50 protein-coding genes and 1 tRNA gene (1 of these 51 only partly in view) are annotated in these 57,671 nt (G+C 56.5%); 19 read left to right on the top strand and 32 right to left on the bottom strand.

Going from position 1 to position 57,671, the window contains the following annotated elements; genetic code table 11:
- The 6 genes from ahpF to LC059_RS13430 all read left to right on the top strand — a co-directional run.
- Window positions 1-918 carry the 3' portion of an alkyl hydroperoxide reductase subunit F gene (gene ahpF / locus LC059_RS13455; protein WP_226704387.1) on the top strand. It extends 678 nt beyond the left edge of the window, so the window shows 918 of its 1,596 coding nt (coding positions 679-1,596); the start codon falls outside the window, past its left edge; it ends in the stop codon at window positions 916-918.
- Between the two features lie 221 nt (window positions 919-1,139).
- Window positions 1,140-1,967: an alpha/beta fold hydrolase gene (locus tag LC059_RS13450; protein WP_226704386.1), complete on the top strand. Its 828-nt coding sequence runs from the start codon at window positions 1,140-1,142 to the stop codon at window positions 1,965-1,967.
- Window positions 1,968-2,237: 270 nt separating this feature from the next.
- The gene (locus LC059_RS13445; RefSeq protein ID WP_226704385.1) at window positions 2,238-2,816 is read left to right on the top strand and encodes a YceI family protein; all 579 of its coding nucleotides are present in this window, start codon (window positions 2,238-2,240) and stop codon (window positions 2,814-2,816) included.
- A gap of 158 nt (window positions 2,817-2,974) precedes the next feature.
- Window positions 2,975-4,123 (top strand): alkane 1-monooxygenase, encoded by a 1,149-nt coding sequence (locus LC059_RS13440; RefSeq protein WP_226704384.1) that lies wholly within the window; start codon window positions 2,975-2,977, stop codon window positions 4,121-4,123.
- 156 nt (window positions 4,124-4,279) lie between these two features.
- Window positions 4,280-4,825: a DUF2058 domain-containing protein gene (locus LC059_RS13435; protein WP_226704383.1), complete on the top strand. Its 546-nt coding sequence runs from the start codon at window positions 4,280-4,282 to the stop codon at window positions 4,823-4,825.
- A 16-nt stretch (window positions 4,826-4,841) separates the two neighbouring features.
- A complete protein-coding gene (locus LC059_RS13430) occupies window positions 4,842-5,405 on the top strand; it encodes a DUF1415 domain-containing protein (RefSeq protein ID WP_226704382.1) in 564 nt (187 codons plus the stop codon).
- A gap of 48 nt (window positions 5,406-5,453) precedes the next feature.
- Here the strand turns inward: LC059_RS13430 and LC059_RS13425 are convergent, their stop codons facing one another.
- Genes LC059_RS13425 through LC059_RS13415 form a run of 3 tightly spaced genes read right to left on the bottom strand, consistent with a single transcriptional unit; the run spans window position 5,454 to window position 8,560 of the window.
- Window positions 5,454-7,205 carry a SulP family inorganic anion transporter gene (locus tag LC059_RS13425; protein ID WP_226704381.1) on the bottom strand — a complete coding sequence of 584 codons (1,752 nt, stop codon included), beginning with the start codon at window positions 7,203-7,205 and terminating at the stop codon, window positions 5,454-5,456.
- A gap of 33 nt (window positions 7,206-7,238) precedes the next feature.
- Window positions 7,239-7,646, bottom strand: coding sequence for a TIGR01244 family sulfur transferase (locus LC059_RS13420; RefSeq protein ID WP_226704380.1), 408 nt, complete (start codon window positions 7,644-7,646; stop codon window positions 7,239-7,241).
- A gap of 35 nt (window positions 7,647-7,681) precedes the next feature.
- On the bottom strand, window positions 7,682-8,560 hold the full coding sequence (locus LC059_RS13415; protein ID WP_226704379.1) for an MBL fold metallo-hydrolase: 879 nt from the start codon (window positions 8,558-8,560) through the stop codon (window positions 7,682-7,684).
- A 179-nt stretch (window positions 8,561-8,739) separates the two neighbouring features.
- Here LC059_RS13415 and LC059_RS13410 point away from each other — a divergent pair, with 179 nt between their 5' ends.
- The 5 genes from LC059_RS13410 to LC059_RS13390 all read left to right on the top strand — a co-directional run bounded on the left by LC059_RS13410 (window position 8,740) and on the right by LC059_RS13390 (window position 14,136).
- Window positions 8,740-9,054: an ArsR/SmtB family transcription factor gene (locus LC059_RS13410; RefSeq protein ID WP_226704378.1), complete on the top strand. Its 315-nt coding sequence runs from the start codon at window positions 8,740-8,742 to the stop codon at window positions 9,052-9,054.
- Window positions 9,055-9,063: 9 nt separating this feature from the next.
- Window positions 9,064-9,513 carry a YeeE/YedE family protein gene (locus LC059_RS13405; RefSeq protein WP_226704377.1) on the top strand — a complete coding sequence of 150 codons (450 nt, stop codon included), beginning with the start codon at window positions 9,064-9,066 and terminating at the stop codon, window positions 9,511-9,513.
- A 4-nt stretch (window positions 9,514-9,517) separates the two neighbouring features.
- Window positions 9,518-9,940 carry a DUF6691 family protein gene (locus tag LC059_RS13400; protein WP_226704376.1) on the top strand — a complete coding sequence of 141 codons (423 nt, stop codon included), beginning with the start codon at window positions 9,518-9,520 and terminating at the stop codon, window positions 9,938-9,940.
- A gap of 88 nt (window positions 9,941-10,028) precedes the next feature.
- Complete coding sequence (locus LC059_RS13395) at window positions 10,029-11,774, top strand: SulP family inorganic anion transporter (RefSeq protein WP_226704375.1); 1,746 nt, start codon at window positions 10,029-10,031, stop codon at window positions 11,772-11,774.
- A gap of 67 nt (window positions 11,775-11,841) precedes the next feature.
- Window positions 11,842-14,136, top strand: coding sequence for an ATP-dependent helicase (locus tag LC059_RS13390; protein WP_226704374.1), 2,295 nt, complete (start codon window positions 11,842-11,844; stop codon window positions 14,134-14,136).
- A 36-nt stretch (window positions 14,137-14,172) separates the two neighbouring features.
- On the opposite strand, the gene LC059_RS13385 is transcribed toward LC059_RS13390, so the two are convergent.
- The 7 genes from LC059_RS13385 to LC059_RS13355 all read right to left on the bottom strand — a co-directional run bounded on the left by LC059_RS13385 (window position 14,173) and on the right by LC059_RS13355 (window position 21,939).
- Window positions 14,173-14,871, bottom strand: coding sequence for a DUF4919 domain-containing protein (locus LC059_RS13385; RefSeq protein ID WP_226704373.1), 699 nt, complete (start codon window positions 14,869-14,871; stop codon window positions 14,173-14,175).
- On the bottom strand, window positions 14,852-16,114 hold the full coding sequence (locus LC059_RS13380; RefSeq protein WP_226704372.1) for a patatin-like phospholipase family protein: 1,263 nt from the start codon (window positions 16,112-16,114) through the stop codon (window positions 14,852-14,854). Before LC059_RS13380 ends, LC059_RS13385 begins: the two co-directional genes overlap by 20 nt.
- A 217-nt stretch (window positions 16,115-16,331) precedes the next feature.
- On the bottom strand, window positions 16,332-17,336 hold the full coding sequence (locus LC059_RS13375) for a YhdH/YhfP family quinone oxidoreductase (protein WP_226704371.1): 1,005 nt from the start codon (window positions 17,334-17,336) through the stop codon (window positions 16,332-16,334).
- A 74-nt stretch (window positions 17,337-17,410) separates the two neighbouring features.
- Window positions 17,411-18,616 (bottom strand): protease SohB, encoded by a 1,206-nt coding sequence (gene sohB, locus LC059_RS13370; RefSeq protein ID WP_226704370.1) that lies wholly within the window; start codon window positions 18,614-18,616, stop codon window positions 17,411-17,413.
- A gap of 54 nt (window positions 18,617-18,670) precedes the next feature.
- Entirely contained in the window at window positions 18,671-19,321 is a 651-nt protein-coding gene (locus LC059_RS13365) for a cation/multidrug efflux pump (protein ID WP_226704369.1), read from the bottom strand.
- Between the two features lie 44 nt (window positions 19,322-19,365).
- On the bottom strand, window positions 19,366-20,187 hold the full coding sequence (gene nudC, locus LC059_RS13360; protein WP_226704368.1) for an NAD(+) diphosphatase: 822 nt from the start codon (window positions 20,185-20,187) through the stop codon (window positions 19,366-19,368).
- A gap of 54 nt (window positions 20,188-20,241) precedes the next feature.
- Window positions 20,242-21,939, bottom strand: coding sequence for a hypothetical protein (locus LC059_RS13355; protein ID WP_226704367.1), 1,698 nt, complete (start codon window positions 21,937-21,939; stop codon window positions 20,242-20,244).
- A gap of 320 nt (window positions 21,940-22,259) precedes the next feature.
- On the opposite strand from LC059_RS13355, the gene nhaB reads away from it, so the two are divergent.
- Window positions 22,260-23,792, top strand: coding sequence for a sodium/proton antiporter NhaB (nhaB, locus tag LC059_RS13350; RefSeq protein WP_226704366.1), 1,533 nt, complete (start codon window positions 22,260-22,262; stop codon window positions 23,790-23,792).
- A gap of 89 nt (window positions 23,793-23,881) precedes the next feature.
- Here the strand turns inward: nhaB and dnaQ are convergent, their stop codons facing one another.
- From dnaQ to LC059_RS13335, 3 genes are all read right to left on the bottom strand, one after another.
- Window positions 23,882-24,607 carry a DNA polymerase III subunit epsilon gene (gene dnaQ, locus LC059_RS13345; RefSeq protein WP_226704365.1) on the bottom strand — a complete coding sequence of 242 codons (726 nt, stop codon included), beginning with the start codon at window positions 24,605-24,607 and terminating at the stop codon, window positions 23,882-23,884.
- 4 nt (window positions 24,608-24,611) lie between these two features.
- A complete protein-coding gene (gene rnhA / locus LC059_RS13340) occupies window positions 24,612-25,049 on the bottom strand; it encodes a ribonuclease HI (RefSeq protein WP_226704364.1) in 438 nt (145 codons plus the stop codon).
- Window positions 25,050-25,127: 78 nt separating this feature from the next.
- Window positions 25,128-25,943, bottom strand: a complete 816-nt coding sequence (locus LC059_RS13335) for a class I SAM-dependent methyltransferase (protein WP_226704363.1) — start codon at window positions 25,941-25,943, stop codon at window positions 25,128-25,130.
- 99 nt (window positions 25,944-26,042) lie between these two features.
- Between LC059_RS13335 and gloB the strand changes: the two genes are divergently transcribed.
- Together gloB and LC059_RS13325 are read left to right on the top strand one after the other, a co-directional pair.
- Window positions 26,043-26,801, top strand: coding sequence for a hydroxyacylglutathione hydrolase (gene gloB / locus LC059_RS13330; RefSeq protein ID WP_226704362.1), 759 nt, complete (start codon window positions 26,043-26,045; stop codon window positions 26,799-26,801).
- Window positions 26,802-26,981: 180 nt separating this feature from the next.
- Window positions 26,982-28,553, top strand: a complete 1,572-nt coding sequence (locus tag LC059_RS13325) for a LysM peptidoglycan-binding domain-containing protein (RefSeq protein WP_226704361.1) — start codon at window positions 26,982-26,984, stop codon at window positions 28,551-28,553.
- Between the two features lie 87 nt (window positions 28,554-28,640).
- On the opposite strand, the gene LC059_RS13320 is transcribed toward LC059_RS13325, so the two are convergent.
- From LC059_RS13320 to LC059_RS13270, 11 genes are all read right to left on the bottom strand, one after another.
- Window positions 28,641-30,533 (bottom strand): SurA N-terminal domain-containing protein, encoded by a 1,893-nt coding sequence (locus tag LC059_RS13320; RefSeq protein WP_226704360.1) that lies wholly within the window; start codon window positions 30,531-30,533, stop codon window positions 28,641-28,643.
- 200 nt (window positions 30,534-30,733) lie between these two features.
- Entirely contained in the window at window positions 30,734-31,006 is a 273-nt protein-coding gene (locus LC059_RS13315; RefSeq protein ID WP_010132873.1) for an HU family DNA-binding protein, read from the bottom strand.
- A gap of 403 nt (window positions 31,007-31,409) precedes the next feature.
- Entirely contained in the window at window positions 31,410-33,815 is a 2,406-nt protein-coding gene (gene lon / locus LC059_RS13310; protein WP_226704359.1) for an endopeptidase La, read from the bottom strand.
- A 397-nt stretch (window positions 33,816-34,212) separates the two neighbouring features.
- Window positions 34,213-35,499: an ATP-dependent Clp protease ATP-binding subunit ClpX gene (gene clpX / locus LC059_RS13305; RefSeq protein WP_226704358.1), complete on the bottom strand. Its 1,287-nt coding sequence runs from the start codon at window positions 35,497-35,499 to the stop codon at window positions 34,213-34,215.
- Between the two features lie 228 nt (window positions 35,500-35,727).
- Window positions 35,728-36,372, bottom strand: coding sequence for an ATP-dependent Clp endopeptidase proteolytic subunit ClpP (gene clpP, locus LC059_RS13300; RefSeq protein ID WP_226704357.1), 645 nt, complete (start codon window positions 36,370-36,372; stop codon window positions 35,728-35,730).
- 274 nt (window positions 36,373-36,646) lie between these two features.
- The gene (tig, locus tag LC059_RS13295; RefSeq protein ID WP_226704356.1) at window positions 36,647-37,960 is read right to left on the bottom strand and encodes a trigger factor; all 1,314 of its coding nucleotides are present in this window, start codon (window positions 37,958-37,960) and stop codon (window positions 36,647-36,649) included.
- A gap of 175 nt (window positions 37,961-38,135) precedes the next feature.
- A tRNA-Leu gene (locus tag LC059_RS13290) sits at window positions 38,136-38,220 on the bottom strand.
- Window positions 38,221-38,424: 204 nt separating this feature from the next.
- Window positions 38,425-39,600: an acetyl-CoA C-acyltransferase FadA gene (gene fadA / locus LC059_RS13285; RefSeq protein ID WP_226704355.1), complete on the bottom strand. Its 1,176-nt coding sequence runs from the start codon at window positions 39,598-39,600 to the stop codon at window positions 38,425-38,427.
- An 11-nt stretch (window positions 39,601-39,611) separates the two neighbouring features.
- Entirely contained in the window at window positions 39,612-41,768 is a 2,157-nt protein-coding gene (gene fadB / locus LC059_RS13280; protein WP_226704354.1) for a fatty acid oxidation complex subunit alpha FadB, read from the bottom strand.
- A 345-nt stretch (window positions 41,769-42,113) separates the two neighbouring features.
- On the bottom strand, window positions 42,114-42,704 hold the full coding sequence (locus LC059_RS13275) for a cupin domain-containing protein (RefSeq protein WP_226704353.1): 591 nt from the start codon (window positions 42,702-42,704) through the stop codon (window positions 42,114-42,116).
- 103 nt (window positions 42,705-42,807) lie between these two features.
- Window positions 42,808-44,667, bottom strand: a complete 1,860-nt coding sequence (locus LC059_RS13270) for a beta-ketoacyl synthase N-terminal-like domain-containing protein (protein WP_226704352.1) — start codon at window positions 44,665-44,667, stop codon at window positions 42,808-42,810.
- Between the two features lie 232 nt (window positions 44,668-44,899).
- Here LC059_RS13270 and LC059_RS13265 point away from each other — a divergent pair, with 232 nt between their 5' ends.
- A complete protein-coding gene (locus tag LC059_RS13265) occupies window positions 44,900-45,949 on the top strand; it encodes a GlxA family transcriptional regulator (protein ID WP_226704351.1) in 1,050 nt (349 codons plus the stop codon).
- Window positions 45,950-46,016: 67 nt separating this feature from the next.
- On the opposite strand, the gene LC059_RS13260 is transcribed toward LC059_RS13265, so the two are convergent.
- Both LC059_RS13260 and LC059_RS13255 read right to left on the bottom strand, forming a co-directional pair.
- On the bottom strand, window positions 46,017-46,670 hold the full coding sequence (locus LC059_RS13260) for a class I SAM-dependent methyltransferase (protein ID WP_226704350.1): 654 nt from the start codon (window positions 46,668-46,670) through the stop codon (window positions 46,017-46,019).
- 47 nt (window positions 46,671-46,717) lie between these two features.
- Window positions 46,718-47,218, bottom strand: coding sequence for an Hsp20 family protein (locus LC059_RS13255; RefSeq protein WP_226704349.1), 501 nt, complete (start codon window positions 47,216-47,218; stop codon window positions 46,718-46,720).
- Between the two features lie 232 nt (window positions 47,219-47,450).
- Here LC059_RS13255 and thpR point away from each other — a divergent pair, with 232 nt between their 5' ends.
- Window positions 47,451-48,065: an RNA 2',3'-cyclic phosphodiesterase gene (gene thpR / locus LC059_RS13250; RefSeq protein ID WP_226704348.1), complete on the top strand. Its 615-nt coding sequence runs from the start codon at window positions 47,451-47,453 to the stop codon at window positions 48,063-48,065.
- A gap of 71 nt (window positions 48,066-48,136) precedes the next feature.
- On the opposite strand, the gene LC059_RS13245 is transcribed toward thpR, so the two are convergent.
- Window positions 48,137-49,159: a hypothetical protein gene (locus LC059_RS13245; RefSeq protein ID WP_226704347.1), complete on the bottom strand. Its 1,023-nt coding sequence runs from the start codon at window positions 49,157-49,159 to the stop codon at window positions 48,137-48,139.
- Window positions 49,160-49,665: 506 nt separating this feature from the next.
- Here LC059_RS13245 and LC059_RS13240 point away from each other — a divergent pair.
- Window positions 49,666-50,025: an HPF/RaiA family ribosome-associated protein gene (locus LC059_RS13240; protein WP_226704346.1), complete on the top strand. Its 360-nt coding sequence runs from the start codon at window positions 49,666-49,668 to the stop codon at window positions 50,023-50,025.
- Window positions 50,026-50,154: 129 nt separating this feature from the next.
- Here LC059_RS13240 and gorA read toward each other — a convergent pair whose 3' ends face one another.
- Window positions 50,155-51,516, bottom strand: a complete 1,362-nt coding sequence (gene gorA / locus LC059_RS13235) for a glutathione-disulfide reductase (RefSeq protein WP_226704345.1) — start codon at window positions 51,514-51,516, stop codon at window positions 50,155-50,157.
- 355 nt (window positions 51,517-51,871) lie between these two features.
- Between gorA and LC059_RS13230 the strand changes: the two genes are divergently transcribed.
- Complete coding sequence (locus tag LC059_RS13230) at window positions 51,872-52,360, top strand: hypothetical protein (RefSeq protein ID WP_226704344.1); 489 nt, start codon at window positions 51,872-51,874, stop codon at window positions 52,358-52,360.
- 53 nt (window positions 52,361-52,413) lie between these two features.
- On the opposite strand, the gene LC059_RS13225 is transcribed toward LC059_RS13230, so the two are convergent.
- From LC059_RS13225 to LC059_RS13210, 4 genes are all read right to left on the bottom strand, one after another.
- Window positions 52,414-53,604 carry a TIGR01620 family protein gene (locus LC059_RS13225; RefSeq protein ID WP_226704343.1) on the bottom strand — a complete coding sequence of 397 codons (1,191 nt, stop codon included), beginning with the start codon at window positions 53,602-53,604 and terminating at the stop codon, window positions 52,414-52,416.
- Complete coding sequence (locus LC059_RS13220; protein WP_226704342.1) at window positions 53,604-55,070, bottom strand: YcjX family protein; 1,467 nt, start codon at window positions 55,068-55,070, stop codon at window positions 53,604-53,606. Before LC059_RS13220 ends, LC059_RS13225 begins: the two co-directional genes overlap by 1 nt.
- Window positions 55,071-55,213: 143 nt before the next feature.
- Window positions 55,214-56,002 carry a GIN domain-containing protein gene (locus tag LC059_RS13215; protein ID WP_226704341.1) on the bottom strand — a complete coding sequence of 263 codons (789 nt, stop codon included), beginning with the start codon at window positions 56,000-56,002 and terminating at the stop codon, window positions 55,214-55,216.
- 101 nt (window positions 56,003-56,103) lie between these two features.
- Window positions 56,104-56,523 carry an HIT family protein gene (locus tag LC059_RS13210; protein ID WP_226704340.1) on the bottom strand — a complete coding sequence of 140 codons (420 nt, stop codon included), beginning with the start codon at window positions 56,521-56,523 and terminating at the stop codon, window positions 56,104-56,106.
- A gap of 572 nt (window positions 56,524-57,095) precedes the next feature.
- Between LC059_RS13210 and LC059_RS13205 the strand changes: the two genes are divergently transcribed.
- Window positions 57,096-57,539 carry a hypothetical protein gene (locus LC059_RS13205; RefSeq protein WP_226704339.1) on the top strand — a complete coding sequence of 148 codons (444 nt, stop codon included), beginning with the start codon at window positions 57,096-57,098 and terminating at the stop codon, window positions 57,537-57,539.
- Window positions 57,540-57,671 lie beyond the last annotated feature (132 nt).

Below are 57,671 nucleotides of genomic sequence, written 5' to 3'. Positions count from 1 at the left end.
ATTTATGCCGCGCGCAAAGGCATCCGCACCGGCCTGGTGGCCGAGCGTTTCGGTGGTCAGGTGATGGATACCGTGGGTATCGAGAACTTTATCTCGGTCCCCTACACCGAGGGGCCGAAACTGGCTGCAAGCTTGGAGCAGCACGTGAAAGAGTACGGTGTCGATATCATCACCGGGCAGCGTGCTGCTGACCTGAGGCGGAAACAAATGATCGAGCTGGAACTGGAAAGTGGCGCCACCCTCGCAAGTAAATCTGTGGTGCTTGCCACCGGTGCCCGCTGGCGCGAACTGGGCGTGCCCGGTGAAGCTGAATACCGCACCAAAGGTGTGGCCTATTGCCCGCACTGTGACGGGCCCTTCTTCAAGGGCAAGCACGTGGCGGTGATTGGCGGCGGAAACTCCGGTATCGAGGCGGCCATCGATCTGGCCGGTATCGTCAAACACGTTACCGTTCTGGAGTTCGCAGACACATTGCGAGCCGACGAAGTCCTGGTACGCAAGGCCCGCTCCATGCCGAACGTAGACATCATCACCAATGCACAGACGACGGAAGTACTGGGCGACGGCAGCAAGGTGAATGGCCTGCAGTATACCGACCGCGTGAGTGGCGAAAGCAAGAAGCTAGAGCTAGCGGGTGTGTTCGTGCAAATTGGCCTGGTGCCAAACACCGAGTTCCTGAAGGACAGCGGCGTAGAGATGAACCGCATGGGCGAGATCGAAATCGACAGCCGCGGTGCCACCTCCATCCCCGGTGTGTTTGCCGCGGGCGATGCCACAACTGTGCCCTACAAGCAGATTGTGATCTCTATGGGCGCTGGCGCTACTGCCGCACTTGGCGCCTTTGATCACCTGATCCGCTCATCCGTCACCGATGAAGATACGAATGCGCAGGAGGAGGCACTGTCACTGGCCAGTTGATTCCCCGCGGTTCCGTTCTCAAATCCGGGTGCTGGCCTCCCAGCGGTATCCGGCTCCCCCTGCGGGCACCCCGCCCGCACATACTGGGAACCATCCCCAATGTTTACAGCCGGCACCAGCCGGCTTTTTTTGCTTGTGCGAAGAGCAAATCATCGAATTCTTTACGCCGGTAAAGCGTTTCCCTTACAGTGGCTTCTCAGTAAATCAATGATGATCGCAGAATGCCCTTCGCAAAAAATAATAATTACCGCATTTACTATGAAAGCCAGGGATCAGGCCCCGCCATAGTGCTACTGCATAGTTTTCTATGCGACGGTGAAATGTGGTCACCACAGATAAATGCCCTCTCTGGTCATTACCGGGTAATCAATGTCGACCTTCGCGGCCACGGACAGTCGGGTGTCGCCGACGCGCCCCTGGACATTTACGACCTGGTGGCTGACGTGGTTGCGGTAATGGATCAGGAAGGCGTGCAAAATGCCATTTGGGGCGGGCTTTCCATTGGCGGCATGATCGCGCTGCGGGCGGCGATTACCGTACCGGACCGGGTAAGCCACCTCATTTTGCTGGATACCCACGCGGGCACCGAAACCCGGTTCAAAATTGCCAAGTACAAAACCCTGGTGCTGCTGGCAAAACTGTTGGGGATTCGACCAATGCTGAACATTGTGGCCAAGCTGATGTTCGGTCAACACACCCTGCGTGAACAACCGGAGCTGGTAACACACTGGAAAAACAAGTTTGCCTCGATGTCACTTGTTTCTATTCAACATGTGGTGAACGCCCTCTGTGCAAGGGATTCCCTGAAAAAACACCTGGCAGGAATATCGCAACCTGCCGTAGTGATCGTCGGAGAGGAGGATATCTCCTTACCGCCGCCCTGCTCTATTGCGCTGGCCAAGCGGCTCGCCGACGCGCGGCTCACGATTGTCGAGCACGCTGGACACCTCTCGACGCTGGAGCAACCGGAAGCGGTCAATCAGGCCATACTGGATTTTCTCTCGACACAATTACCAGCTGCGACTCGCGCTTCTCGGCCGGAGAATTAATAAACGGTTCAGGTAGCCGGATATAGAATCGGTGACACAGTTACACTAACTGACAACAAAGCCCATGGAGTGCCCGGAAATAGACATTAACCTACCTTCGGTTTCACTCCGGTGAATTCACGCCCGAGTATGAATATCATCGGCTTTTAACAATCCTTTACTGGCCAGGGAGACGCTCGACTGGTAGTTTCCATTATCAGCACCAAGTAGCCTCAACTAGTCACGAAATGTGTTGGCACCCCCCCACAATCCAAACAGGAGATTTATCCCATGCGTTTAATGCCTCTCGCGCTGGCCGCCCTACTGGCACTACCCGTCTCTACACTCGCTGACTGGCAACTGGCTGGAGACGAATCCAGCGTGCACTTCGTTTCCGTAAAGAAAGGGAACATCGCCGAGAAGCACTACTTCAAGAGTATGAGTGGCAGCATCTCCGACGATGGCCAGGCAGAACTGACCATTGATCTTGCGAGTGTCGAGACCAACATTCCGATTCGCAACGAACGCATGCAAGCAATGCTGTTTGAAACGGCGAAATTTGCCCAAGCCACCATCAGCAGTAACGTGGATGTCGCCAAGCTGAAGTCGCTTAAATCAGGCCAGACCATAACGGTAGAGGCGGATATGACGATGCAAGTGCACGGCGAACAAAAAACCGAGACAGTTCCCCTGCGGGTCACCGCGCTCGAAGGTGGCAAACTGATGGTTTCAACCGGTGCGCCGATTATCGTGAGCGCCGGGGACTTTAAGTTACTTGAAGGTATCGACAAACTCCGTGAAGTCGCAGGCCTCAAAAGTATCAGCCCCATAGTTCCAGTGACTGCGACTCTGGTGTTCACCACCAAGTAAATTTTACGATTGAATAAGTAAACGAGTTTCCCGGGGCGCGGGTACCCGTCGGCATTGAATTTCCAGCCCCGCCCCGGTTCCAAATCACCCTTACATTGCAGTGAAGCTGCGTTGAAGCATGGGAGAGAAGTAGCAGCCCACTGATCGAGAACAGTAAAATGCACAATATCCAGAGCCCAGGTGTTTCAGCCCCCTCTCCCGCACCATCTCCCGCACCATTGCCAGCTGCGCGCACGCTGCGCTATACGTTCGCCTACCTGCTGCCCATTATCGTTACCGCCTGCTTACTGATGGGTGGTTTCTGGCTGATACTCCCCGTTGTTTACCTGTACGGGTTACTTCCCCTGGTGGAGTGGCTATTGCCTCAATCCGACCGGAATCTCACGAGCGCGCAGGAAAAGAAGGTCGAGAAGGACTGGCGCTACGACCTGTTGCTTTATCTGGCACTACCTGTCCAATACGGGGTACTTATCCTGTTCTTTTCACTTGCCGGTGATTACTCGCTGCCTGAACTTATCGGCGGCGCTCTCAGTGTGGGCCTGATGTGTGGTGTTTTCGGCATAAACGTGGGCCATGAATTGGGCCATAGACCGGAGCATTTTGCGCAGAGGGTCGCGCAGGGGTTGCTACTGAGCTCGCTGTATACGCACTTTTTTATTGAGCATAATCGCGGCCACCATCGTCGGGTCGCCACACCGGAAGACCCCGCCAGCGCCCAATACAATGAATCTCTTTACCGTTTCTGGTGGCGCTCGATCAAGATGGGATACGCATCAGCCTGGACACTCGAAGCCCAGCGCCTGCAAAAACTGTCTCTCAACTCCCTTGGCATTCATAACCAGATGCTGCAATTTCAACTGCTCCAGCTGGCTCTGCTGGTCTGCATACTGGTGATATTCGACCCCGCAGCCCTGGTGGGGTTCGTCATGGCCGCCACGGTTGGCATCCTGATGCTGGAGACTGTCAATTACATCGAGCACTACGGCCTTAGCAGAAAGCGCCTGGATCAGCATACGGACGGCGACCTGGTAGGCGAAGGGGAAAAGGTGCGGTATGAACGGGTGCAGCCACAGCACTCCTGGAACTCCAATCACTGGCTGGGGCGACTCTCGCTGTTCGAGCTGACTCGTCATTCAGACCACCACTTCAGAGCCAGCCGGCACTACCAGATACTGCGCCACCACGAGGAAAGCCCGCAGTTGCCCGCGGGCTACCCGGCGATGATGCTGCTCGCCTGCATGCCGCCGGCATGGTTTCGAGTCATGAACCCGCGCGTGCAGGCGATTCGCGGAATGCCATCACCTTGACCCCGGCAGCCGAGTGTTAACTGCTTTTCTCTTGGCCGGTCGACTGCGATAGAATTGCCATATCCAATTTGAAGATATAGTGAAGGCGCGCACCCCACACAGTGAGTACCGCTCGCCTACCACCTGACAGGAATAGACAACCGGGTACACCGAACCATGGCATCACTACAGGATCAGCTGCTCAAGGCCGGCCTCGTCGACGGCAAAAAAGCAAAGCAAATCAGCAAAGAAAAGCGCAAACAGAACAAGGTGGCCAAAAAGTCTGGCGAGGCACAGGTCGATGAAGCCAAATTGGCGGCCGAGCAGGCCCGGGCGGAGAAAGTGGCCCGCGACCGCGAGCTGAATGCCCAGCGCGAAGCGGCAGCGCAACAAAAGGCCATTGCAGCGCAAATCAAGCAGCTTATCGAGAAAAACAAGCAATCCAAGGGCCCCAAGGGCCAGGATGATATCGCCTATCATTTCACCTTTGAAAAGAAGGTGAAGAAAATCTTTGTTTCCAGCGCCGTGCAGGAGCATCTGACCGCCGGCCGCCTGCTGATTGTTGGTGAGGGCGAAACTTTTGAGCTGGTACCGCGGGTCATCGCGGACAAGATCGCCGAGCGCAACCCGGCGATGGTAGTGCAGCCTCCGGAGCAGTCGTCGACGGTAGATGAGGACGACCCCTACGCAGGCTACGAGATACCCGACGACCTTATGTGGTAAGCGGGAGGGTTAACCCATGACAGACAGTGATCCAGTCATTGCCCAGGTAGAGCAGTGGCTGAAAGACGTGGTGGTAGGGCTGAATCTTTGCCCCTTCGCCCGCAAGCCACTGCGCGCCGGGCAGATCCGTTTCGTGGTCAGTGAGGCGGCCGGTGACAAGTGCACCGAGGTACTACTGGAAGAGTTGCTGCAGGAGTTCCAGGTACTGGATCGCTGCACCGAGTCAGAAGTGGAAACCACACTGTTGATACTGCCAACCCAGCTGCGGGACTTCCACGACTACAACGCTTTCCTCGACGATGCCGAATGGTTGTTAAAACGGCAGGGCTACGAGGGTACCTACCAGATTGCCAGCTTCCACCCCCACTACCAGTTTGCCGATACGCAACCAGAGGACGCGGAGAACCTGACCAACCGTGCCCCCTACCCTATTCTGCATATCCTGCGTGAGGCGAGCCTGGAGCGCGGGCTGGAAAACTACCCGGATCCGGAGTCCATTCCCCACGACAACATTCTGAGGGTGGAGTCCCTTACGGACGAGGAGAAACAGAAGCTGTTTCCCTACTTATTCTCCCAATAGCGCGGGGGCCGTCGTTTTACCGTACGTCACACTTGCCGCCATACCGCGCTAGCATCCGTCCAGGTTTTCGCGCAGCGCGGTAAACGCCTGGTACTGGGTGAAGAATATCTTGCCCGACAGCTTTTCCAGGAAACCGCTTTTCGACAGGGAATCCATCACCGGCCCCTTGACCTCCGACAGGTGGAAGCAGACACCGGAGGCACGCAGCTGTTCGTTGATGGATTCGAGCGTTTCCAGCGCGCTCCAGTCGATCTCATTGATGGCGCTGCACATCAGAATCACGTGTTTCACCTCGGGTGTCGCGGCGATGTCGCCGTAAACCCGCTCTTCCAGGAAAGCCGCGTTGGAGAACATCAGGCTTTCATCCACGCGAATGCTCAGGATCTGCGGCAGTGTGCGCACCTGGTGGCGCTGGATATTACGGAAGTGTTCGGTGCCTTCCACCAGTCCCACCTCCGCGATGTGTGGCTTAGATGTCCGGTACAGGAACAGCACGATGGATGCCAGCACGCCACAGGACACCCCCATTTCCACTCCAAACAACAGGGTCACCACGATGGTGATCAAGACCGCGAAAAAATCGCTGGGTGAATATCGCCAGGTCTTCCTCAGAATGGAGAAATCCACCAGAGATAACACCGCGACAATAATGGTCGCCGCCAATGTGGCCTTGGGCAGGTAGTAGAGGAACGGGGTCAGGAACATGGCCGCCAGCGCAATACCAACAGCGGTAAATACACTCGCCATTTGCGTCTCTGCACCCGCATCGAAATTGACCACCGAGCGCGAGAAACCGCCGGTGACCGGAAACCCTCCGGAGAAGCCCGAGGCCATGTTCGCGGCACCCAGACCAATCAGTTCCTGGTTCATATCAATTTTCTGCCGACGCTTGGCGCCCAGGGTTTTACCGACGGAAATGGATTCCACATAACCGATAATCGAGATCATCACCGCAGGAAGCCACAGCTGCTGAATCAACTCCAGGGAAAAACTTGGCCAGGCAAAGCTCGGCAGGCCGCTGGGTATTTCCCCCACGAGCTTTACCCCTTTGGCCTCCAGGCCCAGTCCGCCAGCAAGCAGGATAGTGACAATCACCCCCACGACAGGAGCGGCCTTGACCAGTAGCGCCGCGGTGTTTTGTGACAGAGAAAACCGCTGTAGAAATCGCACCGCACCACCGCGGGACCAGATCAGGAAAATGACCACCGACGTACCCAGCATGAGCGAGTACACGTTGATATGTGCCAGGCCGGCAAACATCGACTGTATGAGTTCGGGCAGATTGTCACCGTGGGCCGAAACACCCATCAGGTGCTTTAGCTGGCTGAATGCGATCAGGATCCCCGACGCTGTAATAAAGCCGGAAATCACCGGGTGGGAGAGAAAATTGGCGAGAAAACCGAGGCGCAACACGCCCAACAAAAACAGGAACAGGCCCGACAACAAAGCCAATAGCATGGCTGCCAACAGGTAGTCCGCGGTATTTTGCGCAGCCACCTGCCCCAGGGCCGCCGCGCTCATCAGTGAGGCGACCGCTACCGGCCCCACCGACAGCGTGCGGCTACTGCCAAACAGCGCGTAAGCCACTAGCGGGGTAATACTCGCGTAGAGCCCCACTTCCGCCGGCAACCCCGCCAGCAACGCATAAGCGAGAGACTGGGGAATCAACATGATGGTGACGATGACCGCCGCCAGCAGGTCCCTATGCAAAGTCGCCAGTGAATAACCGGGCAACCATTGCGCAGCGGGAACGAAGCGACCCAGGACTTGGACCAGGCCGCCACTGAAAACATCTTTCACCGGTTCGATTCCTTTGAGGGGTAACCAATCAGATCAGTAGGTCACCAGCACGCCACTGATATCAAACCCTGCTTTTTGTGCAGTCTCGTGTAACTGCTGCTTGTCAGCCCCATTCAGGCAGCCCGCCGCGGCCCACAGGTTGCAGGAGCGATTGCCAGTGCGGCAGAAGGCGTGCACCTTTTTACCACTGCTCAGGAGCTTGGCAAATTCTTCGCTGTGCGCGGGCTGCATCTGCCCCCGGGAAAACGGAATGGCGACGAAGGCCATGCCCGCAGCCGTAACAGCCTTTTCCAGATCCGCAAAGCTGGCGTTGTCTTCCGCTTCATTTTCCGGCCGATTGCACACAACCACTTCCACACCCTGCTCGGCCAGCGCCGCAAATTCCTCCAGCGCGGGCTCTGCGGAAATACTTACCTGGGAATCCAGTGTCTTGCGTTCCATATTCGTTTCCTCAACTGACTCGAATGGTGGCTGGTTCAAAGTTTGTTGACCGGCACTTTCAGATACACGGTGCCGTTGTCTTCCGCCGGCGGCATCTGGCCCGCGCGAATATTCACCTGGATGGACGGCAGAATCAGGCGCGGCATACCCAGGGTTGCGTCGCGCTCACTGCGCATTTTTACAAACTCGTCTTCGCTCACACCTTCGTGCAGATGAATGTTGTCGCGCTTTTGTGCGCCCACAGAGGTTTCGCACTCGTGCTCACGGGTACCGTTGGGTGGGTAGTCGTGGCACATGAACATGCGGGTATCTTCCGGCAGGGATAGCAGCTTCTGCACCGACTGGTAAAGCGTGCGGGCGTCGCCGCCAGGGAAGTCGCAGCGGGCACTGCCCACGTCCGGCAGGAACAGGGTGTCGCCCACAAACAGCGCATCGCCGATCAGCCACGCCATGTCCGCCGGTGTGTGCCCGGGAACGTATATAACCCGGCCTTCGAGCTCCCCAATGTTGAAGGTGTCACCGTCATGGAACAGGTGGTCAAACTGGGAGCCATCCACCAGGAACTCTTTTTCCAGGTTGAAGACTTCTCGGAAGATGCCCTGCACTTGGCGAATATGGTCGCCGATGGCGATCTTGCCACCCAGTTGCTCACGAATAAACGGTGCCGCGGACAGGTGATCTGCGTGGGCATGGGTCTCCAGCACCCACTCCACGGTTAGATCTTTGGCGCGTACGAACTCAACTATCTTCTCGGCGCCGTCGGTACTGGTGCGCCCGGATGCCTGGTCAAAATCCAGCACTGCATCGATGACCGCAGCGCTGCCACCGTCCCGGTCGTAGATCACATAGCTCCAGGTCTCGGTATCATCGTCGAGAAACGGTTGCACAAGTGGGCGGAGATCTGTGGTAGCCATGGAATCGCCTCATATATGATTTAGGAATAACTCAATAACCATAAGAAATATATCTTCCATCAATATACTTTTCAATATATTATTTTTTCCGCAACAATTGAGTGAAGCTATCTAGAATTCATCTGGCAGCTATCGCCTGAAAGCTATCAACCAGCCTGAAGAACCACTGGAAGATCACCATGCCGGAAACCAGCGACCTCCAGCTCGACAAAATGCGCACCGCCGCCGGTGAGGCCTCGCTACTCCTGCGCTCACTGGGCAATCAGGATCGTCTGCTCCTGCTCTGCCAGCTATGCGAGGAAGAGCTTTGCGTCAGTGAATTGGAGGAACGCCTGGACATCCGCCAGCCCAGCCTGTCACAGCAACTGGGCGTTTTACGCCGGGAGGCACTGGTGGCCACCCGGAAGGAAGGCAAGCGGGTGTACTACCGCGTGGCTGACCCGAAGGTTCTGGCCCTTCTTCAGACTTTGTATCAACTGTATTGCGCGGAGTAACTCATCACCATGAGCATCGACTGGAATGCATTCACCCCTGTATCCGCCCTCGCCGGCGGTGTCCTGATCGGACTGGCCAGCGCCTGGCTGATCCTAATGAATGGTCGTATCGCGGGAATCTCCGGGATTCTCGGTGGACTGTTCAACAGTGAGCGCGACGCTCAAAACAAGAGCAATCGCGGTTGGCAGTTGGCGTTTATTCTCGGCTTGCTGGCGGGCCCCGGGATCTGGGGACTGTTTCACGCCCTGCCCACCATCGAAATCAATGCCAGCTATCCGGTACTGATTGCCGCGGGGCTGCTGGTTGGTATCGGCACTCGCTATGCGGCCGGCTGTACCAGTGGGCACGGGGTGTGCGGACTCTCGCGGCTGTCGCCGCGCTCACTCGCCGCCACCATGACCTTTATGTTCGGCGGCTTCGCCACCGTATACATCGTTCGCCACCTGCTGGGAGCCTGATGCCATGAATAAAGCGACTCTATCCGCATTTGTCTCCGGATTAATCTTCAGCTTTGGCTTGCTGCTCTCGGGCATGGCCAACCCGGAAAAAGTACTCGGGTTTCTCGACCTGTTCGGCGCCTGGGACCCCTCCCTGGCTTTGGTCATGGGCGGCGCCATCGCAGTGGGACTGCCGGCGTTCGCTATCGCCAGAAAACGCGAAACGGCGTTCCTGGGTGACCCGATCAACTTGCCTGGCAAACGTACACTGGATAAGCGTCTGCTGCTCGGCAGCCTGACCTTCGGTGTGGGCTGGGGTCTGGCAGGCTTTTGCCCGGGCCCCGGAATTGTGGCATCTGGCGCCCTGGAAACCGGTGCAATGGTATTTGTGCTCGCCATGGTGTCCGGCATGCTGGTCTTCAAGCTGCTGGAAAAACGCCACGCGTAAACCGGCCTGAGCTGCGCCGCCTGGCTCAGGGGCTGTACCAGGGACTATCCTGTTGGAATCCCATGGTCTCTGGTACACACCTGCACAAGTGATACGGGCAAACCGACTCATTCCCAAGTGGCTTAGAAACTACCGCCGCCAGTGGCTCTCTTCTGACATTACCGCGGCACTGGTTTCCGGCATGCTGCTGGTGCCTCAGGGACTCGCTTATGCACTGCTGGCGGGTCTGCCACCCCATGTGGGTCTTTATGCCTCCCTGGTGCCACTTATAGCTTATGCGGTATTCGGCAGCAGCAGCGCAATGTCTGTTGGACCCGCGGCGGTCCTATCACTGATGACCGTATCGGCACTGACACCACTCGCCGCCACCGGCAGCCCTGAATATATCGGCGCAGCCATTGTGCTCACTCTCCTGAGCGGGCTTTTCCTGTTTGTCATGGGCCTGTTCAAGATGGGCACCCTTTCCAACCTGCTCAGTCACCCGGTCATCAGCGGCTTTGTTTCCGGCGCCGCGGCACTGATCATCGTCGGCCAGCTGCCATCCCTACTGGGTATCAAGGCCGAGGGAGATACCGCGTCGCTAAAGCTCTTTCATGTGATCGAACACCTGCCTGAGGCCCACCTACCCACCCTAGTTTTTGGTGTCACTACCGCCGCATTACTGATTTTCAGCCGCGTGTGGCTGCCCATGCTGCTGTTTCGCATGGGCACACCCAAACAGATGGCGCGACTGGCGGCAAAGCTAATGCCGATGCTGCTGGTTCTCTGCGCTATTGCCCTGGTGCACTGGCTCAAGCTCGGCGAAGAACTGGATACCGTAGGCGCCATTCCACCGGGGCTACCCCGAATTGCTTTGCCGGACTGGCACTGGAGCCTCGCCTATCAACTGCTACTGCCAGCACTGATCATCGCCCTGCTCACTTTCGTCGAAAGTCTTTCTATTGCTCAGGCGCTGGCTACCCGACGCGGAGAGCGACTGAATGCGGACGGCGAGTTGCTCGGGCTGGGAGCCGCTAATATCACCAGTGCCTTCTCCGGCGGCCTGCCGGTGGCCGGCAGCTTTTCACGCACCGCGGTTAATGCCGAGGCCGGCGCAGTATCGCCGCTGGCCGGGGTGCTGGCTGCGCTGTTAATGATCCCGGTACTGATATACCTCACCGGCATGTTCAGCGAGCTTCCACTGACCGTGCTGGCGGCAATCATCATCGTCGCCGCGGCCAGCCTGTTCGATTTTCCGGGCTTTGTTCACAACTGGCGCTACGATCGCACCGACGGTATCGCTATGCTGGGAACCTTCGCCGGGGTACTGCTGTTCGGTGTCGAAGTGGGCATTGCCCTCGGTATCGGACTGTCCTTCGCCACACTGATCTGGCGCAGCAGCCGGCCTCATATTGCCGTTGTGGGGCGGGTACCCGGAACCGAGCATTTCCGTAACGTGCTACGCCACGATGTGAAAACCCACAGGGACCTGCTGTTCCTGCGCATCGACGAGAGCCTGTTTTTCAGCAATATCAGCGCGATTGAAGATCGCCTTTTGAGCGAACTGAAGCGTCACCCGGATACCCGGGAACTGATACTGATTCTGTCCTCAGTCAGCCGTATCGACGGCACCGCCCTGGAACGCCTGCACCAGATCAACAAGGATCTGCAAAGCCGCAACATCCGCCTGCATCTCGCGGAAGTCAAAGGGCCGGTGCTGGACCGCCTGAGCCGCTCGCGCCTGCTGGAAAAACTCACCGGACGTATTTTCCTGTCCTCCTATATCGCCGAACTGGCCCTTCTGAACGACGACACCCCGCCCGAGGGGCAAGAGCCAGAGCAACAACCGGCATAAATTCCTGTACCCTCACCGCCCATACTGGCAATATATACAGTATTTCTCCAAGCAGTGTAGAGTTTCCATGCCAGGTGCCGAGCATCATCTCAAGGACGAGCCGAATATAGAGTCCGAGCAACCGCTCACGGAAGAGCAACAGGCTATCGCCAACCACTCCGGCGGTCACGCAAAGATCATCGCGGTCGCGGGCTCCGGCAAGACCACCGCGCTGCTTCACTACATCAAGAACCGGCTGCATGCAGGCACACCTGCCGCGCGCATGCTGATTCTGATGTACAACCGCAACGCCAAAGACGACTTTTCCCAGCGGCTTGTAAAGCTGTGTGGGAATCAGGTGCCCCGAGTAAACACCTTCCACAGTCTCGGGTTTCAGATCTACCAGCGCATGATTGCGCGCGGTCAGATCGAGCGAGTCAACCTGACACCACTACCCCAATCCCTGGTCCAGCTGCAAATCTGGAGGGCGATAGAAGCCTGTGCGCCACCGGCGGACATTGAAGAAATTCGCGCACGCAAGCAGTCTGAAACCGAAGCGGCGGAATTTTTTATCGATTACACCAAGACGGTCCTCAGCGGCGATCTAAGTGCATTCCAGCGGCTTGGGCTCGGCGATGAATACATGTATTTCCTGAAGGTGTTTCGCCACTTCGAAGACTGGCGGCGGGATCAGAGTGCCGTGACCTACGCCGATCTGATTTACGACCCGGCGATGCTGTTTAGCCAACAACCCGAAATCGCAGAGCAGTACGGGGGCCTTTACCAGGACATCCTGGTAGACGAGTATCAGGATATCAACGAGATACAACACTACCTGCTGCGGGTTCTGCACGGAAAATCCGGCAATGTGATCGCCATCGGTGACCCGGACCAGACCATCTACGAATGGCGCGGTTCGCGGCCAGAGTTTTTGCTGCGCCTGTTCGACGGCGACTTCCCACCATCCAACGTGTACCAGTTAAGCCGCACCTTCCGCTACGGACACAGCCTGTCCCTGGCCGCCAACCACTTTATTCACAACAACAGTGAACGCGCGGATATCTTCTGTGTATCGGGTAACCGCGGCGCCGAAACCGAACTGCACCAGGTACAAACCCAGAACGAAGGAAAGTGGCTGGTGGAGCACATCCGGCGATGCCAGAAACAGGGGAACGCTCTTGGGGAAATGGCAATACTGGTGCGCCTTTGGTCACTGGCCGCCCCCCTGGAACTTGCACTACTCGCAAATAATATCCCCTACCGCTCAGGCAATCGCAACACGGTACTTTCCAGGCGTGAACTGCGGCCGCTGTTCTGGAGCCTGAATATCGCCGCCGGCCGCTTTGCGGAACAGACCAGCAAACGCCGCGCGCAGGGGCTCTATGAATGGATGACGGCACCGCACATCCGCATTCCACGCGCAGTACTGGAGCCCATATGCGAACGTCTCAGCCAGCATGATAAAGGCTGGGGAAAACAACTGCTCAAGCTGATTCCCGAATCCCTCAGCCAACCCCAGTGCAAACGCCTGAGGCAGCGTGCGGAATTGCTGCAGCAGGTAGAAAAGTGGCGCGGTCACGGTGGCGAGCTGGTGCGCCGCCAACTCGGCGAACTGGATTATCTAAGCGGCATTGGCGAGGATGCCTTCAACCGCCAACAGGCCGAGGAAAAGCAGCAGACCATCCTGGCATTTTGCCAGTACCTGGATCAGCTGCGCCTCCCCCCCAAAGAAACGCTGGAGCACCTGCAACAGCTTCAGCTGCGGCATCAAAAGCAGGACCAGAGTGAAGACGAACAGGATAAGGTACCCGCAGATGCCATTCAGATCACCACCATGCACCAGGCCAAAGGGCTGGAGTGGGACCAGGTGATCATTCCCTCGCTGACGGTGCACAATATGCCGTACCAGCCGCAGCGAGATTTCTCGACACCCGCATCCACCGAGAGCGAACGCCGCTTGATGTATGTGGCGATGACCCGTGCTCGCAAGCAGCTGTACCTACTGACACCTCCAGCAGAAAGTGCGCAGAAAACTACTGCTGGTATCGACTCTGAGCAGAAGCCCTCATTATTTCTGGATGAAATGCACTTACCGCTCAGCAACCTGCTGGGCGAGAGCCTGCAGGTCCGCCCGAAAAATATCACCACCCAGGTACCGGTTACCCGCCTGGCGCTGCGCTACCTGGCAGCGTGCGACTACAACCCGGATATCAATGCACCGCGCGCCGCACTGCGAAAGCCGGAGCTGGGTGACAGCATCCGACATCAAAAACTGGGTTACGGCCGGGTGATCAAGTGGGAGGATTCAAAGGTGGAAATTCTGTTTAGCGACCGCAAGACACGTCGCTTCGAATGGGAAAAGCTTACGCAATTTCTTCTGTAAACTTATTTAAAAATCGCCGATGGAAAAGGGGGAGTTTTACTCCCCCTCGAAACCCTGCGCAAACTGCTGACTGACATTGAAAAACAGCGGATACTCCTCACCGGATTCCGGATCGCGCACCTGCATCTTGTCGTAGATACCCTGGTTGTCGTACACGATGGATTGATCCAGGACCTGCAATCCCTTGAGACGTACAAAACCGCGAAGCTCAGAGGTGCTGATCGTCAGGAAAGCGCTTTCTTGGGACTTGCCGTCCCCACTATTTTCGATGGAAGTCATCAACCCTTCCACCATGTAGCGATGCTGGTCTTCACGCTCAAATTCACCGGCCTGCCCGCTGCAAACCACACCGATCATGTGCGCTTCCAGGCTCATGTAATTGTACTTGAGGACCCGGTCGACGTTGCGCAGGCAACCGAGAAAGTCCGCGCTCTCCACCGAACTATAAGCCTCGGGTAACCCATCGAGCTTTACGCCGCCGTATGGGTTGTACTCTGGAGACTCCACATAGGCCTTGCGCAGACGATCAAAGTCCAGCGTAAAACTCAACTGATGGGCCTCATCAAGCAATTGGCGATACTCACTCTGGCTCTGCTGGCGCAACCCGGAATCGTCACCCGATTCTTTGACCGCCGGGCTGCTACAGGCTGCAAGCGCGCCCGCCAGCAGCAGGATCACTCCCCGCCGCACAGCACTAAAGAAATTGAAACCGTCGTTAAGAAGGTGAGTTGCCATTACTTGCTTCCGTTGCGGGTTTTACCCGTATACCAAAAAAACCTTTCTGCTGGGTCTGAACCAGCTGCGTCCGTGGACGCAGGAAGTCGCGTAATTTTTCCTGTTCCCACATGGCATCCTGATAACCCAGCTCTATCAATTCACTCAGGTACGGCTTTTCAAACAGGAGGTAGCTCGCTGCAGAAGCACCACCTCCCGAGGTGGTGGCCCCGGTAGAGCGGAACAGCCAGCGCACTGCTGGCGGCAGGTAGCGTACCTTGCGGCCGGCAATGCGATCCAGGCTCTGGCTTGGCTCAATCACTGCAGACTCGACCGCGCGTAAAGGCGCGAGCCCCGGCAACACCTTTTCATCTACCGAGTCCAGCAATACATTGACCCGGTCCAGGTGCTCAAGATCCCCTTCCAGACTGTCGATAAACGCGGCATTGAAAAGCTGCCCGCCAATCTGTGCAAGAGATGGGGAATGCTTTGGCACCTTACGCCGTTTGCCCCAGTGTACGGGAGAGCGATTATCCGATACCCCCACCACGAAAACCCGCGAGGCGCCCAAATGCAGTGCCGGGCTGATAGGCGCCAGTTGCCGCACCGCGCCGTCGCCGAAATAGTCGTTACCGATTTTTACCGATGGGAAAAGCGTGGGAATGGCCGCAGAAGCCATCAGGTGCTCCACCGTCAACTGCGCGCGCTCTCCACAACGGCGAAAACGCCTCCACTCCAGCAGGTCATCACTGCCTTGAAAGAAGCTAACCGACTCGCCGTCGCTGTAAGACATGGCGTTGACACTGACCGCACGCAAACGCCCTTCATCGATATTGCGTTGGATATTGGCAAAGGGAATGACTTCCGTCACCAATTCCCGCAGCGGGCTGTTATCCAGCAATGCCAGTGGGTTACGCCTGGCAACCCCCTGATTGAACAGTGACATGGAGATGGTCAGGACATTGCCCAGCAGGCTACTCCAGTTACTGCGATAGATCTGATCGACCGTCAGCCCCATCCACAGCTCATAAAGTCGCTCAGTGGCCTCTTTGAAGCTGCCCGGATGGGTCGCCAGTAGCAGCGCATTGACCGCACCGGCGGAAGTGCCACAAATAATTTTGAAGGGGTTTGGTTCCGAATCCGGGGCAAGTTCGGCCAGCGCCTTGAGAACACCGACCTGATAGGCAGCGCGAGCGCCGCCGCCAGACAGCACCAGTGCACCGGCGTCGGGAATTTGGGAAGTGGGCAGGGTGTTAACCGACAAAGCTTGCTACCAGACCAGCGAAAATGGGATAGAATTTCAATTCTGACCGAATTTTAAGCCAACCATCCCACCAAAAATTATTGTGGCAATCCCGTGACTATATATGCCTATAGACGATTGTAGGTCAGGATAGCAGGCAATTTGGTAACCCGATACCGCCAGCCGCTTGCCGTCTACCGCGGTTTGCGCGCAATTTCACATTCCAGACCAAAATTCTCTAACGGGTCATATCCACAACGTAGCGCCCTATTCCGTGCCCCCGGTGCAGTCGTGCGAGAAACTCTGGCGCCTGCTCCAGAGAGATGTCTTCGGCGATTTTTTCCAGCTGCTCTCCGATATACCAGTCGCCAGCCAGCATGCCCCAGACTTCCGACTTTTTCTGAAGTGGCAGCTCAACGCTGTCGACGCCAAGCAGGCTGATACCACGAAGAATGAACGGAAACACATTAGCCTGGAACTGGGCACCGGATGCCATGCCGCAGGCAGCGACACCGCCACCGTATTTGAGGCATTTGATCACGTTGAACAGGGTCTCCCCGCCGACGGTATCCACCGCCCACGCCCACAACGGTTTGGCGATGGCTTTATCGGCGTAAGGCGCCAGGGTTTCCCGGTCCAACACTTTCCAGGCACCCAGGCCTGTCAGAAATTCGGCAGACTCCAACTTGCCGGTTACGGCTGCAACCTTAAAGCCCAGCTTGCCCAACAGTGCCACAGCGATGGAACCGACGCCACCCGTAGCACCAGTCACTAGCACTTCGCCGTCGGCCGGCTTCGCGCCAGCCTCCAGCAGCTTCTCCACACACAGAGCCGCGGTCAGACCCGCGGTGCCGAGTATCATGGCCTCCCGGGCCGAAAGTCCGTCCGGGAGCCGAGCAACCCACCCTGCCGGCACGGCGATCCGCTCGGCGAGACCACCGGCGGTGTTCATACCTAGGTCGTAGCCGGTCACGATCACCTTGTCGCCGCTGGAAAAGGTACCACTTTCGTCGGCAAGGACCCTACCCACCGCATCGATCCCAGGAGTGTGCGGATACTCCCGGGTAACCGCACGATTGCCAAACGCAGATAGCGCATCTTTATAGTTCAGCGACGAGTGGGACACGGCAATACTGACCGGATTTGACGGCAAGTCGTCCGCCGCGCGCACAACGATCGTCTGATCGTACTTACCCGCGGCCACCTCCTCTACCAGCATTGCACGATACGTGTGGTCAGACATAAGCAATCCGTAAGCCGTTCTGATTCAATAACTAGTATTGCGAAACCAGGTACTGCAAATCAGGTCCTGTGAAATTACTGGGCCTGGTGACGCCAGGCCGCCAGCCGGGAAAACAGTCGCGCAAGCGTGCTCTCGATCCCTGACTGAGTGGCGATACCGATTTTCTTGGCGATATTCTGCCGCTCTTTGTACTCCACCTGATACAGGTCTGCATTCTGCGCCCGCGAAGTCAGGTATTCATCCGAGGTTTTCAACTCATCGACCAGCGCGAGGTCCAGCGCGCGCTGCCCAAACCACACTTCGCCGGTGGCGACCTTTGCAATATCCAGCTGCGGGCGATACTCCGAGACAAAGTGCTGGAACAGGGTGTGTATCTCTTCCAGATCACTCTGGAATTTTTCTTTTCCTTCCTCGGTGTTTTCACCGAACATGGTCACAGTGCGCTTGTATTCACCGGCAGTAAACAGCTCGAAGTCGACATCATTGCGCTGTAACAACCGATGAAAATTTGGTAATTGCGCGACAACCCCGATGGAACCCAGCATGGCGAATGGTGCCGCCAAAATTCGGTCGGCAACGCAGGCCATCATATAACCACCGCTGGCCGCCACCTTGTCGACCACAATGGTCAGCTTCACCCCCGCACTGCGCACCCGGGCCAACTGGCTTGCTGCCAGACCGTAATTGGCAACCATCCCCCCGGGGCTCTCCAGAGAGACCACCACTTCGTCCTCCTTGTCGGCGACCTGCAGAATCGCGGTAATTTCTTCCCGCAGGTTCGCCAGCGCGCTGGCCTTGATATCCCCATCAAAGTGCACGACGAACAGGCGCTTGCGCGTGTCGCTACCGGCCGGCTTTTCCGCTTCGCCGCCTGTGGGTGCAGACGATTCAGCACCCGCCTCCGAATCCGCCTCAGCTTGCTCAGCAGCTTTAACCTCGTGGGCGCCACCGGTTTCCGTACTTTTGTTTTCTTTGCGCGCCTTTGCCTGCGCTTTCAGTTCCGCCTTGCGTTTCTTGGCATGGGCCTTGGCCTCAGCCTTGCGATCCCTTTCCTGTTGCTTTTTGCGCTCTGCAAAATCCGCGTGATCCATCACGGCTTCAAGCAGCGCCTCTTTCATATCCTCGTACCGGTCATTGAGGTGCGTCACCGCAATATGCCCCGGTTGCCGATCTTTCATATGTGCCCTGTTTGCCACGATGATGCCAATCACCACCAACAGAGCCACAACCACGGTCACCACCTTGGCCAGAAACAATCCATATTCACTGAGAAATTCCACTCAACCCCCAAATTCAGGTTATCTGATTTTTTCTTGTCTGCGCGCCTGTGGCAATTACTGCCACTCGTTCAGTGCAGAACGCGCCTGCTGATTCAATGGTCGCGCCAGTAACCCGGTATGACTGATCCGCACTTCGTACACCGCGCCATCCTGCATCGGCAGGAAGGTCGCGCTTCCGTACACCGCGTCTACCATGGGTACCCGGTTATCCATATTGCGCAACATACTCCAGACATCGACCCCATGCTCACTTTCACCAAGTGCATAGACCGAACGCTCCTTGTTGCGCTCATCCTGCAATGTCAGGTACCGACCGCTGAGACGGTCCAGGCGATAGGCGGGTTCGATACCCCAGCGCGCCAGAGCACCTTTCCACTTCAGCATTCGGGCATCCAGCTGCCACTGATCACCGCGGAGTTCAAATTCCTGTGAGATACCGTCCTCGTCAGCAAACTTCACCATGAAATGCTGATCGTCCATGCGCTCAAAGCTCACCGTACCCACGCTATGTTCATCGGCGAGATTGCGGTAACTATAAACATCCAGCGCCACCAGCACGATCATCAGGGCACCGGCCAGCAACAAAAGGCCAACTGTGCCGCGCAAGAAACCCAGCAACCAGCTGCCTTTGAGTAAAACTTTACCGCCCCAGAACACCAACAACAGGGCAATAAAGGCAATCACAAACGTAATAGCTATATACATTATCTTTGCCTCTTTATTTCGCGGGTAAGCACATCACCCAGGGTTCAACCCTTATCAATAAATGTTCGAATCAGTTGCCCAGACAACGTCTCTACAGGAGGAATGGCCTCCGGTATCTCGGACCGATGAAACCACCGTGCCTCGGAAATTTCCTCCTGATCAGGCGTCAGTGCACCACCCGTTGCTTCCGCAAGGTAGCCGATCATCAGCTGGCCTGGAAACGGCCAGGACTGGCTGCCCACATAGCGCACAGCACCGGTTTCGAGTCCAACCTCTTCTCGCACCTCTCGAGCAAGCGCCTGTTCCGCATTTTCCCCCGGCTCAATAAAGCCCGCCAGTGCGGTATACAGCGCGTGACGGTGCCTGGTATGGCGGGCTAGCAGACACTGGTCACCGCGGGTGACCAGCATGATGACACAGGGAGAGATACGGGGGTACACCACCAGGGAACAGTGGCCGCAGACTCGGGCGCGGTCTCGAGGATGATACTCGGTCTGCCGACCACATCGGCCGCAGAAGCGGTGGTCGAGATCCCAGTTCACCACCTGCAAAGCGCGACCGACCAGAAAGAAGAGCGGCTCAGGGACCGAGCCCAGCAGGCTTCTCAGCCCCAGCCACTCGCATCCGGGGACCTCAACACGAATGGGGAGGTGATGCACCCCGCAAGGTTCGCCACACCACTCGCCCAGGTAATGACTGCAGGAAGCGCCCGGCTCGATAGCCCCCTGCTCAGTGAATATGTGAACAGGCAGAGAAAGATGAAGTGGTCCTTGGGAGGAGCACAATACTTCGCCACCGGAAACCAGGATATGCCGGTGAAATTCCGGGTGCGGTAATACGCACCCGGCGGGGGTGAAATCTGTCATAGCACCTTCAGGTTCACTGGAGATCGCGCCTCAAGACTGAATCATTGGGCGGTATCAGGCAACCTCCACCGGGTAACCCAGGGCTTCCAGGCTCTCGACTGCCAGATCCAGCGACTGCTTATCGGCTTGGCGGTGGAGCTTCACTTCGCCGAGGTAATACTCGAGACTGATGATCGCATCGGCAAATATTTCCAGCGACTGCTCCACCCCTGGGACGACGCTTTTCTGGTCAATCACGGCATCCACAAAGTGCGCGAGGCGCTCCACAACAGCAGCAGCGCGCCCCAGGCTCAACACCACAAGCCCACCGCGCACACTGTTGAGCGTGGTGGAGACATTGCGAATATGGCCGTGATCAAACCCGGAATCTGCATAGGAAGCCAGTGCGCGCTTGATCAGCGACAGCCCCGCCTCCGCTTCCTTCAGCACCGCCAGCTCTGCCTCGGCAAGCTGGCTGCGCTCGAGCGCGATATCCGCCTGACCGGATTCATCCAGTTCAATAGAGGAGCTCTGGCGCAATGCGCGGATAGTACTGTCTACCGCCAGAATCTGATTGGTGAGTTGCTGCAAAGCATTATCTGCTGCGCGGCCCCCAGTGTGAGCACAACTCTGGTAGGCGGTGAGGGAGCCCGCCAGGTTCTCGCCGATACGACGGAAATTGAGCAGTATCAGCGTGTTGGCAATACGGCGCAGCGTTTCTACCAGCCCGCCCTCTTCATCGAGACCGGCAACGGCGATGGTCTCGGCATCGTCCAGCATCCGGCGCACCCCGGAAAGCTCCTCGTCCAGCGCATTGGCGACGGCAGCGATGGCAGTGGCACCGGGGCCGCCCAGACTGGCACGGTCACGCTCCAGCTCGGGCTCGCGATACGGCAATGACTTGATGCCAAATACCTGCAGCAGCTTCTCCCCTTTTTCTGCTGGCCCGGCGAGCGCCAACCAATACAGACACTCCTTGATCAGCACCGGAGGTGCAGGCTGATCCAGCGCCACATCGCCCTCGCGGCAGATATTCCGCAAGCGGCGATCCAGCATACTCAACACCATTACCCGCTGGCGATTGACCAGCATCTCCCTGGATGCCATGGCACTGATAGCCGTTCCTGCTACGGTCCATAACTTACCGTTCGGCCGCCCCGCGGTAACGCTGGCGATACGCTGCAGTGCGCGAGCCATCATGGTGTAGGCGGGCCCGCGAGGCTTGCCCTTGAGCAGCGCCAGCAAACCCACCTGATACATATGCCGAAAACGACGCACAAACGTCTTCAGATCTTCAGACATGACTGCCGAGGAGACCACCCCGGGTACGGTCGCATCCAGACGGCAGCGCAGGAAATGACTTTCAGGAACCGGGGCCTGTGCCCGGACAAGTCGCAAATTATTGATATAGGGGATCAAAAGCTCAGGACGCGTGGTAGCCCGGTTCTGGACAAAATCGAGATATCGGGTCAGCACATAAAAAGCGGTACCAACGCCCTCGAGTAACTCCTCTGGAGATTGCTGGCGGTCCTGGAGCAGGTCGCCCATGGCAACCAGCATTTCCTGCGCCAGCAGTTCCGCGGCTGCCAGCTGTACCATCTGCAGCACACCAGACACCTGGCGCAGCGCCTGAATACATTTTTCCAGGGCCGCCTTGTCTGCGTGATCGACTGCAAACTGATCCAGATAGCCAGTTGCCCCCTCGATACTCGCAATCAGCTCTTCTTTAACCAGGCTGACTGAAGTCAGGTTGATTTCGCGCAATTCACTCACTGCCTACACCACTGCAATTTTCTTTCTTTTATTTCGGCCCCCGTCCACATCCTGTACCTGATGACTATCTTCCCCCTATAGACCAATCGTGGAAGTTGTCGTCATCAATAGGATTTCGAGTGGCAGAAGAGCAATTTATACCAAACCGCGCGATATTCCACCTTTCCTCCTCCAATTTCCATCGAACAATCGACAAATTAGGACGACAGTACTGGCATCCCGGAAAATCCATTGAATTTTTCGCAAGAAATGGGTAGTTTCCCCGGCGCCCGAGCCGCAGCGGGTTGCGGCCAGCGGAAAATAAAGGAAGTAGCAGTATAATGAACGCCCTCAACGACACTCGCCCCACCCCGGGCGGGAGCTTCCGCAGCGCCTTTGGTGCCAACTTTCTTGGCGAGGCGCCCGACTGGTACAAGCTGACAATTGCTGCTTTTTTAATCGCCAATCCGATTATTCTTTATGCCACTTCGCCATTCATAACCGGCTGGGTTCTTATCGGCGAGTTTATTTTCACTCTGGCAATGGCGCTGAAGTGCTACCCGCTGCAGCCCGGCGGCCTCCTCGCAATCGAGGCCGTACTGCTCGGAATGACCAGCAGCCAATCTGTGTTTCACGAAGTAAATGAAAACATTCAGGTAATTTTGCTGCTGATGTTTATGGTGGCAGGCATCTACTTCATGAAGAGCCTGCTGCTGCATGTTTTCACCAAGCTACTGATCACCGTCCGCTCAAAGACCACGCTGTCGCTATTGTTCTGCGGTGTGTCTGCGATTCTGTCCGCGTTCCTCGATGCCCTGACGGTGACTGCCGTACTGATTGCTGTTGCGGTGGGCTTTTACGCGGTGTACCACAAGGTCGCGTCCAACCGACAGACGCACCCGGAGCACGACCACTCGAAAGATGACGAGGTAGTTGAGTATCACCGCTCCGACCTGGACCAGTTCCGCGCATTTCTTCGCAGCCTGATCATGCACGGTGCGGTGGGCACCGCACTTGGTGGCGTCTGCACACTGGTGGGCGAGCCACAAAACCTTCTGATCGCGGAAAAAGCGGGTTGGGACTTTGTACAGTTTTTCGTCAACATGACCCCCGTCACCATGCCCGCGCTTGCGGCCGGCCTGATCACCTGCTTCCTGCTGGAGAAAACCGGAATCTGCGGTTATGGCGCCAAGTTACCGGAAGCGGTGCGCGAAGTACTGGCACATTTCGCCAGCGAACAGAAAGCGAAGCGCAGTAAACGCGACGTGGTTCAACTATGGGTCCAGGGTGTGGTCGCTGTCATCCTGGTGCTTTCACTCGCATTTCACGTTGCCGAGGTCGGCATTATCGGCCTGATGGTCATCGTGCTGCTGACTTCATTCAACGGCATTATCCAGGAAGCGCGTATCGGCCACGCTTTCGAGGAGGCCCTCCCCTTCACCGCTCTGCTGGTGGTCTTTTTTGCGATTGTGGCCGTCATCCATGAGCAGCACCTGTTCGAACCCGTCACCCACTTCGTACTGAGCCTGGAACCGGAACAACAGCCGGGCATGCTGTTCCTGGCGAACGGCCTACTTTCCATGATCAGTGACAACGTCTTTGTCGCCACGGTGTACATCAACGAAGTAAAAACAGCGCTGACTGCCGGAGACATCACCCGCGAGCATTTTGAAAAGCTGGCCATCGCCATCAATACCGGCACTAACCTGCCCAGCGTCGCCACTCCGAATGGCCAGGCGGCATTTCTGTTCCTGCTCACTTCGGCACTGGCGCCTTTGATTCGCCTGTCGTACGGGCGCATGGTGATCATGGCCCTGCCTTACACCGTCGTTCTCACTATTGTCGCCTTCTTCTGCGTGGTCTACGCACTCTGACAGGAGATTAATCCAGTCAGGACAAATAAAAACGGGGCCTTCAGGCCCCGTTTTTATTTCAAGCGAATGTTTTACCGGACGAAAGCAAGTTACCAATAATGTTTGCCCGCCGCCTTTTCCAGCAATGACAGGAATTCCGCGTGGGCCTGCTCCTCTTCGGCGCCCGCACGAATAACAGACAGGGGCGCACGATCAACGCTAAGACGACGAATAGAGCCGACTTCATTTTGCTCGGCCTCACCGCCCTCTCCTTCTTCCTTACTGCTGCCAGTACCAGCGAGCGCCAGGTCCGTCTGCCCGCCGGTCATCAGCAGGTAGACGTCGGCGAGAATCTCCGCATCCAGTAATGCGCCGTGTAGATCCCGCTGTGAATTATCTACGAAATACCGCTTACACAGCGCATCGAGGTTGTTTTTTTGCCCGGGGTGTTTTTCTCGCGCGAGGGTGAGCGTATCCAGAACACCACAGTGTGCGGCGACGGCCTGCCAACGAGGACTTCCCAGACGCTTGAGCTCGGCATCGATAAAGCCTACATCGAAGGGCGCATTGTGAATCACCAATTCTGCGCCATCACAGAATGTCATGAACTCATCGGCGATCTGGGAAAAGACTGGCTTGTCCGCAAGAAACTCGTTGGTGATACCGTGAACTTCGATCGCACCATCATCCACCTCACGCTCGGGGTTGATGTACTGGTGGTAATGCTTACCGGTAAGCTTGCGGTTGATCAGTTCAACGCAGCCAATTTCAATAATCCGGTGGCCCGACTTTGGGTCCAGGCCGGTCGTTTCCGTATCGAGTACGATCTGACGCATAAACTTATTCCCCCAGCTCATCAATGCCGCGATTGGCCAATGCATCCGCGCGCTCATTGCCCGGGTTGCCCGCATGCCCCTTTACCCAGTGCCACTGCACCTCATGATTGGCAATCGCAAGATCCAGGGCCTGCCAAAGATCGGCATTTTTTACCGGCTTCTTATTTGCGGTTTTCCAGCCGTTTCGTTTCCAGTTGTGAATCCAACCAGTGATTCCCTGGCGCACATACTGGGAATCGGTATGCAGATCGACATGGCAACGCTGATTGAGCGCATCAAGTGCCTTGATCGCAGCCAGCAGTTCCATACGATTGTTGGTGGTCATGGCTTCACCACCACACAGTTCTTTTTCCGCATCGCCACTCATCAGCAATGCCCCCCAGCCACCCGGACCGGGATTACCCCGGCAGGCGCCATCGGTATATATGGTTACCTGTTTCAAGTCAGACTCGTGTGTTTGATTTGGGTTCAGCCGCGCCCTGTCAGCGTAGAGATGAAACGCGGAACAGAGCCTCTCGGGCTAGCGCTTCTGCTTATGATTCTCGTGCCGCTGCTTGGCAGCCACGCGGGGGCTGCTGGGCACCGCAGTCAGGGCGGGCTTTTTATCCCCGTTCCAGTTGAGCTTGATGGTGCGCATTCGCGCCACCTCTTTGCGCGCGACTATGATGTAAAAGCCTCCACAGGGCAAGTGCCAGCGGTTGCCCATACGCTCCATCCAGGCAGTCTTGGCCAGCAGGTCAGAATGTTGCAATGGCAGCCTGAAAAAGCCGCGCTCGATCGTACCCGCCTGCAGATCCAGCAGATTCATCCAATCCGCTACCCGCGCCGCACGCAACTGGTTGCCCATCTGGTATGCACTGGAGGAGCGAAACACCCGTGACAGACCGAGCAGCGAAAAGGGATTGAAGCCAATCAATACCATGTGGCCACCGGGGATCAGCACCCGCCCCGCTTCACGCAACACTTGATGAGGATGGGGCGAGAAGTCCAGCAGATGATGAAGCACCGCCACATCAATCGACTCAGAGGGAAGCGGCAGCTGCTCAAATTCAACCAGAGCAGCTCCACCACTGTCGGCGCAGGGACTTAGTCGAAACCGGTGGTTGATCCGACTACAAGCGGCAAAGTCCACCTGGCGCGCCACGCTCGCCTGCATGAGATGGTAGCCGAATAGCCCCTCCACGAGCGGCTGGGCAAGGGCAAGCTGCTGGGTCAGGATCTCCTGGCCCAGTGCACTCTCAAACCAATCCCCCAGGCTGACACAAGATTGCGCCAGCGATGGGGTCTGCTCCTTTCCGCGGTAGAACAGGGGTTTCCGACCCGCATTTCTGCCCATCTGCAGCTCCTGGATCTTAGAGGCTTCTTTTGAGGGTTATGTTAAGGTTGCCAAAACAAAACCGGGTTCTCGACAACGGTAGATTAGCGGGGAGCAACAATGATCACAATCCGCCCGATACCTGCATTTAGCGACAACTATATCTGGCATTTGCAACAGGATCGCGAACATTGGGTGGTGGACCCCGGAGATGCCGACCCGGTCATAGAGGTTTTGGGTGGCGCCCACCTGAGTGGCATTCTTCTCACCCACCATCACTTTGACCATACCGGAGGGGTAAAGACCCTAAAGGAAAAGTATGACTGTGAGGTCTTCGGGCCCGGGTCCATTGAAGGTGTCACCCACCCGATACAGGACGGTGACCAGTTCTCCCTGATGGGCTGCGACTGGCGAGTACTCTCCGTGCCCGGACACACCCTGGATCATCTCGCGCTGATACTCGAAGCAGAGGGTGACACACATCTTTTCTGTGGTGACACCCTCTTCGCCGCTGGCTGTGGCCGACTTTTCGAAGGCACACCCGAGCAGATGTACCACTCACTCTCCCGACTGACCTCCCTGCCCAGGGACACAAAGGTGTACTGCGCCCACGAGTACACCCTGGCCAACCTTGCCTTTGCCAGTGCGGCAGAGCCAGGCAACCAGGCGATTGGCAAGCGCATCGCGGAAGCGCAAGAGACCCGTCAACAAGACCGACCGACCCTCCCCTCCACCATCGGCCTTGAACTGGAGACCAACCCCTTCCTGCGCACGCAATCCGAGGAGATCCGTACAAATGCAGTGGCGCATGGAGCCGACGTAAAAGGCAATCCTGTAGAAATATTCGCCACTTTACGCCAATGGAAGGACACTTTTTGACCAAATTGCATTGACCGGAACCAAACTCCCTCTTTAGAATCAGACAATTACAAATCAAAGCTCAAGCGTATTACTCGATAAAAGACGCGACAGGCTTGGCTATTTTTCAGCCAGCCAATTCCGTATATGAGTACGCAGATAACAAGAGCAAACAGATAACAACAGACTGCGGATACCAGAATGGTTTACAAGAAATTTGCCGTTGCGCTACTGGCAGCGGCAGTGGGGGCCTGCGCGCAAATAGACGACGCACCACAAACTGTGAGCGCCTCCCCAGTCGATTCCGGCGCTGACGGCAAAGGCAGAGAACTCAACGCCATCAGCCAGAACATTATGGATGTGCCGGAACCGGCTCTCCCTCCGAAAGATATCTGGCAACGCCTGAGGCAGGGCTTCTCCCTGGACCGGGAGACTCAACGCCCCAAGGTAAAGGACTACGTCAATTACTTCTCCTCCAACCAGGGCTATATGGCTCGGGTGACTGAGCGTTCGCGCCGCTATATCTTCCATGTGGCGGAACAGCTTGAGCAGGCCAACGTTCCAATGGAGTTTGCCCTGCTTCCTATCGTCGAAAGCGCCTACGATCCCTTTGCTTATTCCCACGCCCAGGCATCTGGAATGTGGCAGTTCATTCCGGCCACCGGACGCTCATTCGGTCTGAACCAGAACTGGTGGTATGACGGTCGCCGCGATGTGGTGGAATCCACTCGTGCCGCGAGCGAGTATTTCAATTATTTGTCGGCCAAATTCGATGGAGATTGGCTGCTAGTCCTCGCTGCCTACAACGCCGGGGAAGGCACGGTGCGTCGCGCCATGGAGCGCAACCGTCGCAGCGGTAAAGGCACCAGCTTCTGGGACTTGAAACTGCCTCGCGAAACCCAGCGCTATGTACCGCAGCTGCTGGCATTGGCTGAGGTAGTGGCGCACTCGGACCACTACCGGGTTCCGCTTCACGATGTGGGCAACACGCCCTATTACACTGCGATCAACGTGGGCAGCCAGATAGACCTGGCACAAGCCGCGGAACTCGCAGATGTTGAAATTGAAGAACTCTACCTGCTGAACCCGGGCTACAACCGCTGGGCAACCGACCCCAACGGCAGCCACCGCCTGCTCATCCCGAGCGACAAGGGAACACAGTTTATCGCAGCGCTGGAAAAACTCCCCGCCGACCAGCGGGTTAGCTGGCAGCGTTACCAGGTAGCCCGCGGCGATTCTCTTTCGGTCATCGCACGCCGCTACGAAACCACCGTGGCCGCAATCCAGCAAACCAACAAACTGCGCGGCAGCCGCATCCGTGCCGGACAGACACTACTGATCCCAAGCGCCTCCGGACCGAGCGCCCAGTATGCCTACTCGATTGACCAGCGTGTACAGCGCAAGCAATCATCAGGAAAAGGCAAGAAGTCCAACTACACCGTGCGCCCTGGCGATACCCTCTGGGGAATCGCACGATCTCTGGACGTAAAAGTGCGGGAACTTGCCAGCTGGAACAATATGGCCCCTGGCGACACCCTGCGCCCTGGCCGCAAGCTGGTCGCCTACTCTTCAGCGGGCTCCAGTAACGACCGCAACCGTACCACCCGCAAACTGTCTTATCGCGTGCGTAGCGGTGACTCGCTGTACCGCATTGCACGCAAGTTCAGTATCGACATTAGCGACATCGTGCGCTGGAACAAAATCAGCAAGAATGGCTACCTGCAACCCGGCCAGAGACTCACTCTGTTCGTGGATAGCGCATCAAATGGCTGAGCCTATTCGCGGATAAAAAGCGGAAACTGACAGGCACAAAAAAACCGGCGATTTCGCCGGTTTTTTTGTGCCTGATAGCGGTAGGAATTACTCCTCCACAGTAGACACTTCTATATCGGCCTTGCCCGCTAGGAACTTCTGCACGGCTGCGAGTTCCGAAGTGCCCTGCATGGAAGCCAGCTGCTGCATCAGTGCGTCGCGCTGCTCCTTGCTCTGACGAGAAAGATCACCGGCGCGCGCATCGCGCAACTGCACTACAACCACATCGCCAGTACCCAGGGTAAATTGCTCCAGGGTCTTGGCACCGGGTTTGGGCGCATCCATGCTAAAGACATGGTTGACTACCTCTCCACGTGCACCAAATCCACCGCGACGGGTCTTGTCACTGGTTTCAAGGGTAAGCCCCTCGGCGGCCGCAACATCAGCAAGCGCTTCACCAGACTCAACCTGAGACTGGATATTTGCGGCCTTGCTCGCCAGCTGCTCGCCAGCCTTGTTACGTTTCAGGCGCTGGGTAATCTCTTCCTTTACCTCTTCCAGAGGCTTCACACCCGCAGGCTTGTGCTCGACAACCTTGAGCACCACAGAGTGGTTTTCAGACAAGTCGAGCACGTCTGAAGTATTGCCATCTTCCATAACCTCTGGAGAGAAAGCGGCCTCAATCACCTTACCTTCTGCGGTAATACCTGCACCGCCCTGACGGGAAAACAGCGGCGATTTCTGTACAGAAAGACCCAATTCTTCCGCTGGTCCAGACAGCGTCTCGGCATTGTAGGCCAGATCACCCAGACGGCTCAGCGCACCGACGAATTCACGTTCGGCCTCCGCGTTGCGCAGGCGGGCAGCGATCGCGGCCTTGCGCTCCTCAAAACTCGGCGGCTCAGCATCGGCAACTTCAATCAGCTTGATAAAGTGCGTGCCAGCATCGGTCTTGACCGCACCGGAAACCTCGCCGACCTCCAGGCTAGCCAGAGCATCTTCGAATGCCTCGGGGAATACATCGCCACTGGTGAAGCCGACATCACCGCCATCTTCGCGAGAAACGATATCGTCGGAGTACTGTTTCGCCAGCGCCTCAAACTCGCCGCCCTCGTTCAGCTTCGCCTGAACCTCGTCGACTTTCTTCTGCGCGGCTTCGTCATCGCCCTCAATCAGAATATGAGCGGCGTGACGGCGGATACTGGCCTGGAAGTTTTTCACCTCCTGCTCGTACTGCGCGCGCAGATCCTGATCAGAGATATCAATACTTGCAGCAAACTGCTCAGGTGTAAGCTCGATGTACTCGATAGCTACCTGCTCGGGACGCTGGAAGTTTTGCTGATTTTCGTCGTAGTAGGCCTGGATTTCTTCGTCACCAACCTGCATATCCGCCAGCAGTGGGGTCGCCGAAAGCGTCAGGTAGTCGAAGTCACGCTCTTCCATCGACACCGACACTACCTCTTCCGCTTCCGCACGGGTCGCGAAGGCACTGTCAGCAACACTGCCGATGTACTGCTGCATCACCATTTCCTGCTCGAGCAGCTGGCGGAAACCCGCCGGGCTGTAGCCCATACGGCGAAGACCGTCGCGGAACATTTGCTGGTCAAACTGGCCATTTACCTGAAAACCGGGCATCTGCACGATTTCCTTGTCCACGGATGCTGCACTCATAACCATGCCGCGCTCCTGCGCCGCCTGGCGCATGACCGAGCTGTTGACCAGTTGCTGCAGTACCGGGCCGCGCAGCTGTTCATCGGTGAGCAGGTCCGCAGGTACGTTTTCACCGTACTGGCTCTCGATCATTGAACGGCGATTCTGGATCGCCCGCTGCAAATCGAGATTGGAGATTTTTTCCCCGTTGACTTCGGCCACTTGGTCGGCCGAGCCACCACTGGCACCGGTGAAGAAATCAATCCCACCGATCACCATAATAAATCCAAAGAAAGCAGCCACAATAATCGCGGCAGTTCCCTTCAAGTTGTCACGCATGGACTGAAGCATATTCAGCTCCGAATTTAACTCTATCTGTACACGCCTGGATCATTGCTTATTGTTGTTACAGTCAAGCGCCGCAATTTACTGGCAGGCCCTCGCTGAATACGGTCTAAATCCGCTGATCCAGAAAAATTCAATCTTGCAGAAACAAAAAAGGCGCATCCATGTGATACGCCTCCTTGAAGCATTGTCGCTTACAAAGCTTCTTAATTTACCGCATCTTTCAAAGCTTTACCGGCTTTGAAATTAGGGATTTTAGCAGCAGCAATTTCGATCGGGTCACCGGTGCGCGGGTTGCGGCCGGTACGCGCAGCGCGCTCTTTGACAGCGAAAGTGCCAAAGCCAACCAGGGCTACCTGATCGCCTTTTTTCAGTGCATCAGTAATGCTGTCTACCATGGCGTCCAGAGCGCGGCCAGCGGCTGCCTTAGGAATGTCGGCAGATGCGGCAATGGCTTCAATCAGTTCGGACTTATTCACGCTATATCCCTCTGTTTCTTTATCTAGGTTTCTAGGTGTGTATGTAAGGTCTGTTGCAGCCTTTTGTGACAAGGCGCATACATGCAATTTTATGCAGTTAATTTTTGATCGCCTGCGGTTCCCCGCAGCGCAACAAGCCCCGTTTTATACCAACTGCCTGTTGGTGGGTCAAGGAACCATGCGGCTTTGCGGGGAGTTGGACATTTTTGAACCAGACTTGTTCAGGCAATGCCCGCCGAGATCATTTTTTAACCTGCGGTAAAGCAGGCTGCGTACTCTACGCGACTTCCCACATTCTCTTCAACGCTTTTTTTCACGCTCTAAAACAGCCGCCCCGGGATATTCGATATCCAGGGGCGGCCAGTGTCGTAACGTTTTATGCAGTGAAGTTGCGAGCCAGAGATCAGTGAGTCTGGATAGATCTCTGGGAGCGCTCTTCCGCCTGTTTTTTCAGCGCGGAGTACTCTTCATCACTGAGTGGGCTCGGCATTTTTTCCAGAGCGTACTCCAGCACCTGATCAATCCATTTCACTGGCTTGATCACCAGATCCTGCTGAATATTATCCGGAATATCCTTCAGGTCGCGCTCATTGTCCGCCGGAATCAGAACTGTTTTGATCCCCCCACGGTGGGCTGCGAGCAGCTTCTCCTTAAGCCCACCGATGCGCAGGACTTCTCCACGGAGGGTAATCTCTCCCGTCATGGCGACATCGGAGCGCACGGGAATATTTGTGAGTACGGAAGCCAGCACCGTGCACATGGCAATACCCGCAGACGGACCATCCTTTGGTGTTGCCCCTTCCGGCACGTGAATGTGAATGTCCCGGGTCTCATGAAAGTCCGGGGCAATACCCAGGGCCTGCGCCCGGGCACGAACCACGGTCAGTGCAGCCTGAATGGACTCCTGCATCACATCACCGAGAGAGCCGGTTTTGATAACCCGCCCTTTACCGGACACTGCAGAGGACTCAATGGTAAGCAGTTCGCCCCCCACTTCTGTCCACGCCAGGCCGGTAACCTGGCCAATTTTATTTTCTTCCTCGGCGCGGCCGTAATCGAACTTGCGTACACCCAGCAGCTCTTCCAGCTGATCCGGCTTGATAACCACTTTCTTCGTGGTGGACTTACGTACGTGCTCGGTAACAACTTTACGGCATATTTTCGCCATTTCCCGGTCGAGACCACGTACGCCGGCTTCACGGGTGTAGTAGCGCACTACATCGCGTACAGTCTCATCACTCAACTCCAATTCTTCCGGCTTAAGGCCGGCAGCTTTGCGCTGTTTTGGAATCAGATAGCGCTGGGCGATGTTCAGCTTTTCATCCTCGGTATAACCGGGGATACGGATCACTTCCATACGGTCGAGCAGCGGCCCAGGAATGTTCATTGAGTTGGAGGTACATACGAACATCACATCGGAGAGGTCGTAATCCACTTCCAGGTAGTGATCGTTAAACGACTTGTTCTGCTCCGGATCCAGCACTTCCAGCAACGCAGAAGCCGGGTCGCCACGGTGGTCCATCCCCATCTTGTCGACTTCATCCAGCAGGAACAGCGGATTTTTAACACCGACCTTGGAAATTTTCTGCACCAGCTTGCCCGGCAAGGACCCGATGTAGGTACGTCGATGGCCGCGGATTTCCGCTTCATCGCGCACGCCACCAAGAGCCATGCGCACATACTTACGGTTGGTGGCACGTGCAATGGACTCGCCCAAAGACGTCTTACCAACACCGGGCGGGCCAACCAGGCAAAGAATCGGGCCTTTCACTTTCTTAACCCGCTTCTGCACCGCCAGATACTCGAGAATACGCTCCTTGACCTCTTCCAGACCGTAGTGATCCTTGTTCAGGATCTCTTCCGCCTTAATCAGGTCGTGACGCACCCGGCTGGTTTTCTTCCAGGGTACGCTGAGCATCCAATCGATATAGCTGCGTAACACCGAGGCCTCCGCAGACATGGGCGACATCATCTTCAGCTTGCCCAGCTCCGCGCGGGTTTTCTTTTCGGCCTCTGCAGACATCCCGGAGTCGGCGATTTTCTGTTCGAGCTCTTCGATCTCGTTGGGCTCTTCAGTGATTTCACCCAACTCTTTCTGAATGGCTTTCATCTGCTCATTCAGGTAGTACTCGCGCTGACTCTTTTCCATCTGCTTTTTGACGCGCCCGCGGATTCGCTTTTCCACCTGAATAAGGTCGATCTCGGAATCCATCAGGCCCAACAGGTGCTCCAGGCGCTCTTTCACGCTGACGGTTTCGAGCAATTCCTGCTTCTGCGGAAGATCCAGTGACATATGCGCGGCAATGGTATCTGCGAGGCGGCCGGGCTCGTCGATTCCAGATAAAGAGGTCATTACCTCATTCGGGACTTTCTTGCTGACACTGACATACTGTTCAAACTGCGACATTGCAGAGCGCACCAGGGCCTCAGCTTCAGCCTCCGGCAACTCCTCGGAATCCAGTGTGGAGACGGTGGCACGATAGTGTTTATCGCCCTCCTTGATCTCTTCAACCTTCACCCGATGGCCACCTTCCACCAGCACCTTCACGGTACCGTCGGGCAGCTTCAATAACTGCAGCACGCTGGCAACGGTGCCCACCCGGTAGACATCATCGGCGCCTGGGTCATCTTCCGAAGCCTGTCGCTGGGCGACCAGCAGCACCTGTTTATCGCTGCGCATGGCCTCTTCCAACGCATCGATGGACTTCTCCCGCCCCACAAACAGCGGAATCACCATATGGGGATACACCACCACATCACGCAGTGGCAATAAAGGGTATTCGTTCAAGGTCTCGGATGGCTGGTCCATAAAACTCCTCTCGGCCTTCAGGCGGCTCGCGGCCACCAATTTGGCGACTTATTCGTCAACGGTAGCACTCCTCGCGGGGTGGGTTCGGTAGCGAAAGCACCCTGAGGGTCAACCGGTGTGCGCCAGTTCAAAACCTAAGTTGGGGGCAAGGGTCAGAATAACAAGCCCGCCCAGACTGACGCAGCAAAATTAGTTTAATTCAGCGCGTTGATTGATGGTCATGGAACATGCAAATTCCGGTGCAACAACATGTATTAGCACAGAAATCTACGCTGCAAGAGTAATTCTCGATCAGTCGACAGGATGATGTTTCCAGCAGACACAAAAAAGCCCCTCTACGGGGCTTTTCGTGAACCTGCCTTCAGCGGGCGGGCCATTGGGCTTGAGCCTCCAGCTCTTACTCCTCGGGAGCTGCCTTCTGGGGTTGCTCCGCCTGCTCATAGACCAGAAGCGGCGCAGACTCACCCTTGATAACGGCCTCATCGATAACGACTTTGGCAACGTTATCCATAGAGGGGATATCGTACATGGTTTCCAGCAGCACCGACTCCATGATCGAGCGCAGGCCGCGAGCACCGGTTTTGCGCTCCATGGCCTTGGTGGCCACCGCATCCAGCGCGTCGGGACGGAAATCGAGCTCGACGCCTTCCATGTCAAACAGCTTTGCGTACTGCTTGGTCAACGCGTTGCGCGGCGCGGTCAGGATTTGCACCAGAGCAGCGCGATCCAGCTCTTCCAAGGTCGCGGTCACGGGAAGACGACCAACGAATTCTGGAATCAGGCCGTAGCGCACCAGGTCTTCCGGCTCAAGATCCAGCAGGACCTCACCGAAATTGCTGGTTGCGTCTTTGGACTTCACCTCAGCAGAGAAACCAATACCACCTTTCTCGGAGCGATCGCGAATGACCTTGTCCAATCCGGCAAAAGCACCGCCACAGATAAACAGGATGTTGGACGTATCCACCTGCAGGAATTCCTGCTGGGGATGCTTGCGGCCACCCTGAGGAGGAACCGACGCCACAGTGCCTTCGATCAGCTTCAACAGAGCCTGCTGCACACCCTCACCAGATACATCCCGGGTAATGGAGGGGTTGTCAGACTTGCGCGAAATCTTGTCGATTTCATCGATGTACACAATGCCCTGCTGAGCCTTCTCTACATCGTAATCACACTTCTGCAGAAGCTTCTGAATAATGTTTTCAACGTCTTCCCCCACATAACCGGCTTCGGTCAGCGTGGTGGCGTCAGCGATAGTAAACGGCACGTTCAGCAGACGAGCCAGAGTCTCTGCCAGCAGGGTTTTACCACTACCGGTAGGACCAACCAGCAGAATGTTGGATTTGCCCAGTTCGACGTCGTCTTTGCCTTTCACACCCTTGCTGGTGCGCAGGCGCTTGTAGTGGTTGTATACCGCTACCGCCAGCACCTTTTTGGCGCGGGCCTGGCCGATGACGTACTGGTCGAGAATTTCAGTAATTTCCTGCGGCGTCGGCAGGCGGGAATCGTCACCATCGACAGATTCCTGTACTTCTTCGCGGATGATATCTGTGCAGAGCTCGACACACTCATCGCAGATGTAAACAGATGGACCCGCGATCAGCTTGCGTACTTCCTGCTGGCTCTTGCCACAGAAGGAACAGTAAAGGAGTTTGCCGTTATCTTCTCCGCTGTTCTGATCAGTCATCTATGTACTCCGTGGTCTGGCAGCCAGCCGAAATGCGGCGGCAAATAGGGTTCATAAGCAAGATGCGGCCTTTTGGCAGGTTTTTCAAGCTTTTTTATCCGTGTCCGCGGAAGTCAGGGAGAAGCGACCCCAGATGAAGTGCTCGCAACTCCCACCCATTGAAGAACAGGGCTCCGACTTCCGCAGACGAATTTAGACAATTAATGCCCAATAAACGGTATTAAGGTATTACTTGCCCATAGCCTGGCGGCGGGCCAGCACCTCATCCACAAGGCCGTATTCCTTTGCTTCATCAGCGCTCAGGAAGCGATCCCGATCGGTATCACGCTCGATATCCGCAACGCTGCGCCCGGTGTGATGCGCCATCAACTCATTCAAACGGGAGCGAATCTTGAGAATTTCCTGGGCGTGGATATGGATATCCGATGCCTGCCCCTGGGCACCGCCGCTCGGCTGGTGGATCATTACCCGGGAATTCGGGGTTGCGTAGCGCTTGCCCTCGGCACCTGCAGTCAACAGGAAAGCACCCATGCTACAGGCCTGACCAATACACATAGTGCTGACATCGGGCTTGATGAACTGCATGGTGTCGTAAATGGACATACCTGCAGTCACTGAACCACCCGGCGAGTTGATATACAGATGGATATCCTTGTCGGGGTTTTCCGCCTCCAGGAACAACAGCTGAGCAACCACCAGGTTAGCCATGTGGTCTTCGACCGGCCCAACAAGAAAAATCACCCGCTCTTTGAGAAGACGGGAATAGATATCAAACGAACGCTCCCCTCTCGCGGTCTGTTCAACCACCATGGGTACCAGGCCGCCAGTGGCGAGAATTTCTTTGGCGTTCACAGAATTATCAATATATGCCATGGATACGATGCTTCCTTTTTCGGCGTATTAGGCGACTACAGAACGAGCGTGCTCAAAAAAGGCACAACCCTGAAACATATGGTCAGTCTGAGCTTAACTGCTCAAGGACCATAAAGCCAGTTGGGTTCTGAGGGAAAATTAAGAGACAGGAGGAGGAGAATATCGGGCAACGGCAGGCTCTTCACGCATGCGGCATACACAGAATATATTGGTCACATTCAGAAGCTTGCCAGCAAAGTAAAAACGGCCACCGGATGGTGGCCGCTTCTTGTCATCAAGCCTGTTTTTGCGGCTTGATAACGTCGTCGTAAGTGCTTTCGACTTCGCTGACCTTGGCCTTGTCCAGAACAAAGTCGACGACCTGATCTTCGAGAACAACAGACTCAACACCAGCGAGCAGCTCGCGGTTGTTGAAGTAGTATTCAACCACCTCTTCCGGCTGCTGATAGGTAGAAGCCAGTTCTTCAACTTTCGCTTTAACGCGATCGCCATCTACCGCCAGCTTGTTCTCTTTAACGATCTCACCAACTACGAGACCCAGAACAACACGGCGCTTGGCCTGGTCTTCAAACATGGTGTCCGGCAGCATCTTGGCCGCGTCTTCAGGCTTGATCTGACCACCGAACTGCTGAACCATCTGGCCACGCAGGGTCTGAACTTCACCCTGAACCAGTGCAGCTGGGATTTCTACTTCGTGCTTCTCGAACAGCTGGTCCATAACCTGGGTCTTGACCTTGTTCAGCGCAGCATTCTTCAGTTCGCGCTCCATGTTACCACGGACTTCTTCGCGGAACTTCTCTTCACCACCCTCTTCTACACCGTAAGCAGCGAAGAACTCGTCATTCAGCTCAGGCAGCTCAGGCTTCTCGGAAGCGGTTACCTTGATGGTGAATACAGCTTCAGCACCGGCCAGGTTTTCTGCCTGGTAGTCTTCCGGGAAAGTGACTTCCACTTCCTTTTCCTCACCGGGCTTCATGCCGATGATGCCATCTTCGAAACCGGGGATCATGCTACCGGAACCCAGGATCAGCTTGTGATCTTCGCCCTTGCCACCTTCAAACTCTTCACCGTCCTTGCGGCCAACGAAGTTGATGGTTACACGGTCGCCTTTCTGCGCCTTGCGCTTGGTTTCTTTCCAGCCGGACTGCTGCTTGCGCAGGACGTCGATCATATTGTCAACGTCGGCATCGGTTACTTCTGCTTTCGGGCGCTCAACGGACACTTCACCGAGATCGATCAGGGAAACTTCCGGGTAGACTTCGAAAGTCGCAACGTATTCCAGGTTCTCGCCCGGGGTTACGTTTTTCGCTTCAATGCTCGGCTGACCTGCTGGCTTAACCTGCTCTTTCTGTACCGCTTCGTAGAACGAGCGGCTCATCATCTCACCCAGGACTTCCTGACGGACACCAGCACCAAAACGCTGACGTACAACCTTCATCGGCACCTTACCTTTGCGGAAGCCGTTGATGCGCACGGTTTTGGACGCCTGCTGAAGACGCTTGTCAACTTCCTTATCGACGACTTCTGCCGGCAAATTGACCGTTAAGCGACGTTCCAGACCGGAAGTTGTTTCAATGGAAACCTGCATGATAATCCTCGTGAGACTTTTCTCTTCACAGATGCCGGGCTACGGGAAGCCCTAGCACCAGCGACTAGCGTTGCGCCGGCAATCACTGGCCGGCCGCCAAATACAAACAGCCCGCGCCGCACAACCTCCCTTCTGGAAAGAATGTGCAAAAGGGCACGGACTGCAAAAACTTGTTTGGTGGGGACGGGGAGACTTGAACTCCCACACCTTGCGGCACCAGAACCTAAATCTGGCGTGTCTACCAATTCCACCACGTCCCCGCAACCTCACCGCGCTAAACTGTTGATTTGCATGGATTTTTAAACAAAATCCAAGCAGTCCCGCAGCGAGGGGAGCAGATTGTGCCACAGTGGACACAGGGCTTCAACAAAACCGCGCCGGTATCGGCGCAGTGGGCCTGAAAAACAACGGGGCGCCCTTTCGGGCGCCCCGTTTTGATCAGGCACAGGTTGAGTAGCCGGGAGTTAAACCCGCTCAACAATGGTGGTGATACCCTGCCCCAGACCGATACACATGGTGGAGACACCCAGGTCACCGCCCTCGTTCTGCATCACAGACAGCAGCGTGCCGGTGATACGGACGCCGGAACAGCCAAACGGGTGACCCAGAGCGATGGCGCCGCCGTACAGGTTGACCTTCTCGTCCATCGCATCCAGCAGATTGAGGTCCTTGAGCACCGGCAACGCCTGTGCCGCAAAAGCCTCGTTCAACTCGACCTTGTCGATATCTTCGATGGTCAGGCCGGCACTCTTCAGAGCCTTCTGCGTGGAGGGTACAGGACCGTAACCCATGATGGACGGGTCTACGCCTGCCAGTGCCATCTCACGAACCTTCGCAATCGGCGTCAATCCGAGCGCCTGTGCACGCTCCGCGGACATCACCAACATCACCGATGCACCGTCGGTGATCTGCGAGGAGGTTCCCGCAGTCACCTGGCCGTGCTTCGGATCGAAGGCCGGTCTCAATTGAGCCAGACCTTCGACGGTGGTATCCGGACGGATGGTCTGGTCAGTCTCCACCAGCATGGGTACGCCATCGTCATCGTGGCCCTCAATGGCGATAATTTCGCGATTGAACTTCCCTTCCTTGGTGGCCTTGGCTGCGTGCTGGTGAGAACGGGCACCGAACTCATCCATCTGCTGACGCTGGATGCCGTGCATCATCGCCAGGTATTCAGCGGTCATACCCATGGACCCGGCAGCCTTCGCCATATAGCGGCCCAGCATCGGGTTGGGGCTGACATGCTCCATCATGTTCAGGTGGCCCATATGCTCTACACCACCAACCACATACACATCACCCAGACCCGCCTGAATGCTAGCAGCAGCGGTGTGCAGGGAAGACATGGAGGAACCACACAGGCGGTTAACCGTCTGTGCCGGAACAGTGTGTGGCAGGCCGGCGCGCAGCACGATCATACGGGCGACGTTAAAGCCCTGCTCGTCACGCTGCATCACGCAGCCCCAGATCACGTCGTCGATCTCTTTCGGATCCAGCTTCTCATTGCGCTGCAAAAACTTTTTCAGCAGCTCGGCAGACATATCGTCTGCGCGCACATGGCGATATACACCGTTCTTGGATCGACCCATGGCGGTACGCGCATAGTCGACGATTACGGCATCTCTAGGATTCAGACTCATGGAAACTCTCCTTACTTGTCGCCGTAGTAGGTTTTGCCGCTGGCGGCCATTTCGCGCATGCCTTCGGTGGGCTTGTACAGCTCACCCAGGTCGCTGTGCTTTTCAGCCATCTTCACGAAGTTGTCCAGACCGATGCTGTCCAGCCAGGCGAAGATACCACCGCGGAACGGCGGGAAGCCGATGCCGTAGATCAGTGCCATATCCGCTTCTGCAGGAGAGTCCACAATCCCTTCTTCCAGGCAGCGAGCCAGCTCGGTAGCCATAGGCACCATCATGCGCTCGATGATTTCGTCGTTTTCAAATTCACGGCGCTCTGCCACATGAGGCTTCAGCAGCTCATAGGCCTCTTCCGTAGCCACTTTTTTCGGACGGCCTTTCTTGTCTTCTTCGTAGACGTAGAAGCCTTTGCCGTTTTTCTGGCCGTAACGCCCAGCTTCGTACATTACGTCAGACGCGGCAGTGAACGTTTTACCCATGCGCTCCGGGAAACCTTCTGCCATTACTTTCTCGGCGTGGACGCCGGTATCGATACCAACAACATCCATCAGGTAAGCCGGGCCCATCGGCCAGCCCCAGCGCTCCATAACCTTATCGACCTGCTGGAAGTCGGCGCCGTCGCGCACCAGCATCGCAAAGCCGGCGAAGTACGGGAAGAGAACGCGGTTTACCAGGAATCCTGGGCAGTCGCGCACCACAATCGCCTTCTTGCCCATTTTGTTGGCATAGGCCACAACGCGGGCAACGGCAGTTTCAGACGTCTTCTCACCGCGGATTACTTCCACCAGCGGCATTTTGTGCACCGGGTTGAAGAAATGCATACCGAGGAAATTTTGCGGACGGGAAAGCGGCTCCGCCAGTGAGTCGATGGAGATAGTCGAAGTATTGGAAGCGATGACAGTATCGTCAGAAACCTTGGTTTCCACTTCCTTCAGCACCGCGTGCTTCACTTTCGGATTTTCCACCACTGCCTCAACGACAATGTCCACATCGTCGAAACCGTCATAACTCAAGGTCGGCTCAATACGGTTCAGGGTTTCCGCCATTTTAGCCGGAGTCATACGACCGCGATCGACCAGCTTGGTGAGAAGCTTGCCGGCTTCCTTCAGACCCAGGTCGATACCTTCCTGAGCAATATCCTTCATTTTGATCGGCGTGCCTTTATAGGCAGACTGGTAGGCGATACCGCCACCCATGATACCGGCACCCAGTACCGCGGCGCGCTCGATGTCCTTGTCAGACTTTTTCTCCCAGCCTTTCGCTACCTTGCTGACCTTCTGATCATTCAGAAACAGGCCAACCAGAGACTTGGCGGTATCCGTCTGAGCGCTGGCAATAAACTGCTCCTGCTCGATCTTCAGCGCTTCATCGCGGCCGACTTTGTAGCCCTGCTCGATTGAGGTAACCGCATTCACCGGTGACGGATAGTTGCGGCCAGCCTGCTGACCCACAAACGCCTTGGTAGTGAAAAACGCCATCAGGGCTTCGGTATCGTTCAGAGGGATCGGGGATTTCTTGATCTCGCGACGCTGCTTGTAATCCAGAGCACCGTCGATTGCACGAGTCAGCAGCTTCAGTGCAGCGTCTTTTAATTGTTCGGTAGGAACAACGGCGTCCACAGCGTGCGCAGCAAGTGCGGCATCCGGGCGCTGCTCCTTACCCGCGGCAATCCACTCAGCGGCAACATCAACACCGACTACCCGCGGCAGGCGTACGGTACCGCCCCAGCCCGGAATCAGTCCCAGCTTCACTTCTGGCAGACCAACTTTGGCCTTGTCACCCATCACACGGAAGTCACAACCCAGGCAGACCTCAAAGCCGCCGCCGAGGGCATAGCCGTTGATGGCGACCGCGGTAGGGAAAGGCAGGTCTTCCAGACGGTTGATATTTTCGTTGTTCTTGTTCATCAGTCCGGAGATACCTTCAGGTCCAGCAGAGAAAGCTCCGCCAAACTCGGTAATGTCCGCACCGACGATAAATACGCCTTTACCACTTGTCAGCAACAGGCCTTTGATGTTGCCGGCCTTTTCAATCGCGTCCAGTGCCTCGGAAAATTCCGATACCGTGAGACGATTGAATTTGTTGACGGACTCGCCTTCCAGATCGAATTTCAATTCCGCGATGCCGTTGTCCAGCATCTGCACGGATAGCGCTTTGCCACTAAATAACATTATTGACCTCATTTATTGGTGATCGCGGTGCAACTCCAGGGAATACACCGGTCCGGGGGTCGGGTTGAGCAAGACAGATTTCGGGATTGCCTTTCGCCAAGAGTAAGGCGCAGCTGTAACCAGCTGATGACGCATTCACCAAAATCGGTCAACGCCCAAGTATAGCCAGATTAAAACGCTCGTTTGAATACCATTTCCGCCATATCTACTGTCCGGTTTGATGCGCGAATGGCGGCCCGGCACTCCCGGAGTACAAATTTCAACCAAACTGTCGCAAGAAACAACAATCAAAGCGACTCAACCATGGGAGCATTTGCGGAAAGGTAAAAAGAATATAGAAACTGCTCACACACTCGGTGGGTTGTTGGCACTAACGAGCACACAATCGCAATCTCCCGGGTTGCGAAAGCGATGCGGGCGCCGGCTATTAAAATAGTAACCATCACCAGGCCCAAGCAGAGCAACCTCTCCGCCAACGGTCACCTCAAGCTCGCCGGACACCACAATGCCGCCCTCTTCGCCATCGTGGCTCAGTAACTCTGGTCCGGTGTCTTCGCCCGGGGGATAAACCTCATAGAGAATCGACATATTGCGCTGGGTATTGCCAGCACCAAGCAGCCGGTACTGGATTGGACCGGGCCCGACATTGGGCATCTCCGTCGCGCGAAAAAACACCTGAGGCTGACTGTCAAATTGAAAAGTAAAAAAGTCGGCCAGCGACATGGGGATGCCGTTCAGCACTTTCTTGAGGGAACCGACGGAGGGACTGACACGCCCCTGCTCGATCAGGGAGATAGTGGCATTGGTGACCCCCGCGCGCTTGGCCATTTCGCGCTGGGACCAGCCGTGCATCTGGCGCACGGATTTCAGCCTTGCACCAACATCATCGCCACCGGCAGCATCTGCCGTTACCGTTTTCGCTTCCTTTTCCGTCATCTGGCCCCGCCTGACTGCCTGCCCCCTGCACCTCGACAAGAGAGGCACCTAAAACAGGAAGTCTACCGGTAGATGGTGCTGCAGCACAGCACCCGGTTTGCGGTCACACCATATCAGCGAACGGATTTTCATCCGGCAGGGATACACTCCCGGCAACACCCGGCAGGGACATCTGTGCGCCATCCAGGGTAATCCCGGACTCGTCAATCAGGCCCTCACCAAAGCGATAAATCGCATCCAGGTCCCCGCGGCTGGCACGCGCATCATAGGCTGCAGATCGTTCTGCCGGCGCCTCGCTACGCTTGCGGTAAGCGCTCATGGCCTGTTCGCCGTGGCGTTTTGCCAGCATTTTTTCCGTAATATGGGGAGCCAGGACACTGGCGGTCGCATTATTGCCGCCAAAACCCTTGGAGTTCAGGAAGGCCACGTCCAGAGATTCCGGGTCGCGCTCCACATGCGCCATAGACAGGGACAGGTGCTCGTGGTGCACGTCGTCCGCAACTTTATCAATGGTCGTAATACCCGGCAGGATACCGCGGTTGAAGATGCCCAGGCTGGTAATCAATTGATCGCCGCTGGCTGCAGCGACGGTGTGGCCGAGAAACGCCTTCACCGCGCACACGGGCCAGCCCTCGATACCAAAAGCGCCGGCGAGCCGATCAAAAATCGCTGACTCGGTCACCCGGTTCTGCGGGGTACTGGAGCCGTGCGCCTGTACAAAGCTGCGATGACGAAGGCTTTCTTCACCGAGAATCGCGCGAACTTCAGACATGGCGCGCGCCACCGTCAAGTAATTGCCGGGACCGGGCGCGGAGATGGATTTCTTGGGGCCGTCGGCATTGACGAACACGTTTGCAACAGCGCCATGAATGGGCGCGCCCAATTCCAGCGCCAGTTCGTCGTCCATCAGCACAACCCACTGACTGCCCTCGCCGAGGGTGAAACCGCAGTTTTCACCAAACGGGCGACTGGCACGACGGAAATCGATCTCGTCGCCGAAAATCTTGCGTAGACCATCCAGATTCGCCAGCGCCCCCATGGTCGTGTAACCATCGACCACTTCCGGGACCAGCGGCGCTTCGGCAGCACCCACGACGGCAACCCGCGCGCGGCCACAGCGAATGTCTTCCACCGCAGCACGCAGATTGTACAGATAAGTAGCACAGGCGCCGGCAACCGCTCCGGTGGTGCCTACACTTCCCAGAACATAGGCGTTCACGAAATCCGCCGGCATGCTGGTCAACCCCAGAGCCAGCTGTTTGGAGCTAACACGGCCACCGCGCAAACGGGATTGCAGCAACCCACCATTGCCATTGGTATCCAGCTGACTCATGGCAGAACTGGCGTACACGGAAATCTTGTCGGGCCCCGCCTTCTCTGACACCAGCTCCCAGTCAATGCCCAGGGACTGCACCGCGTCAGAAGCCCCGAGGATTGCCAACTGAAGGCCGCGCGGATGAAAACGCGAATTGTATTGCTGGCCGGGCTCGAAGCCGGTGGGAAGCTGCCCCGCAGAGGCCACCGAAATCTCCCGATGGCTGTCCAGCATGACGGAAAGGCTGGCGGCGTGTACACGCACGCGACCGTTCTCAAGGGTTTCAAGCTTCCAGTCTGCCGGCAGCGGGTTCGGCAACTGACGCGCAGACATTTCAAAGCTGAACCCGTTTTCACTCTTCAGGTCCGCAGCCTGGTGGAAATGGCAATTGCGGTAATCGTAGAAGCGCGACTCCAGCTCCCGCACCAGGGTACCCTGCAGTACCTGCTGCTCCAGCTCCGGGCTCAGCGCGCCCTGCGCCGCATCGCCGGTGCGCAACCCCATCAAAGCAGCGAGGTCAGACAGTACATCCGTGCGCTCCGATGCGCCGAGATTGTCGAGCACCAGCCGCTTGTAGCCGCGATGAAATGAGCTGCGACCGGCGGGATTGAATCCCCCGAACGCGGTTATTACGGGTAGGCGCTGCATCCTGACCTCCAGCCTGATCCAGAAACGAGTCGAATTCTTGAGTAAATTCGATGGTGCGCCAGTGTATGGGCTGGCGATTCGGCCTCGTTATGGGCATACTGGCCAGCAAATTTGAGCATCTGGCCATTCCTGACCCGGTGTCCAGCTTCTCGCCGTTCGCTACGACCGATAGCGAGAGAGCAACCGCACCCCGCTGGTGCATTCGTCGAACGAAGTACGCAGAGAGTTACCCATGCCCACCGTCACCTTTATGCTCCTCGATCAGATGCTTTCCACCGGGACAGTCTTGCCACTGGAAATGCTGCGCGGAGCGGAGAGCCGCGCTCGCGTCGAGCGCAAACGAGCAATGCGGGATGTGAAGAAGCAGGATGCAGCCGGCACCGAGGTGAAAGGAGACAAAAATAACGAAGCGCTGAATCTGGTCACCGTCAGTATCGACGGCAAGCCGGTACAGTCCCGCTCGGGCTTTTCCCTGGCGCCGGACCTGGCGCTGGCCGATGCGCCAGACAGCGATATTATTTACCTCCCTGCCCTTTGGCGGAACCCCCGCCCCGCCCTGCGCCGCAGCAAACCGCTACTCAGGTGGCTTACGGAACAGGCAGAGAAAGGTGCCGCAATCAGTGCCGTGGGTACCGGCGTGTGCTTTCTCGCGGAAGCGGGCTTGCTGGATGGAAAACCGGCCACCACGCACTGGCATTACTTTGATCAGTTCGCTGCCGACTATCCGGAAGTGAAACTCAAACGCCAGTACTTTATCACCCAGGCCAACAAGCTGTTCTGTGCTGCCAGCGTCAACGCACTGGCGGATGTGACCGTACACCTGATACGGCAACTCTATGGCCCCGCCATTGCCAGCCATGTAGAGCGCAATTTCTCCCACGAAATCCGTCGACCCTTTGAGGAAATTGCCTATTCGGAGGGTGCCGTTCATCTGCACCCGGACGAAGAAATCGTGCAGGCCCAAACCTGGCTTAAGCAGCACTGCAGTGAAGACGTAAAACTCAGCGAAGTGGCCAAGTACTTTGACATGAGCGTGCGCTCGTTTAATCGTCGCTTTAAGCTGGCCACAGGCCAGACACCACTCCAGTACCTTCAGAATGTACGGGTGGACATGGCCCGCGAACTTCTGCAATCAAGCAACCTGTCGGTCAATGAGATCGCCGAGAAAGTCGGCTACCAGGATATGGGCCATTTCACGGCCCTGTTCAAAAAATTCCTCTCTACGACACCCAGTGAATATCGCACTACTGTGCGCGCGAAGCTTTTCAGGGTGAACACCTGATAAAGCGGCAACCCGACTTCATCGAATCGCGGAACGATAAACTCTCCGGCGACCGCCAGTCGAACATTTACCGGGTACGGGTCAGGAAAATCACATCGGAACCACTGAACTCGACGCTTGCGGAGAAACGCTTGGCTAGCCAGTGAAAGGTTTCGGCGCTGAAAAAGACGATGTGTGTGGGATCGCGAATATAGTGCCAATTGGCGAAACGCTGTGGAGACGCCACCATTTTGGTCATCAGCGCCAGCACACCACCAACCTCGATTCGCTGCCACAGCAAATCCAGCACCGCCATCGGGTTCGCGAGGTGCTCAATTACTTCAGTGCTGACAATAAAATCAAAACAGCCATCCAGCACAGAAGCATCCGGCTGAAAGTACAGATCGTAAACGGAAACTTGGTGCCCGTGCTCTTCAAGGATTCTGGCCAGCAGCGGCGCCGGGCCACAGCCATAATCGAGCCCGCGGGAATGAGGAGACAGGCGCGCTAACAGAGGCATTGCACAGCGCTCCAGAAAACGACGGTATCCCGCATCTTCCAGGCTGTTTTCATGTAACTCGTAATACGCCTTTTCAGCATGTGGCGAGAGGTGGAACTGAGAGGGAACAAACACCAGCGCGCACTGATCGCACTGGAAATACTCGCGGAATTTATCCCGGTGATAAAACTGTGCCGCCGAATGGCGGCACAGTGGGCAGGAGCCCGAATATCCAGGTGTCACAGACACCGATCCTGGTACAGGATCCGTTTCGGGCTCAGACGTCACGATCAGGCAGCTTGTTCATCGGCACGAGCACTTTGTGCTTGCGCACCGGACGGTTCAGACTGCCCAGCCTGAAGCAGGTTACCGCTGGATATTTCAACTTTGCGCGGCTTCATTGCTTCCGGGATTTCGCGCACCAGCTCGATATGCAACAGCCCATTCGACAACTGGGCATCGGTTACCCGCACGTGGTCAGCGAGCTGGAAGCGTCGCTCGAAATTACGCGCGGCAATACCGCGATGGAGGAAGTTGCGCTTGCCTTCTTCGGCGGGCTTTTTGCCACTGACGGTCAGGCGATTCTGTTCCACTTGAATATCCAGCTCAGACTGGTCAAAACCGGCAACGGCCATGGAAATTCGATAGGCATCTTCACCCGTCAATTCAATATTGTAAGGTGGATACGCCGGTTGATTCTGCTCACTGGTGTTCATGGTATCCAGCAGGCTGGCCAGACGATCGAAGCCGATGGCAGAACGGTATAGGGGAGAAAGATCAAGATTACGCATTGTTATATCCTCAATTCAGAGCAATATTTAAAAAATTACCTGTACACGCTGTACCAGGCGTTCACGCTCAGCGACTATCGGAAAGCCATTTGACTTTGACTGCAAATAACGGAAAGTTATTGCCAGTTATTGAAAGTCACCGAGTAGAGGGGAGGCACCTCTGTCGAGCCTACCGCCCTCACAATCAGATATAGGGGCTGCGTATCCGCCTTCAAGGGATCCAAATAAAAAAATGAAAAAAAAATTTGGCCGCGAAGAAACACTGGAGCAGTGGAGGGATGGAAGTTCCCCCGCAGAACCGGTGCGGCTCTTTGTCGGGATTGCGCCCGATGCCGCAACCCAGCGCTTTCTCGACGCCACCTGTGCGCATCTACAGGGGCTTAAAATGCCGCGAGACTGCCGCTGGATTGGAGGCAGCAATCGCCACCTGACGCTTGCGTTCCTTGGCGATACCGAACCGCGCCACCTGCAAACCATCGAAGGCGCCCTGCAGGAGATCGCCATGGAGACTCCCCCGTGTTCCGGACAGATTGTCAGCACACACCCGTTTCCCCGCGACAGGGCCAAAATGCTGGCGGCGGAATTACTACCTACGCCGGCTCTGGCAGCCCTTCACGGCAAATGCCGGGAGATGATGACCGCGATCGGCAAAACGCCAGAGCGCAAATTATTCCGCCCGCACTTTACTCTCGCCAGAAGTCGCAGCGGCTTTTCCAGGTTGCCGGCGGTTCCAGCAGATTTCATTTGCGCACTGAACAACCTCACCCTGTATCACAGCCTGCTGGCCCCCGGTGGCAGCCAGTATCAACCACTGCTGTCACTTTCTTTGGGCAGTAAACCCACTTAACGCCCACCTGACACCCACGGCCCGGGCATAAAAAAAGCCCGCGATGCGGGCTTTTTTATTAGCTTGACCGACTAGTCCAGCCTGGACAGCACATACTCGGGGTACATTACCAGTCGCGGCCGCGACAGACGTCGCGCATCGAAAATGAACACGTAGCGCACCCCATCGTCATCAGACGGGATGGTGCGACGGAAACGCCAGGAATTGATTTTGTACGTCTGGCGACCCGCACTCACCGGCGCGACTACCCGATACTGATTCTGGCCGAGGAATTCGAAGTCAATATCCTCTGCGCCGGAAGGGCGAAGGGTCAGGCTACGAAAAGTCTGCTTACCCTCTTCCCCCTCTTCCAGCTCTCCCAGAAGCTTCTCCAGACGCTCTCGTTCGCCGCGCACGTATTCCAGCAGCTCAGGGTCAATTTCACGCTCCACGGCAACCTCTGCCGCCGGCTCCGCCGCTTCCGGCTGCGGCATCGCTGGGGCCACCGGCTCCAGGGACGCAAGACTGGGCTCCGGAATCACCGGGGCACTGACCGCTGGTGCGGCTGCCACTGCTTTCTCCGCCTTCTTCTGCTCTTCCACCTTCACCAGCATGGCCTTGACCAGCTTGTCGACCAGCGCCTGCTGCTGATCGAGACGGGCCTTGCCGGTAGCGACAGAATTGCGGGATTCCTTGAGGCGGGTCTCCAGGTCACCGAACGTAGACTGAACGATTTCTACCCGGCGGTTGCGACTGTCTACGCCGCGCTCCGCCATCGCATAGGCGTGCTTCGCCTTGTGCAACGCGCGCTCCGTATCTGAGTTTGCGGCCAGCTTGTGTTCCCGCTCCGCCGCCTTGAGCGCCATCAGACTCTGTTCGTAGTTGGCTCGCGCTTTAGCAAGTGACTCCTCGGCACGCTGGAGTTTATATTCGTATGCGAGCATTTCGTTCTCAACATCTTCCAGTTCCACCATCCGGTTTTCCTGGGACTGCTCCATACGCGCAAGCCTGTTCTGCTCGGCAGTAAGAGATGATGCCCCAAGCACCAGTCCGCACCAGCCAAACACCCCCAACACGCTCGCAAAAACAAGAGCGCCACCACGGTTTACCGCCATAGTCAAAAGTCCGTTGTTTGAATTTTTACTTCAGAAATCGCATGAGGCCACAAGATCGACCGCGTGATAGTCGAAATATACCGAGTCAATCGAGACGCGGCGGGACTCTCGCGAGGCTGGCCAATGTACCCCAGACTCAAATACTCAGCAATGACCATGCCAACAAGAATCATTCACCATCAGTGACTGCGACTCAAAATTGTACTTCTGTGCGCCAAAAAAAGTTCCCCGTGAACTAGCAAATTTTTATGACATTTTATTGATCCGAGCGCTTGATTTTTTTTCTGAGAATCGCATTATGACCTACAGGGAGATACTCCTGACCCAGTTGGGAAACCGGCCCGGGCGCAAAACACACCCATTGCCACTTTGGCAAATATTGATACTGCGACCTCTGGTGATCCGATTTTCCTGCTGAGCAGAACTCCCTACAGGGCGCCCTACCTTCTTTCAGCAAACCGCACTAGCGGCCTGCATGGATCCCTTATAACCGGAGGTATGTGCCCATGAAATCTGCGCCTTACGATAACATTGTGTTCCGCGATATCGACAAATCTGCTGCACTGGCAGACACCGTATCCAGAAAACTACACAAGCTTGAACGTTATTGTGGCGATATCATACGAAGCCGTGTGGTCCTCGAAGCCCCCCACCAGCACAAGCACAAAGGCAAGCAGTACAAAGCTTCCGTAGAACTTGCCCTGAGCGGTAACCCGGTCACCATCACCAATGAAAGCGACTCAATCCATCGCGCGGTCACCGGTGCATTCAACTCCGTCGAGCGCTGCCTGAAAGAGCGCGGCGACCGCCGCAAAACGCGCCGGCACCAGGTACCGCCACTAGAAACTCCCATGGAGGCTGAATAATCCAGCCCATTGAAGGGCTTTCACCCGCCAATGCTTAACTGGGGAGACATTGAATTCATATAAAAAAGGCTGTGCCGGAACGACCGGCACAGCCTTTTTTCATCTTTTAACCGAATAAATTCGATGAGATCACTTCGACACCGGAGTGCGCATGGTGACAAATTCCTCTGCCGCCGTGGGGTGGATACCGATGGTCTGATCAAATACGGCTTTGGTGGCACCGGCCTTCATTGCCACCGCGATGCCCTGAATAATCTCTCCGGCATCGGGCCCGACCATATGAGCACCTATTACCTTGTCGTTGCTGCCATCCACGATCAGCTTCATCAATGTCCGCTCATCCCGGCCACTCACGGAGTGACGCATAGCGCGAAAATCTGACTTGTAGATGATCACCGGCACGCCCGACTGCCGCGCCTCTTCCTCGGTCAGCCCCACAGTACCAATATTGGGCTGGCAGAAAACGGCTGTGGGAATATTGTTGTAATCGATCTCCGCGGTTTTACCTGTCTGCCAGTGCTTCACCAGTGCCATCGCCTCCGCCAATGCCACCGGGGTCAGCTCCGGACCACCAGTAACATCACCCAGTGCAAAGATCGACGTCACACTACTGCGGAAATTGTCGTCAACACCGATGGTGCCATCTTTGTGCAGTACAACACCCAGCTTTTCCAGCCCGAGCCCCTGAGTGTTCGGTTTGCGTCCGGTGGCATATAGCACCGCATCCACCTCCAACTCACTACCGTCCGCAGCTTGCACCTTCAGTGCGCCGCCTGCCTGTTTTTCAATCGACTTAACCTCGTGATTGAAATGCAGATTCACCTTCTTTTTGCCCATTTCATCGCGGACAAAGCGGCGAATGTCGTTGTCGAAACCGCGCAGGAACAATTCACGACGATATGAGAGGTGCGCTTCCGCTCCCAAACCGGCGAAAATACCGGCAAATTCCACGGCGATATAGCCACCGCCAACCACCAGCACCCGCTTCGGGAAAGCTTCCAGCGAAAACACCTCATTCGAAGTGATCACATGCTCGCTGCCCGGAAAATCCGGTACAAATGGCCAGCCCCCGGTAGCGACCAAGATGCGCTCGGCAGTGTAAGTGACATCACCGACACTCACCTGCTGCCGCCCGGTCAGTCTTGCCCGGCCATCAATGATCTGAACGCCGGTGTTACCCAGCAAGTTGCGATAAATCCCGTTGAGGCGAGAGACTTCTCGCGCGTTGTTATCCCGCAGCGTCGGCCATACGAATTCCGCATCTGTCTGCCCGGCCCAGCCGTAGGCTTGCGCGTCTTCGAAAGCCTCGCCGTAGCTACTCGCGTAAACAAAGAGCTTCTTGGGGACACAACCAACATTCACACAGGTGCCCCCCATATAGCGGTCTTCTGCAACTGCCACGCGCATACCCGCGGCCGCAGCCATTCGCGCCGCACGTACGCCACCGGACCCTGCCCCAATCACAAACAGATCAAAATCAAATTCAGACAAATCTCACTCCTTGCACTGGCGCTGAGTGGTAAACCACTCGTTTTACTCCAGCTGTATTTTGCGCTGTAGCGCTCAAAAAACCTTCAACCACCAGGCCGGAATACCGGGGAAAACTCCGCCCATTACACTTAAATTAAGTGTAAAAACGCGCACTGGTTCTGCAATTAGCACAATAGTGACAAATCATACTTAAAAGCCGTTGACATAAGATTGGCGTTTCGTTATTCATGTGATGTTTATCACAAAAACAAGCCTGATAGCGAAAACAACACTAGGGCATTCAACAATGAAAACGCCACAAGCATCTAAAGCACCGTCGATTTTCCTTGCACTACCCACCGCATTTGGAAAGCGCATGCGCGACGTACTCAGGGTAACCGTTGCGACAATCCTTGCCGTCTGTGCAACCAGCGCGGCCGCCAAAACTCACCCCTCTTACCTGACCGGCAACTATTGCGACACCTTGGTGGAGCAGTTTGTAGATTCCGGTATGCGCAGCCTGGGGAAATACGTCAACGAAAATTTTAACCCCCAGTACAGGGGCGGAATCCGCAATACTATCAATTTCCTGAATCAGCGCTCGGATTGGCTTGGCGAATGTGACGCTTACTTGTCAGATACCGCCAGCACCCGGATATTTCACGACGAGGAAAATACCAAGGCCATTTTCGCCGCCATGCAGGCCCTGGCCAAGGAGCTGCAACTGGTGCGGGACGGCGTGGAGTTTCCGGATGAAACCGGCGTAAACAATCCGAAGCCCTTCATTAAGAATCGATTCGATACCCTCGCCGAGCTGGTTGACCAGCATCACACACGGATGCTGATGAAAAAGCAGTTCCAGTAATCCTAAGAGCTCAACAGCGCACGAAGTCGGGCCCGCAACTCGGGGCCCTCGCTTCAACCCTCCCGAGACCGCTTTTGCTCGGCCCCAACAGCCTCTTGGGCCCGATGCCCCCCCTCCGCGCCTTCTGGCCAAAGATTTCTATCCCGACCCAGTATGCGCTCTTTCAAACTGCTGGCAATTCGCCTGGTCAACGCACCCAATCGAGGGCGTTGCTTTTCCGAAAATGGGATCGGGCGACAGCTATGTACCGCCGCCAGGCCTATTCTTGCCATAAACAGGCTCGCCCCCATGCCCTGCCCCAGTCTTGCAGACACCGTGCTGAGCATACTGTCACCCACTAACTCCGGCCATAGCTCGCTCACGGCATACTCACTCGCGCCACTGTACGCGACTAATGCGAGAATTTTCTTGAACAAGCGCCAGCGCACCACAATGGATGGGCGCACCCCATAGATCTGCGCCACATCGTCGATCATCCGCATGGACTGGCGCAACGCCACCAGCACATCCAATGTCGTAAACGGGCTCAGCCCCACCAACGCCCCGGTGGTAGTCGCATGGCGAACAATGCGGCGCAGCGCCTCCTGATCCAGCGCCTCGAAGAAATTCAGCTCGAGGTGGCGCAGCAGTTCACTATTGTCGTAATAATCCGGGGTTTCTTCCTGCACCCGTGCCAACAGTGCCCCCTGTGGCTTGCCCTCAAATAATTCGCGCAATTGCTGGTTGAGCGGATCCACCGCATCGGTCGCGCGACTGTCACGCACCTCCGCAGCCAGCTCCTGGGTCTTCTGCAATCTTCGCAAAGGTTTTCCCGCGCGAAAGTACTCCCATACGGCGCTTGCCATGGTAAGCACCAGTGCGGAAATAATCACACCGGCCAAAAGGCCCAGGCTCCAGTGCATATCCGCGGCCCAGTAGAAGAACTGGCGCAATTCCCAGAAAACGGCGCCAAACGTCAGTGCCAGTGCCGCCAGTAACGCCGGCTTCCACAGGCGCAGACGGAACACAGGGAGACGCAGCTCGGAAAAAGAAATCTTGTCGGGCAGGGACTCACCAGTGGTTATGGAGCGCGGCAATTCTCCGGGTTCTTCAACCAGAGGCTCTACTCGCGTACTGACACGGTCATGCCGCAATGGCTCTTCCGATTCGAGGTTTTCGATACGGGTCTGCCGCCGGGGCCTGGACGCATCTGCGCGCCCAGCAGACTCGGGCTTGTTTTCAAACTGATCGTCAGAAGCAGCCATTACACCTTATCTCCCAGCAACAGATTCAACAGCGCATCCATGCGAATGTGGGGCAAATATCCTTCCTTACCGATACCCACGGGCGGGCGCAATTGCGGCGGCAGCCCGCCGGTATAGTGCTGCCACTCACCTTCCTGCGGCAGGTGCGCCATGATTTCCGCGTTTTCAAAACCCAGGTAACGGCCATCCATACCGTGGCCAACGAGCATGCGCCGGCCATCACGCACACTTTCATTGGAACAGCGGACCGCGGCGATTGCTTCGCAATAGAGCGGCAAACCCCGGTGGCGTGCGCCGGAAAAAACCTGCTGCAACTGCTGACCCAGCAACTGACGCAGGGCGTCGTGATCGGCGGCCAATACCTGATCCACCTTGGTCGCAGCGAAGAGCAGACGATCAATTCGTGGACGCCAAAGCTTTCGCAGTAGGCCGCTGCTGCCGTAGCGAAACGTATCCGCAATATGGCCGAACGCCTTGCGCATATCTTCCAGGGAGTCCTCGCCCGCAAACAAGGTACTGATCAAATCCACCAGCACAAGCTGGCGATCCAGGTGACGGAAGTGGCTCTCAACAAAAGGGGCGACCTTTTCTTCCACGTAGGCGCGGTAGCGCGCCTCCAGCACCTTATATACGCAGTCGCCGGGTAGTGACAGCAGCTCCTGTTCGGAGTGGTGACCCAGTGCTGGCAGCGGAAAGAAGCCGTACTCCTCATGATCAAGCAGTGCCCTGCCCGGCTGCAGGTAGCTCAATTTGCGCTCGCTGCGGCAGTCCCGCAAAAACTGCCGGTAGTTTTGCCACAGGCTGTCCACTCGCCCGGGATCCACCACGGACTCCGCCGACAGACCTTGCAGTTGCGCCATCAGGTCAGGGGCCAGGCTCGCGCGGGGCGCACCGTCCAGCAGATCCCGCTGATGTCGGCACCAGGTAGCAAAATCCATTTGCAGCAGGGGCAGGTCCATCAGCCATTCACCCGGATAATCGCGCAGTTCGATAATCAGTTTCTGCGGATAATCCCGACCAAAACGCCGCCCCCGAAGGTGTACGTGCAGCTCCAGAGCAGACAGGTCGCGGGTGGACTCCGGCCAGCGCGGCGGATTTGCCGTCAGGGCATCCAGACAACGCGGATATTCGAACAGAGGCAGGCCAGTATCCAGGGCAGGGTGCAGTTCGGCGCCTATGAGGCGTCCATTCAATGCGGGAGCGAAGCCCGGTAGTTGGGCCCGGTCGGGATGACTGAGCTGATAGATCAGGCTTGTGATCAGCGTCGACTTACCGGCGCCACTGAGCCCGGTAATGCCAATACAAATACGCTTGTCCAGAAGGCGCTCTGCGGCCCAGTGGGATTTTTCCCGGGCCTCCTTGCGCAAGTGCCGCCACTGCTGCCTGAGGCTGTGCAGCCGATTCTTCTTCCCTTTTACATTGTCGTCCGTGTCGGAACTGCGGCTGTCGCCGTCAGAAGCACTCATGCATTCTCCCTGCAGACTCCACACCCAGCGCGGCGTGAGTGGTGAAACCATAAAAGCGCGATTCCCCGCTGTATCAACAGGGGGATCGCGCTTTTTATATACCGTTGTTGTCTGAATACAGTCGAGCAGTTTAAGCGCGACGGTTACTCAATCAGTGCCACATCTCCAGAACCCATCACCGAAAAGGAATCATGGGCCGGGCGTTTCAGTACAATGTCGCCGGACCCCATCACGGAACCACCAGCGCTGGTCGCGCTCAGGCTGCGGCCCATAAAGTCACCAGAACCCATCACCGTGACATTCAGATTGGCGACTTTGCCACCGATGGCCATATCTCCGGAGCCCTTGATCTGCGCGGAAAAATCCTCGCCGATAAAGTTGTCCATACGGATGTCGCCAGACCCGGTAATGCCCGCAGAGCCTTGCACAGCGAGCACAGTGCCCAGAAGCAGGTCTCCGGAACCGGTCACTCCGGTAGTCAGCAACTCCGCAGCCACTTTCTCTACCCGGATCAGCCCGGAGCCAGTGACCCGGAGATCCAGCTTTTCACTCTCAAGGGTGTCTGCGGTGGCATCCCCGGAGCCAGTGACCCGGAGGGCACTAATGGTCGGCAGTGTGACATGGAAATTCACCTCTGGCTCACTGCTGACGGTCACCACTCCAAACAGGCTTTTGCGGTCAGGCTCGACGGACAGGGTCAGGGTATCGCCTTTGACTTCCGCCTTGGCGTGTACCAGGTCGGCTTCCTCACCGTGGGCAGTGACAGAGAATGTACTTCCCTGTTCCACCTTCAGGTTAGAACTTCCTTTTAGCGAAATCGCGGTAAACCCTTCCAGGGGGTAGGTCCTGCTGCCCTGCTGGGCGTGCACGGCACTGGCCACCAGAGATAGCGCCAGAGCCAGAGATGCGAAAATAGACAATCTGCGAAGCATGATTCGGTTACCTGTTCTTGTTCAATGCCACTAGGACGCCGCCTACCGCGGATCCGGATGCATCGGGGTGCAGATTTTTCTGTTATTGATGGGCAGGCAGCTTACGCCGCACTTTCCCGATAGCCGAGATCTACCAGAGCCTGGCGTAACTTGGCGGCTTCGGCGGCGAGCACTTCCGGCTCCGCCTGCTGCTGCAGAGAGAAATCCAGGTCGGCAATCTGATTGATCGGCACCAGGTGGTAGTGCGTGTGGGGCACTTCGATACCGGCAACCATGACCCCTACGCGCTTGGGGGAATACACATGCTTCTGAGCCTTGGCCACCTTGCTTGCCACCGCCATCAGGTGAGCCGAGACGTCCTCGGGAACATCATCCCAGTGATTTATCTCCTGTACCGGGATCACCAGGCAGTGGCCCGGCTTGATCGGTGCGATGGTCATGATGGCCACGGCCACCTCATCACGCCAGATAAAATGCCCGGGGAGATCGCCATTGATGATCTGGGTAAAAATACTCGCCATGGTGCTATGCCTCTATCGGTATGGGTTTACCGTCTGAATTTCTGCCAGGTCAACGCGGCCACCACGCCACTGCAAAACCAAGCCGATACATAAAAAGAGTGGCCTGAATGACAGACTGTCGATAGTTGAAACCAGCAAGTCTACCAGTGCCAGTTCTCGCAGTGCTACTTCTCGCGCCGCTGTAGTCACACCGTTACTCCCCCCAGAAGGGGTAACGACACCTCGGATGTGGCGCAAAATTCATCAAACCTCGCCATTAAAGGCCGTTTCAGCAATTCGCCAAAATGATCAAAAATGCCTTAAATAACAGCACCGGACGTTTCAAGCGCCCGGGCTTGCACCGAATTAAACCAGCCCCCCACAACCCGTGGAAGACTGTGACAATTTCATGCCAGTTGATTGGCAGTGGTATTTCCATCCCGTACTCTTGCCGCCCATATAGCGACAGACAGCCCAAAGCCCTCACCTAATGACTACAGGGAGCAAAAACCCCTCCCGGTGAACACCCAGAATTGAGGCAATCCAGGCGCCGCCGCAATAAAGCAAACAATATCGCACCGGGGGAACCACCAATGCCAAAAAGGGCAGTTGCGTTAACAACGCAGACGAAGGAAATCGCACGCCCTGCCATTGCCAGGGAAGATACACCGCTGGCGGATGAAGGCCCGCTGGCCCAGCTCGGCGGCCGTCAATTTGTACAGGACACTGTGAGTGAGTTTTACCACGCCATCGGTAAATATCTCACCGCTGACGACTGCACAGAACATGAAAAGCAGCAAAGCCGTCAGGCACAATTTCTCAGTCACGCGCTCTCCGGGCTGCCGGAGCCTATGTATTCCGCTCGCGCGAGCTTTCTCGCACGGGGCCTGAACCCCCTGCTGTTCGAAGCGCTACTCGAGTATTTCGAGGCCCGATTGCAGGAAAAGGGCTTTCCCGCAGCACTGGGTGACCAACTGGTACTCACTGCCAGCACACTCTACGACAACAGTCAGGAACCGCTGTCGATCGCCTGCTGAGCCCCACCCCCGACAGAAGCCCGCAGCCAGCGGGCTCCTCGCCTGACGCCCCCAACGCCCCTAAAGAGCCCCCGACTAACCTCAATTCTCCCCTGTCGCCCCAATCAGGCTTATAGTCTCACCTCGGTTGCG

The organism is Microbulbifer elongatus (genome assembly GCF_020524885.1).
Taxonomy (GTDB): domain Bacteria; phylum Pseudomonadota; class Gammaproteobacteria; order Pseudomonadales; family Cellvibrionaceae; genus Microbulbifer; species Microbulbifer elongatus_A.
Note: the sequence above shows the minus strand (reverse complement) of the source record. Positions and strands in the feature narration are given on the sequence as shown.

What these genes read in the sequence shown, in the direction of transcription:
- LC059_RS13450 (WP_226704386.1), top strand. Translation starts at nt 1,140, where the DNA reads ATGCCCTTCGCAAAAAATAATAATTACCGCATTTACTATGAAAGCCAG.
- LC059_RS13445 (WP_226704385.1), top strand. Translation starts at nt 2,238, where the DNA reads ATGCGTTTAATGCCTCTCGCGCTGGCCGCCCTACTGGCACTACCCGTC.
- LC059_RS13440 (WP_226704384.1), top strand. Translation starts at nt 2,975, where the DNA reads ATGCACAATATCCAGAGCCCAGGTGTTTCAGCCCCCTCTCCCGCACCA.
- LC059_RS13435 (WP_226704383.1), top strand. Translation starts at nt 4,280, where the DNA reads ATGGCATCACTACAGGATCAGCTGCTCAAGGCCGGCCTCGTCGACGGC.
- LC059_RS13430 (WP_226704382.1), top strand. Translation starts at nt 4,842, where the DNA reads ATGACAGACAGTGATCCAGTCATTGCCCAGGTAGAGCAGTGGCTGAAA.
- LC059_RS13420 (WP_226704380.1), bottom strand. Translation starts at nt 7,646, where the DNA reads ATGGAACGCAAGACACTGGATTCCCAGGTAAGTATTTCCGCAGAGCCC.
- LC059_RS13415 (WP_226704379.1), bottom strand. Translation starts at nt 8,560, where the DNA reads ATGGCTACCACAGATCTCCGCCCACTTGTGCAACCGTTTCTCGACGAT.
- LC059_RS13410 (WP_226704378.1), top strand. Translation starts at nt 8,740, where the DNA reads ATGCCGGAAACCAGCGACCTCCAGCTCGACAAAATGCGCACCGCCGCC.
- LC059_RS13405 (WP_226704377.1), top strand. Translation starts at nt 9,064, where the DNA reads ATGAGCATCGACTGGAATGCATTCACCCCTGTATCCGCCCTCGCCGGC.
- LC059_RS13400 (WP_226704376.1), top strand. Translation starts at nt 9,518, where the DNA reads ATGAATAAAGCGACTCTATCCGCATTTGTCTCCGGATTAATCTTCAGC.
- LC059_RS13390 (WP_226704374.1), top strand. Translation starts at nt 11,842, where the DNA reads ATGCCAGGTGCCGAGCATCATCTCAAGGACGAGCCGAATATAGAGTCC.
- LC059_RS13385 (WP_226704373.1), bottom strand. Translation starts at nt 14,871, where the DNA reads ATGGCAACTCACCTTCTTAACGACGGTTTCAATTTCTTTAGTGCTGTG.
- LC059_RS13375 (WP_226704371.1), bottom strand. Translation starts at nt 17,336, where the DNA reads ATGTCTGACCACACGTATCGTGCAATGCTGGTAGAGGAGGTGGCCGCG.
- LC059_RS13365 (WP_226704369.1), bottom strand. Translation starts at nt 19,321, where the DNA reads ATGTATATAGCTATTACGTTTGTGATTGCCTTTATTGCCCTGTTGTTG.
- nudC (WP_226704368.1), bottom strand. Translation starts at nt 20,187, where the DNA reads ATGACAGATTTCACCCCCGCCGGGTGCGTATTACCGCACCCGGAATTT.
- nhaB (WP_226704366.1), top strand. Translation starts at nt 22,260, where the DNA reads ATGAACGCCCTCAACGACACTCGCCCCACCCCGGGCGGGAGCTTCCGC.
- dnaQ (WP_226704365.1), bottom strand. Translation starts at nt 24,607, where the DNA reads ATGCGTCAGATCGTACTCGATACGGAAACGACCGGCCTGGACCCAAAG.
- LC059_RS13335 (WP_226704363.1), bottom strand. Translation starts at nt 25,943, where the DNA reads ATGGGCAGAAATGCGGGTCGGAAACCCCTGTTCTACCGCGGAAAGGAG.
- gloB (WP_226704362.1), top strand. Translation starts at nt 26,043, where the DNA reads ATGATCACAATCCGCCCGATACCTGCATTTAGCGACAACTATATCTGG.
- LC059_RS13325 (WP_226704361.1), top strand. Translation starts at nt 26,982, where the DNA reads ATGGTTTACAAGAAATTTGCCGTTGCGCTACTGGCAGCGGCAGTGGGG.
- LC059_RS13320 (WP_226704360.1), bottom strand. Translation starts at nt 30,533, where the DNA reads ATGCTTCAGTCCATGCGTGACAACTTGAAGGGAACTGCCGCGATTATT.
- lon (WP_226704359.1), bottom strand. Translation starts at nt 33,815, where the DNA reads ATGGACCAGCCATCCGAGACCTTGAACGAATACCCTTTATTGCCACTG.
- clpX (WP_226704358.1), bottom strand. Translation starts at nt 35,499, where the DNA reads ATGACTGATCAGAACAGCGGAGAAGATAACGGCAAACTCCTTTACTGT.
- clpP (WP_226704357.1), bottom strand. Translation starts at nt 36,372, where the DNA reads ATGGCATATATTGATAATTCTGTGAACGCCAAAGAAATTCTCGCCACT.
- tig (WP_226704356.1), bottom strand. Translation starts at nt 37,960, where the DNA reads ATGCAGGTTTCCATTGAAACAACTTCCGGTCTGGAACGTCGCTTAACG.
- fadA (WP_226704355.1), bottom strand. Translation starts at nt 39,600, where the DNA reads ATGAGTCTGAATCCTAGAGATGCCGTAATCGTCGACTATGCGCGTACC.
- fadB (WP_226704354.1), bottom strand. Translation starts at nt 41,768, where the DNA reads ATGTTATTTAGTGGCAAAGCGCTATCCGTGCAGATGCTGGACAACGGC.
- LC059_RS13275 (WP_226704353.1), bottom strand. Translation starts at nt 42,704, where the DNA reads ATGACGGAAAAGGAAGCGAAAACGGTAACGGCAGATGCTGCCGGTGGC.
- LC059_RS13270 (WP_226704352.1), bottom strand. Translation starts at nt 44,667, where the DNA reads ATGCAGCGCCTACCCGTAATAACCGCGTTCGGGGGATTCAATCCCGCC.
- LC059_RS13265 (WP_226704351.1), top strand. Translation starts at nt 44,900, where the DNA reads ATGCCCACCGTCACCTTTATGCTCCTCGATCAGATGCTTTCCACCGGG.
- LC059_RS13255 (WP_226704349.1), bottom strand. Translation starts at nt 47,218, where the DNA reads ATGCGTAATCTTGATCTTTCTCCCCTATACCGTTCTGCCATCGGCTTC.
- thpR (WP_226704348.1), top strand. Translation starts at nt 47,451, where the DNA reads ATGAAAAAAAAATTTGGCCGCGAAGAAACACTGGAGCAGTGGAGGGAT.
- LC059_RS13245 (WP_226704347.1), bottom strand. Translation starts at nt 49,159, where the DNA reads ATGGCGGTAAACCGTGGTGGCGCTCTTGTTTTTGCGAGCGTGTTGGGG.
- LC059_RS13240 (WP_226704346.1), top strand. Translation starts at nt 49,666, where the DNA reads ATGAAATCTGCGCCTTACGATAACATTGTGTTCCGCGATATCGACAAA.
- LC059_RS13230 (WP_226704344.1), top strand. Translation starts at nt 51,872, where the DNA reads ATGCGCGACGTACTCAGGGTAACCGTTGCGACAATCCTTGCCGTCTGT.
- LC059_RS13225 (WP_226704343.1), bottom strand. Translation starts at nt 53,604, where the DNA reads ATGGCTGCTTCTGACGATCAGTTTGAAAACAAGCCCGAGTCTGCTGGG.
- LC059_RS13220 (WP_226704342.1), bottom strand. Translation starts at nt 55,070, where the DNA reads ATGAGTGCTTCTGACGGCGACAGCCGCAGTTCCGACACGGACGACAAT.
- LC059_RS13215 (WP_226704341.1), bottom strand. Translation starts at nt 56,002, where the DNA reads ATGCTTCGCAGATTGTCTATTTTCGCATCTCTGGCTCTGGCGCTATCT.
- LC059_RS13210 (WP_226704340.1), bottom strand. Translation starts at nt 56,523, where the DNA reads ATGGCGAGTATTTTTACCCAGATCATCAATGGCGATCTCCCCGGGCAT.
- LC059_RS13205 (WP_226704339.1), top strand. Translation starts at nt 57,096, where the DNA reads ATGCCAAAAAGGGCAGTTGCGTTAACAACGCAGACGAAGGAAATCGCA.